This window comes from Rhodococcus mengyinensis, assembly GCF_048381435.1.
In the GTDB taxonomy this organism is placed as follows: Bacteria; Actinomycetota; Actinomycetes; order Mycobacteriales; family Mycobacteriaceae; genus Rhodococcus_F; species Rhodococcus_F opacus_D.
The window spans coordinates 1-48,047 of the sequence record NZ_JBLWIT010000163.1; the positions used below are offsets into that span (position 1 = coordinate 1).

48 protein-coding genes and 2 pseudogenes are annotated in these 48,047 nt (G+C 66.1%); 23 read left to right on the forward strand and 27 right to left on the reverse strand.

The features are described 5' to 3' along the window. Positions 1-118 precede the first annotated feature (118 nt). The gene (locus ACNJ7E_RS43720; protein WP_418340312.1) at positions 119-1,837 is read right to left on the reverse strand and encodes an IS1634 family transposase; all 1,719 of its coding nucleotides are present in this window, start codon (positions 1,835-1,837) and stop codon (positions 119-121) included. A 260-nt stretch (positions 1,838-2,097) separates the two neighbouring features. Here ACNJ7E_RS43720 and ACNJ7E_RS43725 point away from each other — a divergent pair, with 260 nt between their 5' ends. Together ACNJ7E_RS43725 and ACNJ7E_RS43730 are read left to right on the forward strand one after the other, a co-directional pair. Next, on the forward strand, positions 2,098-3,435 hold the full coding sequence (locus ACNJ7E_RS43725) for an alpha/beta hydrolase (RefSeq protein ID WP_418342715.1): 1,338 nt from the start codon (positions 2,098-2,100) through the stop codon (positions 3,433-3,435). Then, on the forward strand, positions 3,435-4,988 hold the full coding sequence (locus ACNJ7E_RS43730) for a serine hydrolase domain-containing protein (RefSeq protein WP_418342716.1): 1,554 nt from the start codon (positions 3,435-3,437) through the stop codon (positions 4,986-4,988). Before ACNJ7E_RS43725 ends, ACNJ7E_RS43730 begins: the two co-directional genes overlap by 1 nt. A 243-nt stretch (positions 4,989-5,231) precedes the next feature. On the opposite strand, the gene ACNJ7E_RS43735 is transcribed toward ACNJ7E_RS43730, so the two are convergent. After that, entirely contained in the window at positions 5,232-6,212 is a 981-nt protein-coding gene (locus ACNJ7E_RS43735; RefSeq protein ID WP_418342717.1) for an ATP-dependent DNA ligase, read from the reverse strand. Positions 6,213-6,389: 177 nt separating this feature from the next. On the opposite strand from ACNJ7E_RS43735, the gene ACNJ7E_RS43740 reads away from it, so the two are divergent. Next, on the forward strand, positions 6,390-6,659 hold the full coding sequence (locus ACNJ7E_RS43740) for a hypothetical protein (protein WP_418342718.1): 270 nt from the start codon (positions 6,390-6,392) through the stop codon (positions 6,657-6,659). Beyond that, positions 6,656-7,108, forward strand: a complete 453-nt coding sequence (locus tag ACNJ7E_RS43745) for a hypothetical protein (RefSeq protein ID WP_418342719.1) — start codon at positions 6,656-6,658, stop codon at positions 7,106-7,108. Before ACNJ7E_RS43740 ends, ACNJ7E_RS43745 begins: the two co-directional genes overlap by 4 nt. A gap of 181 nt (positions 7,109-7,289) precedes the next feature. On the opposite strand, the gene mihF is transcribed toward ACNJ7E_RS43745, so the two are convergent. Then, positions 7,290-7,601: an integration host factor, actinobacterial type gene (gene mihF / locus ACNJ7E_RS43750; RefSeq protein ID WP_418342720.1), complete on the reverse strand. Its 312-nt coding sequence runs from the start codon at positions 7,599-7,601 to the stop codon at positions 7,290-7,292. Between the two features lie 157 nt (positions 7,602-7,758). Between mihF and ACNJ7E_RS43755 the strand changes: the two genes are divergently transcribed. Further along, positions 7,759-8,079: a hypothetical protein gene (locus tag ACNJ7E_RS43755; RefSeq protein ID WP_317761358.1), complete on the forward strand. Its 321-nt coding sequence runs from the start codon at positions 7,759-7,761 to the stop codon at positions 8,077-8,079. 708 nt (positions 8,080-8,787) lie between these two features. Continuing rightward, positions 8,788-8,984: pseudogene (locus ACNJ7E_RS43760) on the forward strand (saccharopine dehydrogenase); the annotation flags it as partial. Positions 8,985-9,164: 180 nt separating this feature from the next. On the opposite strand, the gene ACNJ7E_RS43765 reads toward ACNJ7E_RS43760, so the two are convergent. Beyond that, entirely contained in the window at positions 9,165-9,914 is a 750-nt protein-coding gene (locus ACNJ7E_RS43765) for an MBL fold metallo-hydrolase (RefSeq protein ID WP_418342721.1), read from the reverse strand. Further along, positions 9,911-10,039 carry a hypothetical protein gene (locus tag ACNJ7E_RS43770; protein WP_418342722.1) on the reverse strand — a complete coding sequence of 43 codons (129 nt, stop codon included), beginning with the start codon at positions 10,037-10,039 and terminating at the stop codon, positions 9,911-9,913. Before ACNJ7E_RS43770 ends, ACNJ7E_RS43765 begins: the two co-directional genes overlap by 4 nt. Positions 10,040-10,940: 901 nt before the next feature. Here ACNJ7E_RS43770 and ACNJ7E_RS43775 point away from each other — a divergent pair. After that, a complete protein-coding gene (locus ACNJ7E_RS43775; protein WP_418342723.1) occupies positions 10,941-11,186 on the forward strand; it encodes a helix-turn-helix transcriptional regulator in 246 nt (81 codons plus the stop codon). Positions 11,187-12,393: 1,207 nt separating this feature from the next. Here ACNJ7E_RS43775 and ACNJ7E_RS43780 read toward each other — a convergent pair. The 6 genes from ACNJ7E_RS43780 to ACNJ7E_RS43805 form a co-directional block, all read right to left on the reverse strand. Next, positions 12,394-12,897, reverse strand: a complete 504-nt coding sequence (locus tag ACNJ7E_RS43780; protein WP_418342724.1) for a hypothetical protein — start codon at positions 12,895-12,897, stop codon at positions 12,394-12,396. Between the two features lie 252 nt (positions 12,898-13,149). Then, entirely contained in the window at positions 13,150-13,389 is a 240-nt protein-coding gene (locus ACNJ7E_RS43785) for a hypothetical protein (protein WP_418342725.1), read from the reverse strand. A 59-nt stretch (positions 13,390-13,448) separates the two neighbouring features. Continuing rightward, positions 13,449-13,682, reverse strand: a complete 234-nt coding sequence (locus ACNJ7E_RS43790) for a hypothetical protein (RefSeq protein WP_418342726.1) — start codon at positions 13,680-13,682, stop codon at positions 13,449-13,451. A 621-nt stretch (positions 13,683-14,303) separates the two neighbouring features. Next, positions 14,304-14,651 (reverse strand): RES domain-containing protein, encoded by a 348-nt coding sequence (locus ACNJ7E_RS43795; RefSeq protein ID WP_418342727.1) that lies wholly within the window; start codon positions 14,649-14,651, stop codon positions 14,304-14,306. Further along, positions 14,648-14,944, reverse strand: coding sequence for a hypothetical protein (locus ACNJ7E_RS43800; protein WP_418342728.1), 297 nt, complete (start codon positions 14,942-14,944; stop codon positions 14,648-14,650). The genes ACNJ7E_RS43795 and ACNJ7E_RS43800 overlap by 4 nt, the downstream gene beginning before the upstream one ends. Then, the gene (locus ACNJ7E_RS43805; RefSeq protein WP_005255841.1) at positions 14,941-15,447 is read right to left on the reverse strand and encodes a hypothetical protein; all 507 of its coding nucleotides are present in this window, start codon (positions 15,445-15,447) and stop codon (positions 14,941-14,943) included. Before ACNJ7E_RS43805 ends, ACNJ7E_RS43800 begins: the two co-directional genes overlap by 4 nt. A 294-nt stretch (positions 15,448-15,741) precedes the next feature. Here ACNJ7E_RS43805 and ACNJ7E_RS43810 point away from each other — a divergent pair, with 294 nt between their 5' ends. Further along, the gene (locus tag ACNJ7E_RS43810) at positions 15,742-16,455 is read left to right on the forward strand and encodes an HNH endonuclease family protein (RefSeq protein ID WP_418342729.1); all 714 of its coding nucleotides are present in this window, start codon (positions 15,742-15,744) and stop codon (positions 16,453-16,455) included. Positions 16,456-16,571: 116 nt separating this feature from the next. Here ACNJ7E_RS43810 and ACNJ7E_RS43815 read toward each other — a convergent pair whose 3' ends face one another. From ACNJ7E_RS43815 to ACNJ7E_RS43825, 3 genes are all read right to left on the reverse strand, one after another. After that, a complete protein-coding gene (locus ACNJ7E_RS43815) occupies positions 16,572-17,114 on the reverse strand; it encodes a helicase associated domain-containing protein (protein ID WP_418342730.1) in 543 nt (180 codons plus the stop codon). Between the two features lie 436 nt (positions 17,115-17,550). After that, positions 17,551-17,805, reverse strand: coding sequence for a hypothetical protein (locus ACNJ7E_RS43820; RefSeq protein WP_095869667.1), 255 nt, complete (start codon positions 17,803-17,805; stop codon positions 17,551-17,553). Between the two features lie 386 nt (positions 17,806-18,191). Continuing rightward, the gene (locus tag ACNJ7E_RS43825; protein WP_418342731.1) at positions 18,192-19,460 is read right to left on the reverse strand and encodes a DUF7373 family lipoprotein; all 1,269 of its coding nucleotides are present in this window, start codon (positions 19,458-19,460) and stop codon (positions 18,192-18,194) included. A 250-nt stretch (positions 19,461-19,710) separates the two neighbouring features. Here ACNJ7E_RS43825 and ACNJ7E_RS43830 point away from each other — a divergent pair, with 250 nt between their 5' ends. The 12 genes from ACNJ7E_RS43830 to ACNJ7E_RS43885 all read left to right on the forward strand — a co-directional run bounded on the left by ACNJ7E_RS43830 (position 19,711) and on the right by ACNJ7E_RS43885 (position 32,636). Then, positions 19,711-21,603 (forward strand): dynamin family protein, encoded by a 1,893-nt coding sequence (locus tag ACNJ7E_RS43830; RefSeq protein WP_418342732.1) that lies wholly within the window; start codon positions 19,711-19,713, stop codon positions 21,601-21,603. After that, positions 21,600-23,027 (forward strand): GTPase, encoded by a 1,428-nt coding sequence (locus ACNJ7E_RS43835; RefSeq protein ID WP_418342733.1) that lies wholly within the window; start codon positions 21,600-21,602, stop codon positions 23,025-23,027. Before ACNJ7E_RS43830 ends, ACNJ7E_RS43835 begins: the two co-directional genes overlap by 4 nt. 240 nt (positions 23,028-23,267) lie before the next feature. Then, on the forward strand, positions 23,268-25,163 hold the full coding sequence (locus ACNJ7E_RS43840) for an Hsp70 family protein (protein WP_418342734.1): 1,896 nt from the start codon (positions 23,268-23,270) through the stop codon (positions 25,161-25,163). Between the two features lie 202 nt (positions 25,164-25,365). Continuing rightward, positions 25,366-26,235 (forward strand): hypothetical protein, encoded by an 870-nt coding sequence (locus ACNJ7E_RS43845; protein WP_418342735.1) that lies wholly within the window; start codon positions 25,366-25,368, stop codon positions 26,233-26,235. Between the two features lie 120 nt (positions 26,236-26,355). Then, positions 26,356-27,276, forward strand: coding sequence for a C39 family peptidase (locus ACNJ7E_RS43850; protein ID WP_418342736.1), 921 nt, complete (start codon positions 26,356-26,358; stop codon positions 27,274-27,276). 175 nt (positions 27,277-27,451) lie between these two features. Continuing rightward, positions 27,452-27,871, forward strand: coding sequence for a hypothetical protein (locus ACNJ7E_RS43855; RefSeq protein WP_418342737.1), 420 nt, complete (start codon positions 27,452-27,454; stop codon positions 27,869-27,871). Between the two features lie 138 nt (positions 27,872-28,009). Continuing rightward, positions 28,010-28,552, forward strand: a complete 543-nt coding sequence (locus ACNJ7E_RS43860; protein WP_418342738.1) for an RNA polymerase sigma factor — start codon at positions 28,010-28,012, stop codon at positions 28,550-28,552. Positions 28,553-28,642: 90 nt separating this feature from the next. Next, the gene (locus tag ACNJ7E_RS43865) at positions 28,643-29,713 is read left to right on the forward strand and encodes a PDDEXK nuclease domain-containing protein (RefSeq protein ID WP_418342739.1); all 1,071 of its coding nucleotides are present in this window, start codon (positions 28,643-28,645) and stop codon (positions 29,711-29,713) included. 98 nt (positions 29,714-29,811) lie between these two features. Beyond that, positions 29,812-30,030 (forward strand): hypothetical protein, encoded by a 219-nt coding sequence (locus tag ACNJ7E_RS43870; protein ID WP_418342740.1) that lies wholly within the window; start codon positions 29,812-29,814, stop codon positions 30,028-30,030. Positions 30,031-30,193: 163 nt separating this feature from the next. Next, entirely contained in the window at positions 30,194-31,273 is a 1,080-nt protein-coding gene (locus tag ACNJ7E_RS43875; protein ID WP_418342741.1) for a ribbon-helix-helix domain-containing protein, read from the forward strand. Positions 31,274-31,356: 83 nt separating this feature from the next. Beyond that, positions 31,357-31,869: a ribbon-helix-helix protein, CopG family gene (locus ACNJ7E_RS43880; protein WP_418342742.1), complete on the forward strand. Its 513-nt coding sequence runs from the start codon at positions 31,357-31,359 to the stop codon at positions 31,867-31,869. Between the two features lie 458 nt (positions 31,870-32,327). Beyond that, positions 32,328-32,636, forward strand: a complete 309-nt coding sequence (locus ACNJ7E_RS43885) for a hypothetical protein (RefSeq protein WP_005255867.1) — start codon at positions 32,328-32,330, stop codon at positions 32,634-32,636. 452 nt (positions 32,637-33,088) lie between these two features. On the opposite strand, the pseudogene ACNJ7E_RS43890 reads toward ACNJ7E_RS43885, so the two are convergent. From ACNJ7E_RS43890 to ACNJ7E_RS43945, 12 genes and pseudogenes are all read right to left on the reverse strand, one after another. Continuing rightward, a pseudogene (locus ACNJ7E_RS43890) lies at positions 33,089-33,965 on the reverse strand (IS5 family transposase). Positions 33,966-34,029: 64 nt separating this feature from the next. Then, positions 34,030-34,191 carry a hypothetical protein gene (locus ACNJ7E_RS43895; protein ID WP_005569480.1) on the reverse strand — a complete coding sequence of 54 codons (162 nt, stop codon included), beginning with the start codon at positions 34,189-34,191 and terminating at the stop codon, positions 34,030-34,032. Then, positions 34,188-35,321, reverse strand: a complete 1,134-nt coding sequence (locus ACNJ7E_RS43900) for an IS701-like element ISRhosp4 family transposase (RefSeq protein WP_418342743.1) — start codon at positions 35,319-35,321, stop codon at positions 34,188-34,190. The genes ACNJ7E_RS43895 and ACNJ7E_RS43900 overlap by 4 nt, the downstream gene beginning before the upstream one ends. A gap of 14 nt (positions 35,322-35,335) precedes the next feature. Continuing rightward, positions 35,336-36,160 (reverse strand): crotonase/enoyl-CoA hydratase family protein, encoded by an 825-nt coding sequence (locus ACNJ7E_RS43905; RefSeq protein WP_418342744.1) that lies wholly within the window; start codon positions 36,158-36,160, stop codon positions 35,336-35,338. 186 nt (positions 36,161-36,346) lie between these two features. After that, positions 36,347-37,585, reverse strand: a complete 1,239-nt coding sequence (locus tag ACNJ7E_RS43910; protein ID WP_418342745.1) for a CaiB/BaiF CoA transferase family protein — start codon at positions 37,583-37,585, stop codon at positions 36,347-36,349. Continuing rightward, positions 37,582-38,436 (reverse strand): alpha/beta fold hydrolase, encoded by an 855-nt coding sequence (locus tag ACNJ7E_RS43915; protein ID WP_418342746.1) that lies wholly within the window; start codon positions 38,434-38,436, stop codon positions 37,582-37,584. The genes ACNJ7E_RS43910 and ACNJ7E_RS43915 overlap by 4 nt, the downstream gene beginning before the upstream one ends. Further along, complete coding sequence (locus ACNJ7E_RS43920; RefSeq protein ID WP_418342747.1) at positions 38,433-38,834, reverse strand: hypothetical protein; 402 nt, start codon at positions 38,832-38,834, stop codon at positions 38,433-38,435. Before ACNJ7E_RS43920 ends, ACNJ7E_RS43915 begins: the two co-directional genes overlap by 4 nt. Positions 38,835-38,862: 28 nt before the next feature. Further along, the gene (locus ACNJ7E_RS43925; RefSeq protein WP_418342748.1) at positions 38,863-40,014 is read right to left on the reverse strand and encodes an acyl-CoA dehydrogenase family protein; all 1,152 of its coding nucleotides are present in this window, start codon (positions 40,012-40,014) and stop codon (positions 38,863-38,865) included. Continuing rightward, positions 40,011-41,429: an aldehyde dehydrogenase family protein gene (locus ACNJ7E_RS43930; RefSeq protein ID WP_418342749.1), complete on the reverse strand. Its 1,419-nt coding sequence runs from the start codon at positions 41,427-41,429 to the stop codon at positions 40,011-40,013. Before ACNJ7E_RS43930 ends, ACNJ7E_RS43925 begins: the two co-directional genes overlap by 4 nt. A 52-nt stretch (positions 41,430-41,481) precedes the next feature. Beyond that, on the reverse strand, positions 41,482-42,630 hold the full coding sequence (locus ACNJ7E_RS43935; protein ID WP_418342750.1) for an acyl-CoA dehydrogenase family protein: 1,149 nt from the start codon (positions 42,628-42,630) through the stop codon (positions 41,482-41,484). Between the two features lie 7 nt (positions 42,631-42,637). Next, complete coding sequence (locus ACNJ7E_RS43940) at positions 42,638-43,594, reverse strand: HpcH/HpaI aldolase/citrate lyase family protein (protein WP_418342751.1); 957 nt, start codon at positions 43,592-43,594, stop codon at positions 42,638-42,640. A 6-nt stretch (positions 43,595-43,600) separates the two neighbouring features. After that, complete coding sequence (locus ACNJ7E_RS43945) at positions 43,601-44,596, reverse strand: MaoC family dehydratase (RefSeq protein ID WP_418342752.1); 996 nt, start codon at positions 44,594-44,596, stop codon at positions 43,601-43,603. Between the two features lie 215 nt (positions 44,597-44,811). On the opposite strand from ACNJ7E_RS43945, the gene ACNJ7E_RS43950 reads away from it, so the two are divergent. Further along, the gene (locus tag ACNJ7E_RS43950; RefSeq protein ID WP_418342753.1) at positions 44,812-45,627 is read left to right on the forward strand and encodes an IclR family transcriptional regulator; all 816 of its coding nucleotides are present in this window, start codon (positions 44,812-44,814) and stop codon (positions 45,625-45,627) included. 12 nt (positions 45,628-45,639) lie between these two features. Here the strand turns inward: ACNJ7E_RS43950 and ACNJ7E_RS43955 are convergent, their stop codons facing one another. Then, on the reverse strand, positions 45,640-45,894 hold the full coding sequence (locus tag ACNJ7E_RS43955; protein ID WP_418342754.1) for an SDR family oxidoreductase: 255 nt from the start codon (positions 45,892-45,894) through the stop codon (positions 45,640-45,642). Between ACNJ7E_RS43955 and ACNJ7E_RS43960 the strand changes: the two genes are divergently transcribed. Next, entirely contained in the window at positions 45,884-46,828 is a 945-nt protein-coding gene (locus ACNJ7E_RS43960; protein ID WP_418342755.1) for an MFS transporter, read from the forward strand. The two genes, ACNJ7E_RS43955 and ACNJ7E_RS43960, sit on opposite strands and share 11 nt — an antisense overlap. Positions 46,829-46,861: 33 nt before the next feature. Next, a protein-coding gene (locus ACNJ7E_RS43965) for an IS3 family transposase (protein WP_317762045.1) occupies positions 46,862-48,006 on the forward strand; the annotation gives its coding sequence in 2 pieces (ribosomal slippage) (positions 46,862-47,141 and positions 47,141-48,006; 1,146 coding nt in all). Positions 48,007-48,047: the final 41 nt, after the last annotated feature.

Consider the following 48,047-nt stretch of genomic DNA (forward strand, 5'->3'; position numbering starts at 1 on the left):
CCGGACTTCCGCAGCTGATGGGCACACGATTCCGCGAAAAGGCGTGTTGACGTGCGGGGACGCCGCGCGGCCGCGTTGGGGTCGTGTTACTACAGGCCTTGCTTTGGCGGGATCTCGCTTACGCGTCGGTGGGGGCGAAGTCGAAGAACCGGGGCGGTTCGGGCAGCTCGAGCGCGGTAAGGATCTTTCGCTGCCCGGCGGTGACGGCGGAGCGTTGCGCCACCTGGCCGTGGTCGGTGGCGAGGGTGACCAGGTGCATCCGGTCGAGCTCGTGACGGATGCTGCGCCAGGTGTCACCGGTGGCGGTCTCGGCGACCCGGATCAGCAGCAGCGCCAGCCAGCACAACTGGACGTGGGCGCGGATGCGGTCCTCGCGGTGGTGGAAGACCGGCCGCAGCCCGAGCGAGCCCTTCATGTCGCGCCACCCGGCTTCGACGGCGAGCAGCTGCTTGTAGGCGGCGGCCAGGTCCTCCGGGGTGAGGGTGGTGTCGGACGTGCGTAGCAGCCACTTGCCGTCCAGGCCGGCCTCGGTCTTGATCGCCGTGTGGTCGATGCGCAGCAGCCCGGTGTTGGTGCGCCGCAGATACCGTCGCAGTCCCGGCTTGGATTTGAGCGAGCCGACCAGCTCGTCGCGGCGGCGCGATGTCCAGGTGTCGGAACCGTCGATCAGCTCTTCGAGGTGCGCGACGAGGTTCTCCCGTACGGCCGCGTCGCGGTCCGCCTGGTCCGGGTTGTGGCAGACGACGAATCGCCTGGTCCGGGCGCCGCCGTCGCCGTCCCCGTCACCGCCGGGCGCGACGTGCACCTCCTTGACCCGCAGGTTGCCGGCCACGGTGTGGTAGCGGCCCGGCCTGGCGAGCGCGGCGGCGGCCTCGGTGTTGGTGTGGCGCAGCTTCTCGGCGTGGATGTAATGCCCGCCGCCGCGGGTCAAATACGCTCGGTTCGCGGCGGAGGCGAAACCACGGTCGGCGACCCAGACCAACCGGCGCAGGTTCCACCCGTCCAGGTCGTCTTTGACGGTGCGGATGATCGCGGTGTCGGCGGTGTTGCCGGGGAAGGTCCAGCAGCGCACCGGGATCCCGTCGCGGGTGACGGCCATCGCGATCACCACCTGCGGCAGGTCGGTGCGGAAGTCCTTGGAGTGGCCGAACTCCCGCGCCCCGGACTCGGCCGGGTTACCGGCCCCGTCGTCGCTGGGCGGATCGGCCCGCTCCGGGCCCTCGGTCTCGAAGTAGGTGCTCGTCGTATCGACGAAAACGATGTCCAAATCCAGGTTTAACAGGTGCGCAACGGAATTGAACACATCGGCGGCGATCTCCTCGAGGGCGTCGAGGAGGAAGTCCATGCCCCGGTAGGCCTGATCGTCGGACAACGCGGTCATGTGCTCGATGGCGACGCGTTCGGTCACCCAGCCGGTCGCCGCGAGCTTCGAGCCGGGTTCGAGCGCGCGCTGGGCGACGAGGGTGAAGATCACCCGCTCCACCGCGTCGGCGGCGAGCCGCCGCCCCTCGGCGGCGCGGCGGATCGCCGCCGAGATCCCCAGCCGGTCCCAGAGCCGGTCCAGCGTCCACGCCCCGCCGAGGCGCCGGCAGTCGAGGATCTCCACCTCCCCGCCCGCGGTCGACGCCGCGGCGGACTGGTCGGGGGCGAGGAACCGCGAGATCGACGACACCAGCCGGGCCAACCCGTCCCGGTCCACGGTCTCGGCGCGGCCGAAGTTGTGGATCACCTTCGCGGTCGGCGAGCCGGTGTCCGGGTGCCGCTCGTTGTGCGCGAGCTGCAGATACGACACCACCGAGCCGTCCTTGTTCTTCCGCCGCGTCTCCCGCAGGTACATACCTACACAACACCACATCGCATGCGGCTTCACCAGCCGACACGCCGCAAGTCGTGTGCCTACAGATTTTCGCGTTCCAGACACCCTGCACCGCTCTGACCTGCGCCTTCATTCCGCGGCAGGCACGAAAATGCCTACGAACTGCGGAAGTCCGGACTGTGGCGCATCCGCCGGCGGAGTTTGTCGAGGGTCCGTGCGCGAAGACGCCGAATCCGGTCCCACTGCTGGAGAATGCTCGCTGCGGGGAATTATTGGTACCGGTGAACCGCACCAAAGAAGACAGCGGAACCTTGCGCTTGGCAGTAGCGATCGTTCCGTCGGAAACGCAGCCGCCGGTCAAGGCTCCGATCGTCTTTCTCATGGGCGGGCCCGGTCAGGATGCGGTCACCGATCCCCCGGTCAATCCGGACGTGCCGCTGAACCGTGATCGCGATCTGATCCTGATGGGACAGCGCGGCAACATAACGTCCAGCTCGCCGTTGCCCTGCCCGGAGATTTTCGAGTTCTTCGCCCACAGGATCGGAATGGCGTGGAACGCCGAGTCCACACGGGATGCGTACGTAGAAGCGGTGAAGGAGTGCCACGACCGCCTGGCCCCCACCGTTGACCTCTCGGCGTTCAATTCGACCGAGAGCACCTATGACCTGATTGATTTACGCAAGGCACTCGGCCTCGAGAAGTGGAATGTGTTCTCTCACTCGTACGGTACCGACCTTGCGCTGATCTACATGCGTCAAGACGCCGACGCTATCGAGTCGATCGTGTTCGACGGAGTGACGCCTCCATCGGTTGGTGCCCTGGGGTGGACCTGGGCCAGCGCTCGCCAAGCATTCGACAACATGGTCAAGGCGTGCGAGGACCAGCCAGCATGCAAAGAGCGCTATCCCGACCTGGGGGCAACGTTCATCCGGCTGGTCAATGAGCTCGAGGCGAAGCCCATCACCACGACGGTCAACGTTGAGGGTGTAGGAGAGACGAAGGTTGTCGTCGACGGCGGAATGCTGCTGAACTGGTTTGTCCCCGTGGCTACCCATCTACCGACAGAATTCCCATCAACGGTCGATGAGCTCGCACACGGGAATGCGCAGCCCATTGCGTCGCGTTGGGCCGAAGTGTGGGGGCATCCGGAGAGGGGCGTCCTCCATTGGGGCCTCACCCTGAGCATTTGGTGCCGTGAATGGATCCCGTTCGAGACCGTCGAGCAGTCCATGCAACAGGCGGAAAAGGAATTCCCTGAACTGCCGGAGTCCGTTCGGGCCCAAGCGCCGCAGCTGCCGTTCCTGCGCGACGCCTGCGAAGTGTGGGACGTGCCGAAGGCCCCTGACTCGATCCGAGACATCACCGTGAGTGACATCCCTTCGCTTGTGCTGTCGGGAACCTACGACGGGCAGACCGGAGCGGTGTGGGGCGACTACATCGCGAAGGATCTCTCGCAATCCATAGTCGCGGTAGTGCCCGGAGCTGCACACGGTGTGTATGCAGAGCCGCCGTGCGGAGCCGAGATAATCGCGTCATTTTTCGACAATCCGGAGAAGCCGGACACATCCTGCACGGACACGACGAAACTGCCGGCATACGACATTCTCCCGCCACGCTGATGACGACCGAGGTGTTCGCCGTCGGTGGCCCTGAGTTGTCGCGCCGGGCGGTGCTTGGCGGGGCGGTCGCCGGGTTGGCGGTGTTCGTATTGCCGGCATGTTCGTCGAAGGAGTCGACCACCACAGCTACGAGCGTCCCGGCGCACGCGAAGGAAGCGTTCACCGAGCTCGACGCCAAGATCGACAAGGCGATGAAGGACTACGCGATCCCCGGGGTTGCGGTTGGCGTCATTGCCGACGGTGAGGAGTACATCAAGGGGTATGGGGTCACCAATGTCGACCACCCGACACCGGTGGACGGCGACACCCTGTTCCGGATCGGCTCCACGACGAAGACGTTCACCGGAACGACCGTGATGCGCCTCGTCGACGAGGGCAAGGTCGATCTGGAGGCACCGATACGCCAGTATCTGCCCGATTTCGCGGTCGCCGATCCAGAAGCCAGCGCCACGGCGACGGTGCGACAACTGCTCAACCACACGTCGGGTTGGCTCGGTGACGATCTCCAGGACTTCGGTCGAGGCGACGACGCGATAACCAAGTTTGTGGCGTCGATGACCCGGCTCCCACAAAAGACCCCGCCGGGCACGGTCTTCGCCTACAACAATGCGGGGCTGGTTGTGGCGGGGCGGATTGTCGAGGTCGTGACCGGATCGGTCTACGAGGACGCCGTCCAGAAGATGCTGCTGGACCCGCTCGAGTTAAGTCACACCCACTTCTTCTCGGACCAGATAATCGGCCGGAATATCGCCGCCTCCCACAACGTCGACGACGGAAAAGCCGTTGTGGACCCGGGTTTCTGGTTCTTCTCGCGCAGTTGCAACCCGACCGGATCGTTGATTTCCAGCGTGCGGGATCAGGTGCGCTACGCGCGCTTCCACCTCGGCGACGGCACTACACCCAAGGGAGATCGGTTGATGAGCAAAGACTCGCTCATCGCCATGCGTTCCAATCCAGGCGTCGGCGGCACGCTTCAGGTCGAACTCACCGGCATGGGAGTGTCATGGATGCTGCGGCCGTCCGCGGAGAACGAGACGATCGTCCAACATGGCGGGACCTGGGCGGGTCAACGATCCGGGTTCTTCATGGTGCCCAGCCGTAACTTCGCCATGACCGTGCTCACCAATTCCGAGGGAGGAGGGAAACTGCTCAACGAACTGTTCGCCGAGGACTGGTCGCTTCGCCGCTTCGCCGGAATCAGTAACCTCCCCGCGACGCCCCAGAAGTTGAGCACGGCCGAGTTGGCGCCCTACGAGGGGGCGTATGCCACTGACGACATCGATCAATCGGGCACCCTGGGGACCGTCGTGATCAACTTCCGCGGCAAAGGCGGCCAGCTCGTCGGCATCATGAGCGACGCCCCGGATGGCACCTACCTGCCGGATGAGCAGACAGTCCCGAATCTCGGCCTTGCGCTTTACAAGACCGACTATGGGCTCGACCTTGGCCCCGACCTCAAACCCACCGGCACCCGATCCAACTTCGTTCGGGGGTCCGATGGGAATGTCGCCTGGTTCAGCAACCACGGACGGCTCTACCGGCACCTGCAGTAAATAGCCGATCTACCCCGGGGAAGCCGGTGGCGCAATGCGAAATTTGAATCAGTTCACGGTCCTGGCTTTTGCTGTGGTTCCCGCCAGCGGGGCACGCTCGAGTTCGCCGTCCAGCTCGCCCGCCGATCACCGTGAACCATCCGCCGGCGCAGTTTGTCGAGGGGCCCTGCGCGAAGACACCGGAACCGGTGCCGCTGCTGGGGGAAGGCGACAGCGGCTTCCTCTTTACTTGGATGCGTTCTGTCACAGCAAATCCCGGGTGATCGACCCCGGATCGAGGTCTCCTCGCTGCCCCTTGAAACTGGGATGCCGAAGCCCGCCCGGCTGGTATTCGCGATACGCAATGTCCACCACAATCACAGGTTCGACCCAGCGCACGATCCCGTGCTCCTCCGCGGCCGCGGCATCGGTGCCGAGCGGGCTGGTGCGGCGTTCGAGGGTGGCCAGCTTCTCCTTCAGCTGGCGGCGCACGGCCATGGTGAACCCGGTCCCGACATTGCCCACGTAGCGAAGAATGCCCTGGTCATCGTAGGCGCCGAGGGCGAGTGAGCCGACCATGTTGCGCTGTGCACCCCCGCCCGCGATCCAACCAACAATCAAGCAGGAGCTTCTCGTGCGAAGGAGAACCTTCCGCCACGACCGGGTGCGCTGACCTGGTAGATAGGGCGAGCCCACCCGTTTCAAAACCGCGCCCTCCATCCCGGAATTCCTCGCAGCCTCCAAAATGACGGCACCGTCCACTCCAACCCAATGCGGCATGATCTGCAGGAGCACACCGACCCCGTGCAGCTCGTGACCGAGGTCGGTGAGAGCGGCACGGCGCTCCAGATACGGCGCCGCCGTCAGATCACCACCGTCGGCAGAGAGGACGTCGAACGGAAGATAGGTGACCGGCACCTGCCGCCGCACGGCCGTGGTCGGGCGCAGGGTGTTCATCCGCTTCTGCAAGCGCGCGAACGACGGCCGACCCTGGGCAAGTGCCACGACCTCGCCGTCGAACACGATGCGGCCGCGACCGCCGAATGCGTCGGTCAACGTCTCAGCCACCTCCGGGTACGAGGAGGTGACGACGTTGAGGTTGCGGGTCCACAACACCGGTGGCTCGCCGCCGCCGACCGCGCCTAATAGGCGGCAGCCGTCGTACTTCATTTCCGCGGCCCAGCCGCCGTCCATTGCCTCGGGAAGCTCACCCGGGGTGGCCAACATCGGCGCGATCAGCCGCATGGGCCGATTGTGCGCCCATGTCCGCAGCTGAGACGACCCTTCCGGTTCCCGTCGCCGAGAGTGCGGCGCGATCACACGACCGCCCACGACCCGCCGGCCTGCTCGGCCACCGCCGGCATGACACCCTATCCGTCAAGACTTCACACCCGCCGAACGTCGGAAGGACCCACGCCACCCATGACCACCTGGACCCTCTGGCTCGGCGCCCTGCTTGTCATCGGCGGCTCAACCGCCCAGATCAAACACCAAGCGGGAGTTGCCCGCGCCCTGTGGGTGCTCGCCGTGCTCGCCTTCGTGTCCACGGCCGTCGGGGCAATGACCGCGTCCGAGATCTCGCTGCCCCTGCTGCTGACACTCGTAGGCGCGATCGCGGCGACCTGTGCCCTGGTCGCGGTGACAAAGGAACCGACAAAGGCCACGGCCGCGCGACGGGGCGGCGCCGAATGATCACTGCGGTCTGCGCCGTCGCCCTCTGCGTCCTGCTCGCCGGCTCGGACCTGGCGGACCGGTGGCGCGGAAGCCGGTCGGAAAGGGCGCGGATCACCGAGATCACGGCCAGCCTCGACCGCTTCCAGCGGGTGGTGCTCGAAGACCTCGCCGAAGCACGCCACAATGTCCTGCACCGAGACCGCGCATCAGGAAACGACGAGATTCAGGCGTTCATCGCGGCCCGCGATCGCGCCACCCGGGTCGGGATCCCGGACGGGGTGGCGGTGTACCGCCTGCCTGACCGGCTCATCCGGGAATGGGCCAGCAACTGCGGAGGTAGACCCACACGCAGCGGATCGGCCCCGGAAGTGTCCGAAGGGTCCGCCATTACCGATGAGGTTGTCAGGCGCGGCCGAGTAGGTGCCGGAGACACCAGGTCGATCTTCGGCTCGGACCATTGCTGCTGAAAGCAAAGAGCAACAGGCCGCCACACACCAATCTGCGGAACCCCGCAGATCAGGACCGGGAACGAGTCACCGGTCTGGGCAGTGAGTGGCGACCTGTTGCTCGTCGCGATCGTCACAGTAGATCGTCCTACCGACAAAGCGCCGAAACACTGGCGTCGGGCGGCCGACCACTGCGATCAAGTCAGGCGATTATGCCCAGAAGCGCGTGACGCTGATTCGTCCCGAGACCGCCGATCCGCCGGGTCTCAGCGATCGACAGCTCCTCGAGGATCTGCGCTGCCTTCACCGGACCGACACCGGGAAGCGCCTTGACCAAAGCCGAGACCTTGGTCTTCTTCGCAACGTCTTCGGTTTCCGCCTTCGTGAGCACATCGGAGACCGTGAGATCACCGGCCTTGACCGCGGCGAGAAGCTCCCCGCGTGCCTTCCGGGCCACAGCGGCCTTCTCCAATGCTTCTGCTCGCTGCTCGGGCGTCAAAACGGGCAATGCCATCAATGGGCTCCTTACTGCTCTGACCGGCCTTGATCAGCCGGCCTCGGATGGGGATCGCGCCATTCGCGTAGGCGTCAACGTAGGGCGACGCCAGCGGTCGGCGCTTCCCTCGCCGACCGCTGGCGGCACAATCAAGGGTAACACTAGAGTCGAATATATGTTCGAACGATGGAAAGCTGTGTACGACCCGAAACCGTGGCGGGAAGTGCGCCCACCGCGGCCGGTGACCATCGACGTCTCTGCCGCAATGGCACACCACGGTGGCCGCGCCGCGAACGACCTTCCCCTGCGCGTCCGCGCAGAGGGTCTTGACCTCGACGTCCAAGTCCCCGGGTTGCTCCATGCCTGGGCACGCACCTCCCGCGGCGAATGGCTCGCATCGTGCACCTTCACCATCCCCACCGGCAACAAGCTGGGAAGTCTCGAGGTCACGCACTGGTGCCCCGCAGCGGCCGTCAGCGCCGCCGACCAGGACTGACCCCTCCGCCGCGTTCCTGCCGCCCGGCGATAGTCATTTCCTGATGTACCTGTGGCCCGATGTGCTGCACTCGGATCCAGTGAGAAGCCCGCGACCGGTGCCTCATTGCCGACAGCCGCGGACTGCGGGAAGCGATGCCCCCCGCCACCACTCACCAGTCATCGAGTGCGCAACCCAGGTATGCCGCGCTGGTCGAAGCAACCGGTGGCCGGTGGCCGGCCACGTGAATCCGAATCGACCGCCTCCTGGCTCGACTCGACATCGACGGCAGCGCAGTGAATGTGGCAGGAATGGTCCACTCGATGATCGCGACTGGCGTTCGTACATGCTCGGCATCGAGTCCCTGGCAACGCGAAGATGGCGTCAGGTGTTACTTGGGATGCGAAATGCCTCCCATCTCGCCGTCCGAAAGATCAGGCGACCTCGGGACGCAGCCGTCCCGGATCTCCTGACCCCGTGACGTTATCGCCCCGTACGGGCATTAGACTGATGGTGTTCTGGTGAACATCCCCCAATTTTGTTTCCAGAACACCCCCTGTGGCCCGGCATCACCCCCCCGATGCCGGGCCCCACCCCTGCGCTAGCGACAACGAGAAGATCGGCCCCACGGGTGGGGTCCGGCCGCGAGTTGACGCCTCGCCAGTGTGCTGGAGAACTCCGGTTTGATCGACAAACCCATCAACCGCAAGAACTTCCGCAGCGAAGAACCTCCCCTCACCCGGCGAGGGCCCCAGCGGAAAGACGCAACGCAATGGCTACTTCGCGATGGACATCTACACCACCACCACGACCGGCGCCGGCTCACCGACGAGGCAGGTGTCCTCACCCCGGCCACCGCGGCCGGCGACGTGCTCGTCGAACGACTGCGCGGTGCAGGTGTGGAGATCTCCGCCCGAAAGCTCTGATGCGCCTCCGCTGACGAGGGACCACACGCTCAGAACCGCCCAACCAACACCTCCCGATTGCACGCATTGTCTGCATTGCTGGCAATAAGAGCAGTCCTGCCCGACGGTGACGTTCTTCGGGTGGGTAGCGTGCGCGAAAACCTGTGGGAATGGAGGTCTCGCGTCAGTGCGATCTGATCCTCACCGCGCGGCGTCGACGCGTTCTCGTGCTATTGCGGCCGCTTCGGCGACGGAGCCGCGATGGATCGGCCCGTGTCCGGGCAGAAGGATGTCGGCGTCCAACTCTCCGATGATGCGCAGTGACTCCGCGGCCATACCGCGGTCGTGGTCGAACCACTGCGGCAGCAGCTGGGGTCCGGAGATCGGTGAGGTCAGGTGCCCGGTGATCAGGGCGTCGCCGGAGATCACGACACCGCGAGCGGGAAGATGGTAGACGGTGTGACCGGAGGTGTGGCCGGGCACGAGAACCGGGACGGGGGCACCCGGGCAGGTCAGGGCGCCGGGTACGGGCATCGGCGTGGGGGAGTCGACGCCGTACTTGGCCGTGCCACCCAGCCGGACCAGCTTGAGCGCCCAGGGCAGGACCCCGGGTCGCCAGATATTGCTGAGCACATCCCACGGTGTCGCGACCTCATGGCATTCACGCCGGGCGTGAGCCGCCTCGGCAGGGTGTACCAGTACCGGCGCCCCGTAGGTCTCGGCGAGATACTGTGCGCTGCCGACGTGGTCGACATGCGCGTGGGTGATGAGCACGGCCTCGATGCCGTGAGGATCCCGTCCGATAGCCCGGATCGATTCCTCGACATCGCCACGCTGCCCCGGGTACCCGGTGTCGATCACGGTCACCGCGTCACCTTCTGTGAGCAGTACCCAGTTGACCATCTCGGAGTGCGCAAAGAACACGCCGTCGGCGATTTCGACGGGCTTCATCGGGTGACCACCGTCGACATGCCGAAGTGTCCCGCGTCCGCCTCGAAGGCCTGGACGCCCAACACCCGGCGGTAGTTCATCCCGTCGTGTTTAACGAGCGTTTCGTGCACCGATCCGACCCCCATACAGTTTCTCCTCCTGCGCGCTTGCTCCAAACGGGCAGGGTACGTGGTCAACCGTGTCGAGGTGAATTGACGCGGCGTAGCAGGGTGGATCCGACGCCGAGTCGACGGCCCGGTCACCGTGTCAGCGCAACCTGCGTGGGCTACTCGACGGTTTCAAGTGTGGAATGCTATTTGCCCGCGATTTCAATGCGCCTGGTAGGACGTGCCTGAGGAGGTCGTGGCGTTCGTGTTCGCGTGATGGGACTGTGGGCACTTGTTCTGGTCAGCGTCGGCGGCACGGGCTTCTTTCAGATGCCTGGCATGCGGGAGTGACATCCTGCGGAGCCATGCGGAGCTCATGATCGCGCGGGCGGTCTACGGCCATGTCGGGACGCGCGACGACGGTCGCCATGCCACGTGCCGTCACTGCCTCGCCGAGTCGGCACTGAATCCCATCGGCTCCCGACGACGCAGGTCGTTCTCGCTGCGGCCGCTGCGTCGAAGACGTCCTACCGATTGGCCGCGGGGACGTCGACGCGAGGTTTTCGCGCGCACGATCGGCAATGAATGTGCGCGAGAGCCGCCGCTAGGTAGCGACATGTGGGCATTGCCGTCGCAAGCCAACGGTTCCTTGCGGTTCGAGGTGGGACGCACGATGTTCGGGGACGTGTCGTGTCCCCAGCTAGAGGGATCCTCTCCAAGGATTCCCGAACCTTGCAATCTATCGCTGTAGTGTTGGAACGTGTGGACCGCTACCGGGCCCCCGAACGTGTATGCGGGCATTGCAGCACGCCGTTGTATGGTCCATCCGAGGGAAGTCTCGCGCCGCCGTGCGTCGTGTCGCGGCCGGTCGACCGCCGTACTACACACCGAACTGCCACCCGCATCGTCGACGGGCATGAACAGGAAGGATTCTCAACCGATGGCGAACCCACATCGATTGACCACCGATCAGGTCATCGACCTGATCAAGGAGGAAACCGGTACCGATCTGTCGGTCTCTACGTTCCGCGGGTACGTCTCCCGTGGGCAAGCGCCGGCGCCGGTGGAAAGGATCGGCCGCACTCCGCTGTGGAAGCGCTCGGAGATCGTCGAGTGGGCGAACAACAGGCCGGGCCAGGGTGCGCGCACCGACATCCGTAAACCGCGTCGGCGCCGCGCCGAGTGAGCACCTTCCTTCTTGCGACGCCGAAGGCCTGACTCCCGTCCGCGGGAGTTCGCCCCCCTGAAGGCCGGGCCGCACCACGCCATCGGAACTACTGCGCGGGGGAGTGGCGGTGGGCGCAGCGGAGGTAGGCGCATCCCTACGTGCATCCGGCCCGACAGGATTCCGTTGGTGCCGCAGGTGTAGGTCGAGAGTGCCTCTGCAGCTTCATGGGTCGGTCGTCGATCGTGTGTGACCGAAGGGGGCGGTACGGCGACCGTCGCTCGAATTGCATCACGGTGACGAAAGTGGCGAGGGGTCGACATCTTGGGGTCGACACGTTGGTATCTGATGAAAAGCCGGTTAGCGCAGTTGAGGAGGCGCCTCGAAGGATCGCCGGCGGTCGCTCGCAGGGTGCGGTGCGCGGACTGACCGTCAGGATCTGATACTTGCAATCCTAGCTAGCGTAGCTAGCAGTAATGCAATTGTCTGGTATCGGGACCGTACGACCACCTCGAAAGTCGTTTACGTCATGAGTAGGGCTGTGGGCAACTGGTCGGTGCCATCTACGGACTCGTGTTCGTCGATCCGGGCGAGAGGATCAGTTGCACGTCCGAGGGGGCGAGTGCGATCGGTTTCAATGATGAGTACGCCAGCGAGTTCCGCGAAACCCCTCGACACATCTTGGTGGTGGGGAGGGGTCGGTGAGCGCCGCTCATCTCGTGACCATTCCGCGCCGGGACCGTGCAAACCCCGCGCTCGCTGCTCCTGCAGTAACGTCTGGGGATCGGTGAGGGACCGCGCGGCGCCGACTGAGGTCTGTCGTGGTCGATGGCGCGCCGCTGTTCGGGGTGCATGATGTTGTCAGGACCGGACTCCGGGGCTCTGCTTCGTCGGTTGGCTGTGCGATGCTGGTGCCACGGTTCGGATTCGGTGACGTCCCGAGGGTGACTGTGCAGGTAATCCAATCCAGTGGACACAATGGGTGGGCGGTGCGGTGCGATCTGTGTGAGCACCGATTCGAGGCCGCGGTCGCCGGACAAACGGCGGGGGTGGCCTTCGCCCGGATCAACGGGTGGGTCGTCGGCGAGACCACCCGTTGCCCGATGTGCGCGACTGCCCGTATCGGCTGAGCGTCAGACGCCTGTGTGCGGTACCGGTCAGTTCCGATAACCAGGAACCGTCAACAGCGGCCCGGGCATTCACACTCGTCGAGCACAGTCGGACACCGTCACCGACGGGCATCGGACCCGAAGGTGGTGGGGAAGGGGCTGGGTCCGAGCGTGAGGGTGACCGAGGTGGGGTGGAGTCCGACCTGAGGCCAGCTGGTGGTGACGGTCAGTGATCCGGTGGTCGGGTAGGCGCCGATCCAGTACTGCGGCGTGGTTCGGTACGGCCCGGATCCCTCCGGGCCGGAGGCGGAGTCGGAGTCGGGGACCGGGTGGAACGGGTCGGCGGGGCCGCCCAGGTCGTCGGCGTGGATGCGCACGGCCAGATAGGACCACTGCGCCGACCAGTCGTGGGGGTCGGTAAGCGGGCGGGTTTCGTAGCGCGCGAAGTCGGCGCGGACACCGGTGACGGATAGCGTGAACCGCAGCAGAAGCCCGGACGCGAACGCGGTCGCGGCGGACAATTCGAGGGTGAGGTCCTTCTCGGCCGCGATCGGCATGCCCGCGTGCACGGTGATCCCTCCGGTGGTGGGCGGCGCGAGGGCCGGCCAACGATGGCGGCGCATGCTTCATCGTCGCATCACTTCGCCCCACAGTGGCTGTGAATCTCCTGAGAGTCCCACCCTACGAAAACGATTCGAGTACGAGACCTACCTCGAGGTAACTGACAACAGGTTGCCGACCCACTCGGATGCGTGGTGTTACTGGGGAGCGCAGGGTCTGTTCCGGGTCCATCGAGGCGCGACGAACGCAGGACGGGGTGACACTGCGCCCATCACCGGAACACACACGCCGGCGGTCGGGGCATGCGGGCAGTGTCAGAGGGCGGCGGTGATCAAGCCGGCAATGCCGGCGACCGCGACGAGCGCGAGAAGGGCGAGCGGGAAGGACCCGAGGACGGTGCACACGAGGGTGGTCAGCAGCGCCAGGCCGATGGTCACGGCGATTCCCGCTTCCCAGGACTCGAGGAGCGCCTCGCCGGTCGACGCGGGGTCGTCGCGACTGGTGTCGAGGGTGGTCTGTGTGATGGGCAAGTGGGAGTCGGGGACGGCGGTCACGGGTTGGTGCGGATCCTTCCACAAGTTGAGGACGGGGCGTGTAGGGGCTGGTGCGCGGGTCACAGGTACTCCAGCACCGGAAAGAGCGCGATCGCGGACACCGTGATCCCCGCGACTCCGGCGACGACGCCGAGCAACGCCCGCAGCGATGCGGACTCATCGTCGATTACGCCGGACCGGGCTGTGGCGAGAGCACCGCACCCTACGGCGCTCACGCCCAGGACGAACCCGAGTCCGACCACCCAGAACGACGCGATGGACAACGCCCCCAAGGCGATCGATACGGAGGGCAACCGCGATCCACCGCGCGGCGTTCGCCGGCGTGCGCGCCCGGAGGAACGCCCGTCACTGGTGACGCCTGATGGTTGCGAGGTAGCGGCGGTCATGATCCTCCTCCAGTGCGTCGGGTGGTCCGGTCGTCGGTGGTGCGACGCCGGATGTGCCGATCAAGGGCAACCTTTCATCACTGCCCCGACCCGGTAGCGCTTTGCCGTGCACCGGGACCAGCGACTGTGACTGGGCCCAGCGGCTTCTCACGGGGCCGTGCCATCGATTAAAGAGAATTTAGCACTCTCAATGGTCGAGTGCTAATGATTTGTCCGGTCGGCTCGGCGACCATCGGGTCGGAATCAGTCAGCGGGTGGGGCATCGAGTTCTCGTGGATCAGGTGGCGAGGCCACTCCTCGTCGTTCGGCGTTTCGTTGTCGGTAGAGCTCGAGTTCCCATCGGACGAAGTCGTCGAGATTCGGGTCATCGGGGCGCATCGTCATACTCGGTTGGACGCGCGCAGCAGCAAGCCGGTTCCATCCATGTAGAAATTGTCCAGCAGACTGCTGGACAAATTTCGCACGTCCCCTCCCCACCCTCCTTCTCGAGCAGCTTGGGGTCAGCCTCGGATAGTCAGGGTGGTTGCGTCACAGTGAATGTGGGACGGGAAGAACGGTGATCCCGGTGTCCTGTTGAAGATCCTGCATCAGGTCGCCGCGCTCGATGAGGGTGCTGGTCGTGACGACCGAGTATGCCGCGACTTCTTCCCCTTCGGTGGAGCGGGCGCCGGCGGTATCGAACAACGCGAGGCACGCGTGAGTGTGGGCGAGGTCGTGCCGCGCCCAGTACCGGATGCCGTCGAACCCCGCTGCGTGGGGAGCGGATGCCCACATCTGGGTCAGCTGGTAATTCCCGGTCGTGAAGATCTCGGCGGTGACCCCGAACTGGGCGGCCGTGTTCGAGGTCAGGCCCGCCAGCCTCCGGTCGGTGGTCACTGCATGCGGGAGACCGCGCGGGCGCCGAGTTCGGTACTCGGGATCACTCGCATACCACCCCAGGTTCCGACCAGGGTGATCTGCTCGGATTCGGCGGTGTAGCAGGTGCCCTGGGTGTCGGCGAGGTCGAACCTGCCATACCCGGCGTTGGCGAACCACAGCGGTCCGTGTTCGGCGCCGTGACACCGGAACACCTCCGTCCCAGCCGGGCAGCGCCAAGACGGGAACCGGTCGTGCAGGTGTTCCGGTGGTGGGGGTGCGAGCAGGTGCAGAGCAGTGCGGGATGAACTCACGCGGCGAGCCGCCCGGTGGCCGCACGAGCAAGATCGACTACCGAGGGCCCGTCCCCGTCGAGCAGCGCCTGCCGCGGCGTCCTGCCGCCGAGCTCGGGTTGTTCGGTCATCATCCAGGACGCGGCCATCCACCCGGTACCGTCGGCGTCCGCCCACACCCGCAGGACATCCTTGACCCCGAGGATGGGGCGGGCCGGAGCGGCACCGTCGAACCCCGCGACGGAATATCCGGCGGAACCGTCCTCGGCCTCGAGGCGCAGGACTCGATGATCACGCACCGCCTGGCTCAGGGCCTGCTTCGTCCAGCCGGTCACCTCGAGGACCTGCTTGTGGGTGAGGATCGCCCCGATGTGGTTCTCCCAGGCGCGGCGGGCCTTCAGTCCGGAAAGCACACCGCGGATCCCGTTCTCGACGTACGCGGCGTCGCCCGGGTTCAGCTCGGTCTGGTCGAGACCGCTGGCAGCGAGCTCGGCGGCCACGATATCCCGCAGTGGTGTGCTCATGCCTTCATCATCCACGGTCAACCAGGTCAAGTCAACCAGGTCAAGCTGGAGTGGCGTGCGGAGTAGGCGTTAGAACTTTTGCAGAGGGAACCGAGCATCAGGCGGCCCCGAGGTGCCCGGTCGCAGAGTGTTCGGTCTCGCCGGGCACGCTTCGAAACATCCGACATCATCGTCTGGCTCGGTAACGCTGCGTCACCCGCGGTCCGCCTCAGTCGGTAGCGCTCACACAGTTGTCGGAGGCACCCGCAATACTTGCGATCACACCAGCCCCACCGGTAACAGGAGAACAGACACATGCGCCATCGCCCCCGGACCGCCTTCCTCGCCCTCGGTGCGGCCACCGTCATCGGTCTGACCGGGTGCTCGGCCATCGCCGATGCCGATCCGGGCACCGGGTCACTCGGGGGCGCCCCGGCCGCCCCCGCGCCGGTATTCGATGCGGCACCGGCGTTGGCGAAGCTCGACACCCTCGCGGTCAAGGGCCGCGCCCCCAAGACCGGCTACACACGAGAACAGTTCGGCCCATCGTGGTCCGACGACAACAGCGTCGAGGGCGGCCACAACGGCTGCGACACCCGCAACGACATCCTCCGCCGCGACCTGGTCGACCTGACCTACAAAACCAGCACGCGGGACTGTGTCGTGGCGACCGGAACCCTGCACGACACCTACACCGGCACGACGATCGCGTTCGTTCGCGGCCAGGACACCTCCACTGCGGTGCAGATCGATCACGTGATCGCGCTGTCGGATGCGTGGCAGAAGGGCGCCCAGCAACTGAGCCCGGAGCAGCGCCGCGACCTGGCCAACGACCCACGGAACCTGCAGGCGGTCGACGGGCCCACGAATTCGAAGAAGTCCGATTCCGACGCCGCATCCTGGTTGCCGCCGAACAAGAGCTACCGGTGCACCTACGTCTCGCGGCAGATCGACGTCAAAGCCCTCTACCGGCTGTGGGTGACCCAGGCGGAGAAGGACGCGATGAGTCAGGTCCTGCACTCCTGCTAACGACACCCACCCCTGGGTTCGGGCCGCGGGGGCAATGGTGGCCACCATCGCTCCCCCCGACGTAAGAGAGAACTCATCCGACTGCGGGAATGGATGTGCAGCCAGCGGATTCGTGCTCAGCTCCGTGCTTGAGCCGAAAGCCGCCGGTCGCGGCGATGGACTGCCGATCCGGTGTGCTGTGCCGACGTTCGCGGCCCCCGCGGCCGTGGACCAGGGGAGACCCCGAGAGCGGCGAGCGGACGACGCTCCTCGTCGGGCAATGCGCCGGCACGCCACTTCTTCACCGCCCGATACAGCCACTGGCCTACCTGTTCGCCGTCGGCGGTGACGTAGTTCGCGGGCATCAGCGCGTTGCCGTGCTCTTCGCGGTACGCAGCGATTTCGGTGAGCATTCGCCGCCGCTTGCTGTCGGCACGTGACACAGCCGGAACGGGGACATCGTCGTCGTCGCTCCACAGGAACCCGATCGCATCGAGTTGCGCGATGCGTTGGGGCGGCAGGGTGCCGAGCATGCGGGCAACTCGCTGGCGCTCTTGCCAACGCCCCAGTCGGAAGCCGTCTTCGGTGACGTAGTCGGCCGGGATCGCAGTGCGAGGATGTTGACGCCGAAAAATGCGGTAGAGCTGAAGGGGAGAGGCCGCGGACTGGGTGGCGCGCATTGATATCGCATCCTTCCGAAAACCGTCGCACGTCTTCGAATTTGTCATTATTCCAAGTATGTCAATCGGTTTGACGATTCTGCAAGAAAGCAGGACTATCCCACAGAACGTAAGGGGATGCGCTGCTGGAACAGATCCCTACGGCCGATGGCCGGTGATGTCTTATTCCTCGGAAAAACTGCAGGGTGATCAGTGCGATCGCTGGGGTGATCACCAGGTTGCATCCCGTGTTGTCCACGATTGCGAGGCCAGACCCGTGGCCACGGCCGACAATTCCTACTGCCAATAAGGTCAGCCATGGCGGGGCAGTGCATCGGCAAGAACTCGGCTCGCACCGACGTGCAGTCGTGCGACGACCTCAACCTAGGCATTCCCACGATTTCGCTCAGACGACGGACATGCCCACCATCGGGAATCCTGGTGGCGGGCTTTCACATCAGCGGGATGCCTGCAGCCACCACTCGGTGGCGCTGGATTCGATTTCGAGAGCGTGGGCGGGCCAGTCGGGATCGGCGATCAACGTGTGGATTTTTCGTGCCATTTCCGGTGCGTTGCCGTCGATGTCGAGTCTGGTGAGGAGTCGGGCGATCCGAGTCTGTGTGGCTGGCCACCTGCCGCCCGTTGTTTCAACCAGCGCCGCCACCAGGGTTGCGCACTCATGGTCGCTCAGCGGTGGCGGTGTGCGTGTCATGCCTCGTAATCCGCGGCTGCCGTCGGTGAGCCACCGATCGCTGGCTTCTTGCTGGATCCGGTTCCAGTACAACGGGCCACGACTGCTGAGATATGAGCGCACTGTCCGACGGTAGCAAGGGATGTCGGCAGATCGGTCCTGGCAGGCGAGCGGTGACGGACACGTGCCGGGGCATCGGGGTGAGGCGCCGCTCCTGGAGCGTCCGGGCCTGCACGGGGTCAGATCGTGGTCAGTGGGTGTCCTCGCCGGCGATCAGTGTCCGGAGGTCTCCACCGCGGATCTTGACGCCCGTTTCGCGACGCCCGTCGGATGAGTGTGGCTGTGGCCTCGCCGTTGTCGGCGAGGCCACAGCCACAGGGCGCGGTGTCAGCTGTATCCAGCGTTGGTTATTCGGCGTTCTGGTCAGCGTGCTCGAGGATCAGGTACTGAGCGGAGATCTGCTGATCGACGTCCTTCTTGTTGTCGGTGCCGCTCGCTTCGCCGACGTAACGCCCGTTGGCGACCATGCAGTAATCCTGGGTGCCGTTGACGGTGTCCTTGGTGGCGCATTTCGCGTCGGGCAGGCCCTGCGGGGTGGGGGCTGCGGTGAAGCCTTCGGCGAGAAGGTCGTTGTAGAACTCGGTGAGGATCGTCTCGGCGCCGGCATCGTCTTTGGCCCGGTAGACGGTGGTCTTGTAGACGGCGTTGTGGGCGGATCCGGCGTCGGTGAGGATCTTGTAGGTCAGCGGCGGGTTGGTGGAGCGGTGCGCCATCCCGCGGGGGCCGTAGGCGGCCATGTCGTCGCCGAGTTGGGCTTGGGCGTCTTCTTCGGGGAGGGCGTAGATCAGGACCTTGTCCTGGTCGATCATGGGCAGCTGCGCGGACTGTCCACCGTTCTGGGCGCGGGTCGGGGTGGCCGGGAACTGGTCGATCAGCGGTTCTTGCAGTTGGAGGGACTTCGCGACGGCCTTCGCGGTCCAGTCCTTGTCGGCGGCGGGGGCTTTCGCCCAGGTGTAGAGCAGGTAGTCCCCGTGGGGGGTGAACGCGTTGACCGAGACCTCGGGTCCGGCATCGAAGTTCGTCTGTCCGGTCGAGACCAGGGTGTTGGGCAGGATGTCGATGTTTTCGGCGGTCTCGAGGCCGGTGCCGTCGTCGACGGTGAGCAGGTTCTGGTGGATTTCGCGGGCGGTTGCGGCGGCGTCCTCGGGGTTGTTGAACCGCATCACGGCTTGGACGACGGACCGGGACGGATCGGTCGTCTTCGTGGTGGGGGTGGCGGCGGTCGAGACGTAGCCGTAGAGCATCTGGTGGTTGTGGGCGATGTCCCCGGCGGCGTCGCTGAGGACGACACCGAGGTTCTTGCCGCTGCGCATCACCATCGTGGGCATCTTCACCGAGGTCAGTTCCGGGTCGATCTCGAAGGGAACGACGGTGAACTCGGCGAGCCGCTGCCCGTCGACGTCGAGGATGGTTTCCTGGGTGGCCCGCCCGAACTCGGGGGCCGGACTGGTCGGGTAGCTGCCGGTGTCGAGGGCGGCTGGATCGACACTCGCGGTCGCAGTTTGGTCTCCGCCGGATTTACCGGTGGGTTCGGCGGTGGTGTCGGCGTTGCTGCAGCCGGCCAACAGCACTGCGGTGGCGAGCACGGCCGCCGGCATCCACGTGGTTGTCCTCATCGTCTTGTTTATCCCTTCCCTGTCTCACCCCCGCGAGTGTCGGCGTCGCCGGGCGGGAGCGTGTGGTCTTGGTAGTTGGAGGCCGCGACCGCCTGGAAGGTTCCCACACCCTTCCGGTGGCCTTCGTCACACCCACCCGCCGTGGGGGGAGGTGGCCGGTTGGCGATGCAGGCCCAGGCCCGGTCACGCTAGGGTTCGACGGCGCCCACACCCGGGCGCACACAGATCAACGACGGGAAGGGGAGAGGGCGTGGAATCCGCAGCCCCAGCCGGGCAACCGGCCACCGTTGCCTCCCCAGCCGCCGAGACGCCGCCGCGGGAGCGCGCCGAGGTGCTGCTCTCGTCGATCACCGACAAGATCCTGCGCCCGTTCGGGTACGACGCAATCAGCGACCTCGCCGAACAGCGCGCCCAAAGCAGGGAACAGACCCGCTCGGTGGTCGTGGTCGGCGAGGTCAAGCGGGGAAAGAGCTCCTTGGTCAATGCCCTGGTCGGCTGGCGCGGCGCCTCCCCAGTGGGGGTGGACGTGACGACATCGACGACGATCAGCTTCGGGGAGGCCACCGCCGAGCAACCCGGCGGCACGGCGCGGATCCTGTTCCCGGACCGAACCGAGCAAATCCCGCACGCCGAGCTGGCGGACTGGGTCTCGTGCGAGGGCACCCACGTCACCGACAGCCGGATCGAAGAATTGCCCACCCGCGCGATCGTCCCAGTGGCCGGCAGCCGGCTCGGTGACGTCACCGTGATCGACACCCCCGGGGTGGGCGGACTGGACCCGTCCTACGCGGTCCTGGCCGAAGCGTCCGCGTCGCAGGCATGCGTGTTGGTGATCGTGTGCGATGCCACCACCCCGCTGACGGCGCCAGAGATGGCGTTCATCGACAAGACCGGGTCCGCGGTGGAATCACTGATCGTGGTGGTCACCAAGACCGACAAGAACATCCGCCGCTGGCGTCCGATCGTCGACGAAGACCGAGAACTCCTGGTCCGGCACCTGGGCCGGCAGATTCCGGTGGTCGGAGTATCGAGTCTGCGTGCGGTGATCGCCGCCGAGATGGCACCCGGCCCGCAGCGCGACCACGCCGAGGCACGGTCCGGGATCGTCGAGCTGCGCAACCTGATCGACTCGAAACTCGCCATCGCCGAACATCTCCCGGCGATCACCGGGCTACGGACCGCGGTCGAGGGGCTGCGCACGTTGGCGACGGATCTGCGCACCCAAATCGCGGCGATCACCCGCAGCGGCGAGGTCATCCCGGACCTGACCGCACAGCTAGCCGAATTGCAGGGCCTCAAGGACCACTCGACCCAGTGGGAGCAATACCTGCAACGGGACCTGACGTTGATCCGCCAGCACGCCACCGACGACCTCGACCGCCGCCTCGACGACATCCGGCAGAAGTGGACCACCCGAATCAACAAGAACGGTATGGCGGTGCTGCGCCGGAACCCGCAACATTTCACCGCGGAAATGGAGCGCGATTTCCAGGCCGCGATGGCGGGGTCGGTCAACCTGTTCCTCGAGCAGCTCTACACCCAGATCGTTCAACCGAGATTCGCCTCGGAGGTCATCTGGCACGAAATCTCCGAGCAGGTCCTCGCGACGTTGTCGAACCGCACCCTCGAAACCCACCAGGTCGCCGGCAAACGGCAGGGACTCCTCGATCCGTCGATGATCACCATGGGAGTGATGGGCTCGTCGATGCTCGGCGGTCTGATCGGGGTCTCGGCGATGATGGGCGTCGGAGCGGTCGTCGGAGTCGCCTGGGTGGGCTTCAATCTCGGTTTCAAGGCGATGCGGACCGGGAAGACGAACCTGCTGGGCTGGCTGCGGGAGACGATCGCGACCACGAAGACCACCACCTCCCGGATGCTCGAATCCACCCTGGCGCTTGCCCGCCCGGAAATCGTCATCCGCTACCGCGAACACGTGAAAGCCTCGATCGCAACCCTGCAGGCGCAGATCAAAGACGCCGAGGACACCGCCCGGGCCGACAAGGCAACCCGGGAGAAAAAGCTGACCCGCCTACAGAACAACCTGCGGGTGGTCGAAAACAACATCACCCGCGCCGAATCCCTGATCGCCGAACTGTCCACGCACACCACACCCTCCGCCGACGCGGGCGGTGATCCCCGATGACGGCCACCCCCACCGCACCGGCCTGGGATCCGGTGCGCGCCGGCCTGGACCGGGCGCTGCACGCACTCGCCGGCCTGGCCCCCGATCTGGCCGCGCACGCCAACCGGATCGGCCAGATCCTCTGGTCCCCGCCACGGATCGTGATCGTCGGCCGACTCAAGGCCGGCAAGTCGACACTGGTCAACGCCCTGATCGGGGCGCCGGTCGCCGAAACCGCCGCCCTCGAGGCCACCAGCATCGTCGCCGTCTACCAGGACGGCGCCCCCTCCCGCGCCCAGGTGGTCCTACTCGACGGCTCCCGCCGCCCGCTGCACCTGTCCCGCGGCCACACCGCCGACCTGGGGGTCGACCCGGAACAGGTTGCCTACCTGCACCGGTGGCTACCCTCGGCGGCGATCCGCGACTTCACCCTGGCCGACACCCCCGGTCTGGCCACGCTGACCGCCGAGAACGAGGCCCGCACCCGCCGGGTACTCATCGACGGGTTCGAGCAGACCCGCACCGCCTCCGTCGACGCCGACGCCGCGGTGTTCCTCTTCGACTCCGCGCCCCGCGCCGACGAGATCTCCTTCCTCAAACAACTCGGATTCACCCCGCTGAACACCCTCGGCGTCCTCTCCCGCGCCGACGGATTCGGGGAAGGCGCACTAGGGCAGCGCAACCCGCTCGAGCACGCAATTGCCCACGCCCGAGTCCTGGCGGACCGGCTCGCCGACACCGTCATGACGGTGATGCCGATCGCCGGGCTGCTCGCCGAAACCTCCCACACCGGGGCCCTCACCGAGGCCGATGCCCGCGCGCTGGCGTCACTGACCGGGTACGGGCCGCTCGAGGTGCTCGACCTCCTCGACACCGATACACCCACCGTGGTGCCCGAGGCGGTGCGCGATCGGCTCCTCGATCTGGTCGGCGAATACGGAATCATCCATGGCCGCGACGTCGCCGCCCAAGGGGCCGCCACCCTGAACGAGTGGTTGACAACGCACTCGGGGATCCCACAGCTGCGGGGAGTGCTCTCGCAGCATCTGGGCCGGTTCGCCGCCGTGCACCGGGCCAGCCGGATCATCCGCGAACTCGACCAACTCGCCTTCACCCACCCCGCCCGGGACCAGATCCGCGGCGTCGTGGACCACCTGCGCCGCGACCCCGCCCTGCACATCGTGGTGCTGTTCGAACACCTCAAGTCCATGCTCGAAGCCGATCCCCGTTCCCCGGTCACCACCGAACTGCGAAGGCTCCTCGAACATCACACCCCGGCCGGACAGCTCGGGCTCCCGGACAGCGCAGGCCCGGACCAGGTGCGGGCAACGGCGCAGCAGAAGCTGAGCTGGGCGCACACGCAGGCGCTGTCGACGATGACCGCGGCCGAGGACGCCGCCCTGATCGTGCTGGCGCACACCTACAGCACCCTCGCGGCCACCTGACCCGAACCCCCATGACGGCAGCCCCATGCGAATCAGTGGGGGCGGGGCGGGAACCTTTCGCCTGCGACGCGCATCGAACTATCAACCGCCGACGCACACCCCTGTGGAAGGACCAACCCGTGATGTTCTACCGAACGCCGCAGCCACCGCCCCCGCGCCGCCGTGACATGATGCCCGGGCGCGGCCGCGCTGCACAGGCCGCCGGTCGTAATCCGTGGGGCTCGATCACGAGGGGTATCAATGTCTAGGCCGGACTGGCTGCTGGGGATCGACTTCGGCACCTCCAACACCGCCGCCGCACACACCGGCGCGGTCAGCGGCGCCGTGGAAGCACTGCAACTCAGCCACAACCGCACCACCATGTCCTCGGCGGTGTTCGTCGAATCGCCACACCAGATCGCGGTCGGAGACGTGGCCACCAACCGCGCCGAAACCAACCCCGCCGCCTACATGCCCTCACCGAAGCGGGTGATCGGCCAGGGCGTGGTAAACGTCAACGGCTACGCGATCCCATCGTCGGTGCCGGTCGCCGCGGTACTCGATTCGGTCATGGCCCGGGCCCGGGCCGCACACGCCGGGCAGGCGCCCGCCCAGCTGGTGCTCACCCACCCGGAGGCCTGGTCCCCACGCGAGATACAGGTACTCCTGGACGCGGCCGCCCAACTCGGGCTGGACCCCTCCCAGGTGACCACGGTGTCCGAACCACGGGCAGCGGCGCACTACTATTCGCGGTCGAACACCCTGCCCCCAGGCGCGAAGATCGCAGTGTTCGACTTCGGCGGCGGCACCCTCGACATCGCCGTATTGGCCGCCAACGACCACGGCACATTCGACGTGGTCGCAGCACGCGGCGACAACGGCCTCGGCGGCAAGAACTTCGACGCCTACATCCGCCGATGGGTCGACGAACAACTCGACGCCCGCAACCCCGAACTGGGCGACTACCTACGATCGGCGCCGATCGACATCCGGCACGCCCTCGACGATTCGATCCGCCGCGCCAAGGAACTGCTCTCGGAAGCGCCGTCCGCGACCATCACCGTCGCCGGCGGCGGGCACACCGAGAAGTTCCAGATCACCCGCGAGGAGTTCGAGGAGCTCATCACCCCGGCATTGGAAAAGGCGGTCACCCTCACCCGGGCAACCCTCGCCGACGCCCACGTCACCGACCCCACCGGGCTGCACGCGCTGTATCTGACCGGAGGCTCCTCCCGAATCCCGATCGTGCAGGAACACCTCAAAGCACTCGGACCGATCGCCACCCTCGACGACCCGAAGACCGTCGTCGCGCAGGGGGCGATCGCGGCCGCAGCCCCGATCGTCCGCGGCCTCGGCAACACCGGCGCCGCAGGCGGAGTCGGGTCGCGATACACCCATCCCACCCCACCGTCGCAACCGTCCCGACCCGACGGCCCGGCAGCAACGGCACCCATCCCGCCGTCCGGTCCGGACCGAACGACAGCGACATGGCAACCCACACCAGCGCCGGCGCCGGCGGGCACCGGTACGGGTAGGAAGAAGTGGACGGTGATCGGCGCCGCGGCCGCCGCCGTGGTGGTCGTCGCCGGCGTCATCGGAGCGATTGCCCTCACCGGAGACAAAGGCGCTGATCAGGTGCCGCCCGCCGACACCGCAGCCGCCGCCGGTGACACCGCCGACGCCGAGCAGGCCGGCGCCTCCGGAACCGGAAACACGCAGGTTCCGACCACGAAAGAGGCTGTACTGGCAGCCCTTCCAGCAGCATTGCGAACAGATCTGGAGAACTGCAAAACCAACGGGGAAACCGAGAACGGTGGCCTCCAGATGCAATGCACCCTGAAAGAGGGCACCGCGTTGACCGCCGGGATCTCCGACCAGGACTACCAATCGATCATCGTCAGCGTCGACCCCGCCGAAGCAAAGAAACGGGTCCTCGGCATCCGGCAGGGCTTCCAGAACGACACCACCTCGACCGACAACGAGATCGTGGAGAACATCCCGCGGACCGCAGCCGCACACATCGACGGTCCGGGCTACGCGAACACCTACTCGATCTGGTACGCCAACAGCTCGACCGGGGTGATGGCCAGCTTCAGCGACGCCCAGGGCCTCGACGGGGCGAAGACGTTCCTCTCCCGCGCCGGCCTGATCAACTAACTCCCACCGCCGCCGCAGAGACTGCGCCCGTCCTTCTTTCGGGCGGGCGCAGTTGTTGTGCAGGCCTTTCGCCCCAGGTCGCGGCCGGGGGCAAAGTTTTTCAGGAAGTCCGGGAACCTTTCGGACCATTCACCGCATCTAACTCTCGACAGCACAGGGAACACGCTTCCCGGCCAATACCTTCGACGGACAAGGATTCGAGATGAGCAACCCCCGCGGCGCACAGGACAACCCGACCACCACCGGCACCACCTCGCCCAGCCCCAACCTAACCGGGGACCCGCAGGACGCCACCTACACCCCCGCCCCCGCCGCTAGCGAGCAGCCGCCGGTCGCAGCCGACCCAGTCGGAGCCGGTACCGCTCCGGGCCCCATCGCCACCGACACCGACCCGGGAACCGGCACCGCCGGCGAGACCGATCTGGGCGCCGGCACCGGCGGGGAGTACTACTCGCCGCGCGACGTCGACGGCGACGGGAACGTCGACCTGATCCACACCCGCATCGAGGGGGTCGAAACCATCACCCACATCGACGAGGACGGCTCCATCACCCTCGTCGAGCAGGACACCGACGGCAACGGCACCTACGAAACCGGTATCGCCCCCACCGCCACCGGGATCCGCCTCGCCGAGGACCTCGACGACGACGGAACCGTCGACCTCGCGACCCACCTCGACCCCGCCACCGGCGCACCGGTCCGCCAGGACGTCATCGAGGACGGGCGGATCACCGACACCCGGCTCGACACCACCGCCGACGGCAACCCGGACGTGCACCTGATCGACAGCAACGGCGACGGACGCTTCGACACCGCCCTCCTCGACACCGACCTCGACGGCATCACCAACGACACCCTGGTCGACACCAACGGGGACGGCACCTTCGACCTGCGCACCGCCGACACCGACAACGACGGCACCCAGGAGTCCTTCGACACCGCCACCGACGGGCACCTCGGGTCGATCGAGCAGTTCGAAGCCCTCATCCCCGCCGAGGACCACTACCACGAGCAGGCCGACACGTACCCGACCGAGACACCGGCCGACCAGACCGCCACCGACCTGGCCTGACCCCACCCCTGGGCCGCCGTGCGGGCGGCGCCCACCAGCCTTTCTCTGGCCCATGGGTGCAGTCCAACCCGCACCCCCCGACTTGTATTGCGGCCGAACCTCACACCGGGAGAGCACCGAATGGATGACATCGCCGCGGACCTGGACGCAGCAGCCTGGTCCGCCAGCCCACTCGACGACGACACCTACCTCGGCGAACCGGTCCCGATCGACGAGAGCCTCGACGCGATCCCCGAACCGGTCTTTGAGGACGACCCGTTCGTCGAGGTCGCCGACGGGACGGGACCGGTGGACCTGTCTGTCATCGACCTGAGCACCCTCGGCCCGGATCTCGCCGAGCCCCCGCCACTCGCACGGCCGCAGGACGCGACCGAACCGGCGGTCGACCCGGGCACCGCTCCGGATTCCCCGGTCGACGGTGCGGGCGGGGACGGGGTGTACGGGGACCCGGTGGAATGGTCGGTGAACTGGTTCTTCCAACAGGTCGACGGCTACTGCGGGCCATCGAGCGCCGCCCAAATGATCGCCCAGTACACCGGCGTCGTCATCGACGACCCCGAACAACTCGTCGACCGGGCCCTCGAACTCGGACTCATGCAGGACGGCGACCCCGCGCAGGGCATGACCTTGCCGAACCTCGAGATCCTCCTCGAGGACCAAGGGGTGCCCTGCACCGTGCAGGACAGTTCGATCGACGACCTGAAAACCAAGCTCGAGGACGGCTACGGGGTGATCGCGATGGTCGACTCCGGGGAGATCTGGAACCCCGACCAAGAAGCCGGGGAAGACGAGACGGCCGACCACTTCCTCATCGTCGCCGGCATCGACGAAACCCGCGGAGTGGTGATCCTCTCCGACCCCGGCGCCCCGAACGGCAACCAGCTCGAGGTGCCCATCGACCAGTTCGAGGACGCATGGGCGGACTCGGGCCGCAAAATGCTGGTCGCCGACACCCCCGATCCCGACCTGACCGACCACCCAGACCCGGAGGCAAAGTCGGTGGCCGCACCCGATCGCCGGTGGGCGATGATCGACCTGTAGCGGTAGTCGCTACCCACCGACAACAGGTTGGACGTGCACACTGGAGAGGCCATCACCGACATCGGGTGGCGGTGCTCCGAAAGATGCGGGCGGCTCGGCGGGAACCTTTCGCCGGTCCGGTGCATCCAACAAGTGTGAGCGTCCGTGTCGGCGCCGACATACTGAGGGAAACGAGGTGAGAGCAGCAGTGGACGACGACTCCGTCCTTGCAGCACTGGGGGTATCGGGCGCGCTGCCGCCCGTGCCCGACGAGGTGTGGGCGCGCGCCCTCGAGGTCGCCCTCGACCCCACCACCGCACCCGTCGACACCGACCTCGTCCCCGACATGGACGACGTATCGGTCGTACCCGAGGACGACGACATCATCCTGCTCGACGACGACACCGACCTCGACACCGATGGTGACGACGGCAACGTCCCAGGCCCGGACCTCGATACCGACGCCGACGCCGACGCCGACACGGATCTCGACCTACCCGCCGGACAGGACTTCGATCTCGGCGACGACAGCGCCGACCCCTCCACCCTCGGCGCCGACGACCCCACCGACCTCGGCATCGACCTCGGCGGGCACCACGACATCGACCCGCTGTAACCACCAGCACGTCCCCACCACCCGGGCGCGGTCGGACACCAAAATCCTGGCTCGGGCGGCTGTATGTGACGGCGGGTACGATTCCCTCGGCGCCCGGGGGCGGCAGCGACAGTGATCACGGCACGGGGGGACAAGGACATGGACGACGCGGACCTGATCGCGGCGTGCAGAGCCGGCGATCACCACGCCTTCGCCGAACTCGCCGGCCGCTACCGCACCAACGCCTGGCACGTGTGCCTGCAGATCACCGGCAACACCCACGACGCCGAAGACGCCCTGCAGGACACGCTCACCGCCGCCTGGCAGAACCTGCCGAAATTCCGCGGCGACGCCCGCTTCCACACCTGGCTGCACCGCATCGCCGTCAACGCCGCCCTCGCCGTCGTCCGACGCCGCAAGAACACCGACAGCCTCGACGACACCGACGGCGAATACGGCATCCTGCTCGAAGACCCCGCACCCCGATTCGACGAGCAAATCACCACCATCGACGCGGTCCGCCGCGCCCTCGCCCAACTCCCCGAAGACTTCCGCGTCGCCATCGTGCTCGCCGAATTCGCCTCCCTGCCCTACGTCGACATCGCCGAACACCAAGGCGTCACCGTCGCGACCGTGAAAACCCGAATCCACCGCGCCCGCAAACAACTGGCCACACTCCTCGCACCCGCAATCGACCCGTGAGCCGACCACGCATGATTCGCCCGCAACGCACGGTACGTATCGGCTCGTACCGAAACCTCGAGCTTCCGGTCAGTACGGGAGGATGGGCCGGTGAGTGACTCCGGACTGCTGCCCGACAACTACCGCGACTTCCTCGAGCACCTCAAAACCCAGGTCCGACAGGCCCGGGTCCGTGCCACACGAGTGGTCAACACCGAGTTGCTCCTGCTGTACTGGGACATCGGCCGCGCGATCCTGGACCGCCAGGCAGCCGAGGGGTGGGGGAGCAAGGTCATCGACCGACTCGCCGTCGACCTGCGGTCCGAGTTCCCCGAGATGCGCGGATTCTCCCGCAGCAACCTGCACTACATGCGGAAAATCGCCTCGGCATGGCCCCGGAGCGCATTCGTCCAACAAGCTGTTGGACAAATCCCGTGGGGACACGTGACCGTGCTCGTCGACCGTCTCGACGACCAGGAATCCCGCGACTGGTACGCGGCTGCGGCGTTCGAGCGGGGCTGGTCCCGCAACGTCCTCTCCCACCAAATCCGCAACCGACTCGACCAGCGGATCGGCGCAGCCCCCTCGAACTTCACCGACCACCTGCCCACCGGTGACTCCGACCTGGCGCAGCAACTGGTCCGCGACCCGTACGTCTTCGACTTCCTCGATCTGACCGACCGGGTCGCGGAGCGAGAGCTCGAGGCCGCGCTGATGGCGCGGTTGGAACGATTTCTGCTCGAGCTCGGGCACGGCTTCGCGTTTGTCGGCCGGCAGTACCACTTCGACGTCGACGGCGACGACTTCTACATCGACCTGCTGTTCTTCAACTGGATCCAGGCCCGATTCGTCGTGGTCGAGCTGAAGGTTGGCCGGTTCGAACCCGAGTACGTCGGCAAACTCGGCTTCTACGTGTCCTGGATCGACGACAACTTGCGTGACCACAACCAGCACGCGCCGACCATCGGGATCCTGCTGTGCGCCGGACGAAATGACAACGTCGTCCGCTACTCCCTGGCTGGAACCACCGCACCGTTGGCGGTCGCCGACTACACCTACGACACCCTGCCCGCACCGGTGAGGGAACTCGTCCCCACCGATGACGAACTCGCCTCCGCAGTGGGGGAGACCCTCACCCACCTGGCGGCAACTCCGTCATCACGCGCCGACACCGATCAGTGAACCCGCTGATGCCGGCCGACCGGGGACGAGCCAGCGATATGAATGAGCTATCCGAACCGGATGGCAACATAACAATGCAACATTGTAAGGTTGGTGACATGACGGGACACGCGCAGAACAACGACGAGAACCAGACCCAGCCCGCAGACAATGCGCCGCAGCACACCGAGAACGGCTTCGGCACCTACGAGTGGGATCCCGAGTGCGGAATCGTGTTCCGCATGGACCTCGACCAGTTCGGCACCATCGGCGGAGTCCCCGTCAGCCACTACACCCCGCCACCCCCGGCCCCATACACACCGCTCAACCTCTCCTGATTCAGTCACACGCCCGCGACCGCCAGCACCCGCCCCCAGATGCTGGGGCACAAACTATCTCGCAGCCACCGGGCTCGCCGGGACGCACTGCCCGAGTATGGCGGCGACCGGTGCCGTGGGGTGCGAATCGAGGTCCCCGGACGGACCGGAACAATGGCCGGTGATGATCAAGACAAACATGGGCCGCGTACCGGTGGGGGATCCGATCCCGCTCCGGTTCGACCCGAAAACTAAACAACGCCTCGAGGAGTTGGCCGCCGACATCGGACCGCGCCGCTTCGGGGCACTGGTGCGGGTGGCGGCACGACGACTTCTCGCCGACCCCGGCCGGGTGCCCGACGCCCTGAACCAGGCCAGGCGCGCCTCCGCCGACGCCCGCCGCATCACCTGGGCGGAAAGACCTCTCGACCTCGACCCCGCCACCAGCTCTCGCCTCAACGAACTCGCCCAAGAGTTCCACACCGACCGCAGCGCGATCGTCCGCGTCGCTGTGCACCGCTTCCTTACCGGTGCAGGCCGATTCCGGCACCCGGTGCTCCGCGAAGACGCCCGCACCGATCTGACCTGCCGCACCCGCGTGTACGTCAACCGCTCCACCCTGGTCCGCCTCGAGAAGCTGATCGCCCGCAACGGCGACGCCCCCACCGCCGCGGCCATTCGGGTCGCGGTCCGCCGACTCCTCGACGACCCGGGAGACCTCACCGCCGACCTGGCCACGATCGGCGCCGCCCGCGACCTGACCCCGGAAACCCTCGGCCCGCGCACAAATGTGCATTTCGACGACGACCTGCGCGGCCAGCTCGACGCCCTCGCCGGTCGGCTCGACTCTGACCGCGCCGAACTGATGCGGTTGGCCGCCCGCCAGCTCCTGGCGAACCCGCGTGACCTCGATCAGGCGGTGACCGAGGAGATCTACCGCGGGGATGCCAACCGGGACCTGCTGATCGCCCGGAACATCCGCCGTCGGCAGGCCGCGGCCGCCGACCAATCTGCCCACGCGCCTACACGAGCACCGAGTCCGCAGGGGAACCCGTTCGGGCGCCGGCACGTCTTCCGGTTCGATGAGGACACCAAACGCCGCCTGGAGGACTGGCGGACGACTACGGTCCCCGGCGGGTCTCCGCGCTGCTCCGCGTTGGGATTCGCACGCTCATCGCCTACCCGGCGGCCGGTGAGGCTCTGGCGCAGGCACGCCGGGCCGACGCCCAGGCCCGCGCGCTCTCGCACGACCCGGTCACCCTGAAGCTCGACTCTCCGACGGCCGCCTGCTTCCGCACACTCGCCGCCCGCTACGAGGCGTCGCCGCGAGACCTGGTCGCGGTCGCGGTGCACCGACTTCTTGCCGCCCCCGGCCACCACCGGCCGACCCTGATCGCCGAGGGCGCCACCTCCGGGCTCGACGAGAAGTTCAAGGTGTCCCTCCGCCCATCCGCCCGCCGCGACATCGAGCAACTTGCCGACCGACACGGCACACGATTGAGCTCGGCGTTGGTGCGCGTCGCGGTGCGTCGACTCCTGGACAACCCCGCCGACCTCGCCGGCGACCTGGAAAACTTTGCGCCCGTGCACGACCTGCGCCCGGCGGAGCGCACGGCCCGAGTCGACGTCGCCCTCGACGACGAACTCCTCGCACACCTCGACGCCCTCGCCGACCGGCTCGGCTCGAACCGCCAAGAGTTGGTGTATCTGGCAGCCCAACGCATTCTCCGCTTCCACAACAACATCGAAGACCGGATGCTCGACGAGATGTTCCGCGCTCAAAACAACCGGAAACACCTGCTGGCCAAACATGCCCGCCGCGAGAGAACCCGTCGGAAAGATCGGGACGACACTGTGTGACCTGCGAGCATGGATTGCGGTCGGCCCCGCACCACCGGAGGGCTCATGTATCGGTTTCTGTGTCTCGCCCTCGTCGCATTGCCAGCGGCCGCCGCACTGTTCCTGACCGCGGCGCCCCGCACACGGCACACCGACCGCTCCTACACGGTGCACATGGCAGAGCTTCGTCCTCGGCGGTCTGTCGATGTCTGCACCCGGGTTCGGTGACTACCCGTCAGGCGGAGATGGTGTGCCGCCTGCTCGGCGGATTCGCTGTGTGGACTTTGCCGTACGGGGACCGGAGGCGCCCACCCCCCTGCCGTCGGGCGGACTCGAAACACCCGCAGAGCTGAATCCGGATTCTTTGATTCGCGGCGGAGATCGGCAGGTTGGAGTGAACGGCGCGCTGTGACGGCAGTGGGGTCGCATGGTGCCGTGGTCAGCAGTACCGGTGCAGCGATTGCCAATACACTTGGCGGATGGACGCCAACGTGAGCATCGAACGTGACGAGATCGCGAAACTGATCGGCGGGTACACCCGATCGAGGGACCATGCTCGAATCGCCGCGGAAGAAATCTTGGACGCCGGATACCGCAGGCCCCGTATCATCACGACCAGCATCGAACTGGAGTCGCTACCTGCTGGCACGGTCGTCCGCTCGGAAGCCGGAACGATCGCCGCCCGATTCGACCTCGAGCACGGTGTGGTGTTCGGAGACGACCGACCATTCCCCTGGAACGCATTGGCGCTACCCGCCATAGTCCTGTATACCCCTGAGGGTTCGTGAATCCTCGGAAGGGTGGTGCGATCCCGGGCGCCGAGCGCCAGGGCGTCCTCATAGCGTTGAAAAACCGTAACGCTGCCGAGGAGTAGCGGGCTGTGTCGTGGCAGGCCTTCTTACTGGAGTTTCTGTGGGGCAGATGTGGGAGGTGACCGGCATGTCCACGAAACACCATCCAATAGTGGGGAACTGAGGGCGCGTGGCGGTCGACGGCGCAGGAGGTGCTTGCGCCGCACGGTAGGAGGTGGCCGACGCTCTCCGGTTTCGTGTCGTACCGTGAACGCGGTATGCGAGTGCACCGGATTGGCCGACGAAGCGTAAGGCACGCCGACACGCCTGTTGCTCAATGCGCGGAGAATGTTGGCCTTGTGTCACAGTCGAATTCGTAGCGATCACTGATACGATTGACCGATGGGTTCTGACGTGAGCGTTGACCGTGACGCACTAGAGCGTGTCTGCTATTTACGGACGCGATGATGAATGACGAGCGCAGCGACGAGTACGCCACCGAGGAAGGTGGTGGCGTACTTGTCGTAGCGAGTGGCGATGCCACGCCACTGCTTGAGACGCCCGAAACCACGCTCGACGGCGTTGCGTTCGCGGTAGCGGTCCTTGTCGAAGGCCGGCGGCCGACCCCCGGCCGATCCTTTCGCCTTGCGACGTCGGATCTGGTCGCGGCGTTCGGGGATGGTGTGCGAGATTCTGCGTTCCCGCAGGTCTTTTCGGGTGCTCGGGTGCGGGTACGCCTTGTCGGCTAGCAGGCGAAACGCTGCGGTGTCGTGGGCGCGGTGCGCGTCGAGCAGCGGCGCCAGGTAGGGGTTGTCGCCTGCCTGTCCCGGCGAGAGCAGCAGCGTCAGCGGGCAACAGAACGTATCGGTGAGGGTGTGGATCTTGGTGCTCAGCCCGCCGCGGGAGCGGCCGAGTGCGTGGTCGGCGGGTTCGTTGGCCAGATTCTTGTCATTCGACCGAGCCCCCTGTGTGCGCACCGGTCAGGGCGCCGGCCGAATGCTGGTGGGTGCGGACAATCGTCGAGTCGATCGACAGCAGACGTTCGAGCTGTTCCTCTCGTTCGGGGGCTGCCGCCCGCACCGCGGCGAACATCCGGATGTAGGTGCCGTCGTCCGACCAGCGGCGATGCCGTTCCCAGATCGACTGCCACGGGCCGAAGTATTCGGGCAGATCGCGCCACGGTGATCCCGTTCGGAACCGCCAAGCGATTCCTTCCAGGGTCAACCGGTGGTCGTTCCACGGACGCCCCCTTCGGCCCGCCAGTGCGGGTAGGACGGGCTCGATCACAGCCCACAGGTCATCGGAAATCTCATCGGCGCGCAACACATACCCAGCATCACGCTTCAAGCATCAAACATTAAGCAGACACGCTCTAATACTGCAACGGCACTTATGGGAGGTGTCCGCGACGTCGGTAGTGGGAGGTGCGGGCCTGGTGTTGTCGGCGCCGTCGCCAGTTCGACCAGGACCAGATGTGCTCGTCCGGGTGGGCGTGTCGCAGGATCAGTTGCACGAGCAGGCGGCGGATCTCGGGTAGCGTGTACGCGATCATGCCCTGATCTTCGATCCCGATTCCCCCTTTACCGCTTCGGTTTTCGTTCCGGCGAGCCAGGCGAGGGCGAGCATCGACAAGGTGATGTGGGCGTACCAGGCCCGGTAGGTGCGTACCTGGTACTGGTCGAGGCCGGCCTCGTTCTTGGCCTGTTGGAAGCATTCCTCGACCCGCCACCGGGAGCCGGCGATGGTGGCGAGTTCGGTGAGCGTGGTGCGGCGGGGTCCGGCGCAGATGTAGTACGCGATCTCGGTCGGATCGGTGAGGGATCGGCGGGCGAGCAGCCAGTGCCCTCGCCCGGGTGCCCAGGCGATCCGGATCGGGATCCGCACCCAGGAGTATTCGCGCCGGCCGTGTGCGCCGTCGCCAACGGAGATCCGGCGCCACTGCTTCGCCGGGACCGCGGCGATCATCTCGTCGGCGCGGCCGGAGCGGCCGTGCGGGGTGAACACATCGTCGTTGCAACGGGTAGCCAACACATACGAAACATCGCGTTCCTCGAGCCAGACCCGCAGGTACTTCACCTGCCCGTAGGCCTCGTCGGCGGTGACCCAGGAGGACGGGACCCGGGCGCCCCGGGCGCGTTCGATCATGTGTTGCGCCAGTCTCGGTTTGGTCGCGAACTCCACCTCGTCACCGATCCCGGCGGCGCGGCACCGGTCCCGGGCGGAGGTCCACGACTCGGGCAGGTACAGCTCCCGGTCGATCAACGCGTGCCCGGCCGTGCTCGCGTAGGCGAGGAACACCCCGATCTGACAATTTTCCACCCGTCCGGCGGTGCCCGAGTACTGGCGTTGCACCCCGGCCGAGCGGGTGCCCTTCTTCAAGAATCCGGTGTCATCGACGATCAACACACCGGCCGGATCGCCGAGGCGTTCGACCACGTAGTCACGGACATCGTCGCGGACCCCGTCGACGTCCCAGTCCGCCCGCCGCAGCAGCCGTTGCATCCCGTCCGGGCTGATTTCGCCGGCCCGCTCGGCGAGGGTCCACCCGTTCTTGCGTTCCAGACCCGCAACCAAACCCGTCACATACTCACGGACCCGGGACCGCGGCTCCGACCGGGCGAACCGACCGGAAATCCGCTCATGCAACGCTTCCAACTCGGAAGCAACCAGATCGAGGACCACACAACCAGTATCGTCTACCTGTCAAGCAAGTGCCGTTGCAGTACTAATCGGTGTCGTATGGTGGCCACCTGTTCGTCGGATCCGATGAGTTGTGCGATCGCATCTTGTTCGGCGTCGAAGGCGTCGGCCAGGGGTACCCGACCGGCGATGTCAAGCAGTCGTTTTGCTTGACACAGCGCGGTACGGCTGTGGGGCGCGATTTCGTGCGCCAGTTCGAGTGCGGCTTCTAGCGGGTCGTCTGCGAGTCGGGTGGCAAGTTTCATCTCCGCCGCCGCAGTGCCGTCGAACTTTCGACCGGTGAAGGTCAGTTCCTTCGCCATGCCGTCCCCGATTGCCTTGGGAAGCAGTTGAGTACCAGCCATATCGGGGACCAGGCCCCACTGGATCTCCATGACGGACAGCTGAGTGTCTGGTGCCACTATGCGGATGTCCGCACCCAGCGCGATTTGAAGTCCGCCGCCGAAGGCCACACCGTGCACTGCTGCGACGACCGGAACTGGCACCATCGACCAGACGTGGACGGCCTTCTGCCCCAGTGCTCGGGCTGCGCCGAACCGGTCGCCGATCACGACGGCATCGGCTCCGTGTCCGCATTGCATCTGGGCGAACTGGGATAGATCCAACCCGGCGCTGAAGCCACGGCCAGCGCCGGATAGGACTACGACGCGTACGTCTGTTCTGTCGATGAGATGTAAGCCGGCTTGCACCAACGCCTCGAGCATGGCGCCGTCGAGTGCGTTGAGTTTGCGCGGGCGGTCGAGGACCACATGGGCAATTCCCTGTTGCACTGAACATCTCACGCGGTCGGCGAACGAGGCTTGCGTGTTCGCGGTCGTCATCGCACTCCTAGTCTGGACGGGTATGCCTTGGTGCGGCGGGCCGTATGTCGACGTCGTCGACGTCGCCGGGCCGGGGGGACTAAAAGGGACGTCACGTCTCCATCCGCAGAAATTGCGGGACGACGACCGACGGTCACCGGTCGTTGCGGCCAGCCACGGCGGGTCGACTTTCGGACTGGCACCAGGTCAGCCGGATGGTGTGTTGTGTATCAGGACTGATGCGGTTGACGGTGTGAACCCTTGACCGGCCCTATCCTTGCCGTGCTCGTGTGCCGCCCGAATCTGTGGGCCGTGTTCGTCGAGTAGGGGGGCGCGGGTAGTGGGAACGGCGGGGGTGCGGGAGAATTTCAGCGGTTGACCGGCCACGACGAATGACTGTGTACTGCCCGGGTGGTCGAGTGTGAGGGCCATCTCGCGTGCTGCCACGTGGGGGTCTGCCATGATCTCGGCCGCGTCACGCACTGCGCCGACAGGTACTTGACCGCCGAGGTGGGCGAGGATCTCCTCCTTGGATCGACTCCGAGCCCACCCGGCCAGCGCGTCGTAGACAGCTCCGCGACTGGCGACTCTCAGGTCGTTGGTAGCGAATGCGGGGTCGGCGGCGAGATCAGGGCGATCGATGAGTTCGCACAGCCGGCGCCAGCGGTTGTCGTTGGGTGCTGCGATCGCGATCCAGCCGTCGGTGGCGGGCAGGATGTCGAATGGGCTGAGCAGTGGGTGCTTGTTTCCCTCTGGTTTGGGCACGGCACCGGTGTAGGAGTGCTGGTAGACGATCCGCTCGCACAATGACATGACTGCGTCGTACATCGCGATGTCGACGAACTGTCCCGTGCCGCTCCCTCGCGCTTCGTAGAGCGCCGAGGTGATGCCGACTGCCAGCATCGTGCCGGGGAAAATGTCGGCGACTCCCGGTCCGACCTTGATGGGGGTGCCGTCTTCGGTGCCGGTGATGCCCAAAATCCCTGCCATCGCCTGAATGACGACGTCGAAGGCTGGCCACGACTGGTATGGGCTTTCCCCGGAACGTGGATCACCGAAGCCGCGGAGGGCGGCGTAGACCAGTCGCGGGTTGTCCGCGGCCAGGGACTCGTAGGACAGTCCAAGTCGTTCCATGACGCCGGGGGTGAAATTCTCGACGAGAACATCGGCATCGGCGACGAGGGTGCGCAGTGTCGCGGCGCCCTCCGCAGTCTTGAGGTCCAACACCACGCTGCGCTTGCCACGGTTCACGCTTTGGAAGTACCCGCCGAACGACCGTGTGCTGTCGTCGGCGGGGTACGGTCCCGCCTTGCGCGAGAGGTCTCCCGAGGGGGACTCGACCTTCAGGACATCGGCTCCCAGATCGGCGAGCAGCATGGTGCAGTACGGTCCTGCCAGAGCGTGGGTCAGATCGACAACACGCACCCCGTCGAGCGGCCCGGTCATTGTTCGGCCACCTGCTTCAGGAGCGGCAGGAAGTACTGCTTGAATGCCTCCGGATTCTCCGACATCGGGAAGTGGCCTACCCCGGTCATCGTCGCGTAGGTGGCGCCGTCGATCTCGTCTGCGAGTGCCTCGCCCGCCGCCGGGTAAGCGGACCAGTCGTATTCGCCGTTCAGGATGTGAACCGCGGTCTTGGTGGTGTCGATCGTCTTCGCGGTTTCGGTCAGGTCATGCTCGACGAGGTAGTAGTGGAGGTCGCCCTTGAATACCGGCGGTGCACCTTGGCTGTAGACCCACACCGTCTCGCGTTTGAACGCCTCGGGGCTTTGCGGTGCGCACAGGGTGTACATCAGTGCGGGTTTGGTGTCGTTCGAAATGCGGGGGTGGTAGAGCCAGGGCAGGATGCGTTCGACGCCGTGGCTTTCCATCGCCGCTTCGATTCCGATCACGGCCCGGTAGACCCCGGGGTGGTGCAGTGCGAGATCTGGAGCCAGATGCCCGCCCATCGAACATCCCGCGAAGATCGGTCGGTCGAGTGCGAGGGCATCGAGCAGTGCGAGGTGGAACGCGATGAAGAAACTCTGGGTCAGTGAGTACTCTTCGGTCCACCACTGCTGTGATTCCGGCGGCAGCGACCGGCCGTGGAAGGGCACGTCGGCGGCGATCAGTCGATAGGTCGAGGTGAAGTCGGGATCTTCGAGCAGGTGGCGCCACTGACGACTGTCGCAGCCGGCGGTGTGTTGCAGGATGACGGGCACCCCGGTGCCTGCTTCTTCGTAGTAGACCCGGTATTCCACGCCCTCGATGTCGAGGTAGACGTAGCGTCCGGTGATGTCGGCGGTACGGGCGCTCATGCTGTCACCTCGTCGTTCGCAACGGTGCGGAACAGATCGCCGAGGCGCCTGATGGCTGGGTAGTAGGCCATGATCATCTCCATGTTTCCCTCGATGCGGAACCCGTGGTGCAGCATCGCGGGGTAGAAGTCCTGGTAGAAGGCGGTTGGTGTCGCGGCGAGCAGCGCGCTCCACTGCTCGTGCGAGCCGGCCAGCTGGATGTCGTACGAGTCGAAAGGTGTGACGACGGGGTCGATCTCGGCCACCTTTCCGCCGCTCAGAACCAGCCGGAAGGACTGGGTCTCACCAATGACGACGCGGATGGTGGTGTCGAGGTGGCGCGCCTGCAGGGTGAACTCGGGGTCTGTGTCGAGGGCGGCGCGCAATCGTGTGAGATCGAGCGGCAGTGTCGGGTCCATGGGATGTCCTTTCATCGAGATGGCGAGGTCAGGGTTGACGCAGCAGATGCTGGGCGATGATGGTTCGCTGAATCTCCGAGGTACCTTCGAAGATCTGGGTCAGCCGGGCATCGCGCCAGTGCCGTTCGACGGCGTATTCGGTGGTGTAACCGTTGCCGCCCAAGACCTGTAGGGCGGAGCTGGCGACTTTCTCGGCGATCTCGCTGGCAAACAGTTTTGCCATCGAACATTCCTGCTGGCAGTCCTGACCGGCATCGAATCGGGCCGCGGCGTCGAGATAGAACGCGCGGGCCGCGGCGACCTGGGTGGCCATGTCGGCGAGCCGGAACTTGATTCCTTGGAACGAGGAGATCGGTTTGCCGAACTGAACGCGATCTTGCGAGTAGGCGAGGGCGTCTTCGAGGGCGCCGCGGGCGGCGCCGACTGCCCGGGCGGCGGTGTGGAGCCGACCCCAATTGATCAGGTTCGCGAACAACGCGAAACCGGTGCCGGTTTCCCCGTTGGGTCCGAGCTGCATATGGGTGGCCGGAACCTCGAGGTCACGGATCTCGAGGGCCCACGAGGTGATGCCGTGATAGCCGATTTTCGGGATCGGGGTGCCGGTGATCCCGGGCAGGAACTCACCTCGCGGTTTCTCCACCAGGAAGACGTCGAGTCCTTCACGGCGGCCCGGGGCGGTCCGAGCAAGGATCAGGATGGCGTCGGCCGCCTCGGCCCAGCCGCACCACCGCTTTTGCCCGTTGAGTATGTAGGTGTCACCGCGACGTTCGGCCCGGCAGGACACCGCGGCGACGTCAGAGCCGGCCTCGGGTTCGCTGAACGCGCCCGCGGAAATGAATTTGCCGGCCGCTTGTCGACGCAGGATGTCCGCTCGCCAGGCGGGGTCGGCGACGGCGGAACCCGTCCCGTTGGCGCGGGCGATGATGCTGGCCGCGCTCATCCAGCCGCGCGACAATTCTTCGGTGACCAGGCAGTACTCGGTCATACCCAAACCCAGGCCACCGTACTCGCGATCGATCATGATGCCGAAGTAGCCGAGCTCAGCCATGCGGTCGACGATCGACCACGGAATGTCCGCATGTTGCGGGTCCAACTTATTTGCGACCGGCAGCAATTCGGTCGCGGTGAAGTCTCTCGACTCGTCGCGCAGCTTCTCCTGCGCGGACGTCAGGATTGTCATAGTTCCACCGTCACGGTCTTGACTTGGGTGTAATGGTGCAGCGCCTCGGCGCCCTTTTCGCGGCCGTAACCGCTCTGTTTGTAGCCACCGAACGGAGTCTCGATGGCGGCGGCGAGCCAGGTGTTCACGTACACCTGTCCGGCCTCGAGCCGGTCCGCCATCCACAGCGCACGGGAAATGTCCGAGGTCCAGACGCCGCTGGCGAGCCCGAAGTCGCTGTCATTGGCGATCTGGACGGCCTCGTCCTCGGTGTCGAAGGGGATCACCGCCAGCACGGGACCGAAGATCTCCTCACGGGCGATCCGCATGGAGTTGTCGACGCCGGTGTAGATCGTCGGCGGCACGAAGAACCCGGCGCCCCGTCGGGTATCGGAGAACGGCTCGCCGCCGAGCGCGGCCGTGGCACCGTCGTCGCGGGCGATCTTGAAATACTCCAGCACCTTGTCGTACTGGGCGCCGGTGGTGAGCGGTCCGAGCCGGCCACTCGAGGTCAGGGTCTGGCATGCGTCGACGAGACGGTCGACGAACTGGTCGTGGACGGCGCGTTCGACCAGCAGCCGCGTGCCGGCCGAACAGACCTGGCCGGTGTTGAGCGAGAAGGCGTTCAGGGCCCCGGTCACCGCCCGCTCCATGTCCGCGTCACCGAAGACGATGTTCGCGGACTTGCCACCGAGTTCGAGCGTGAGCGGGATGATCCGATCGGCAGCGACGTGACCGATGTCGCGGCCGGCGCGCACCGACCCGGTGAATACGAGCTTTCGCACGCCTGAGTTCTCCACCAGCGCGCGGCCCGCGGTCCCGTCGCCGGTGACGACGTTGAGGACTCCGTCCGGCATGCCTGCTTCGGTGGCCAGTTCGGCCAGTCTCAGGGAGGTGGTGGAGGTGAACTCGGAGGGTTTGAGTACCACGACGTTGCCCGCTGCCAGCGCCGGTGCGACGGCACGAGCCGCCTGGTTGAGCGGAGCGTTCCACGGCGTGATCACGCCCACGATGCCGAACGGCTCGCGGCGGGTGAAGCAGTGATGCCCCGGGCCGAGATCGATCGTCTCGCCGTGCAATGCATTCACCAGTCCGCCGTAGAACTCGAAATAGCCGGCCGCACCGGCAATCTCCATCGGAGCTTGCCAGGCGGGCTTGCCGGTCTCGGCGCTCTCGAGGGCGGCGAGTTCCTCGGCGTGGGATTGGATCATCGCCGCGAGCCGCATCAACACCCGGCCGCGTTCGATCGGCTTCTGCCGGCGCCACGCGTCGGCCGCAGCGGACGCCGCGTGGACGGCGTCCGCGACGTCCTCGGCATTACCCAGTGCGATGTCCGCTGCCGGGCTGGCGTCGGCCGGGCTGCGGGTGGTCAGTCGCTCGCCGCCGTGGCTGGGCGTGCTCTGGCCGTTGATCCAGTGGTCAAACCTGATGATCATGTCTGTGGTCTCTTCTCGAACGGTTCGGGGGCTCCCGGTTCGCGGTCTGGTGTCAGCGGACGAGGTCACGGCCGATGATTTCCTTCATGATCTCGTTCGTGCCGCCGTAGATGGGTTGGATGCGAGCGTCCGCGTAGGCCCGAGCGACGGGGTACTCGAGCATGTACCCGTAGCCGCCGTGCAATTGCAGGCATCGGTCGACGACGCGCTGCTGGAGGTCGGAGAGCCACCACTTGGCCTTGGCCGCATCGACGGCGGAGAGCTCACCGTCATTGAGAAGCGCGATCGATCGATCCAAATAGGTCCACGCCACATCCAGCTCGGTTCCGATCTCCGCGAGGACGAAGCGGGTGTTCTGGAAACCGTCGATACGCGTGCCGAACGCCTTGCGATCGCGCACGTAATTCTTGGTCCAATCGAACGCCGACTGGGCGCTGGCGAGGGAAGTGGCAGCAATGGACAGCCGCTCCCGGGGCAGCCTCTCCATGAGGTGGCCGAATCCTGCCCCGACGGTGCCGAGGACGTCCGCGTCGGTCAGCACGACGCCGTCGAAGAACAATTCGGCGGTGTCGTTGCCGCGTAAGCCCAGCTTCTCGAGCTTGCGACCCCGACGGAACCCCGGGGTCGTGGTGTCGACGAGAAACAAGGAGAACCCGCGTGCCCCCGCATCGGCGTCGGTGCGGGCGAACACCACGACCACGTCGGCGAGGATCCCGTTGGTGATGAAGGTCTTCTGCCCCTCCAGAATCCAGCCGTCGGCGGTGCGTCGGGCGGTGGTACGCACTCTCTGAAGGTCACTGCCCGCACCGGGCTCGGTCATGGCGAGCGCCCCGATCGCAGTACCGGCGCACATCGCCGGTATCCATCGCGACTGTTGGTCGGTGGTCCCGAGATCGATCAGATACGGCAGGACGAGATCGTCCTGCACGGAGAGCCCCGCGTTGAAGGAGGCCGAGTCGGCCGCGCAGAGCTCCTCGATGACCACCATCCGGTACCGGTAGTCGGCGACCCCACCGCCGCCGTGTTCGGAGGGGGCGCCGATCCCGAGCAGTCCCAGCGATCCGACCATCGACCACACCGACCGGTCCACCAGCCCCGCCTGCTCCCAGCGTTCCCGGTGGGGGGCGACCTCACGGGTTACGAACTCCCGCACGGTCTCTCGGAAGAGATCGTGATCAGCGTCGTACAGGCTGCGCTTCATGACGAGCTCAGGCTCCCGGTTCGAAGCGGGTGGTCCGGGCCATGCCGAAGACCCGGCCTCGTTCGGCGGTGGGCACCGCCAGCTTGCGGCTCGCCTCGTCGATCATCTCGTCGCCGAGCATCACGGCGCCGCGGCCGCCGCCGGCCTCGGAGGTGTAGTGCGCGTAGGCCTCGAGGATCAGTTCGGCCTTGTCGTAGTCTTCCTGAGTGGGCGCGAAGACCTCGTTGGCCGTGTCGAGCTGGCCCGGGTGCAGCACCCACTTGCCGTCGAAACCGTAGGCGGCGGCGCGTTCCGAGGCGGCCCGGTAGCCGTCGGTGTCACGGATCAGCGCGTACGGGCCGTCGATGGCCTGCAGGCCGTGCTTGCGGGCGGTCATGGCGATCGTCATCAGGACGGTGTCGAACGGGTCGAATCCAGAGGAACCGGGGGCGCCGATGGTCAGTGCGGGCATCTTCATGGCCGCCATGAAGTCGCCGGGGCCGAAGATGAGGGTTTCCGTGCGGGCCGTGGCGGTCGCGATTTCCTCGATTTCGCTCAGCCCGGCGGGGCCTTCGATCTGCGCTTCGATGCCGATCCCCCCTTCGGGCAGGCCCTGTTCGCGCTCGACCTGGGTGAGCAGAATGTCGAGCCAATGGATGTGTGCGACCTTCTCCACCTTGGGGAGCATGATGCAGTCCAGGTTGGCCCCGGCGCCGCGGACAATCTCGAGGACGTCTTCGTGTGCCCAGACGGTGTCGGCGTCGTTGACGCGCACCACGCGGGTCTTTCCGGTCCAGTCGCCATGGTTGAGGGCCTCGACGATCGTGGCGCGGGCCGCGGGCTTGGCGATGGGGGCCACCGAGTCCTCGAGATCGAGGAAGATCTGGTCGGCCGGCAGGCCCTGGGCCTTCTTGATCATCTTGTCGCTGCTGCCCGGGACGGCCATGCACGAGCGACGCGGACGGAAGGGGCGGTTGTTCAGCATTGTCAGTCAGCTTTCTGTCGAGATGAGGGAGGAAGAGGATGCGGTGGGTGCCGCGGGTTGTTCTGCGGCTCGGCGGCGGACCTGGACCCGGCGGGTGGTCTGGCAGACGATCTCGCCTCGCTGGTTGACACCGAGGTGCCGGAACGTCACGACGGCGTCACCACCGTCGAGGGGGTCGATGGCAAGCACCTCGGTCGCGGCCCCCACGGTGTCACCGTTACGCACCGGTACCGGGAATCGGATGTCGTCCAGACCGAGTTCACGCACGGCCTGCCCGGTGGTGTCCTGGGTGGCGAGACCGACTGTCAAGGAGAGGGTGAGACCACCGAAGTTGATCCGCTCACCGAAGGCGGTGTCGGCCATCGCTTGCTCGCTGAAATGGCCGGGCGCACTGTTCATCACCAGCAGGGTCAGCCCGTTGAGATCGAGGTCGGTGATCGTGCGTGAGCGGGCGTGCCGGAACCGTGCTCCGACCGTGAAGTCCTCGGCATAGCCGTCCGGCACCGCCAGAAGCTCGGTGGAACTCGTGCGCCGGCGCACGAGGTTGGTGCGGTGAAACTCGATCACTGCCTGTCCCGCGGTGTCACGGCCCACGGTGTGCCAGGTGACGATGCCGGTGTCGGGGCGCGTCTCGGATGCGCGTGCCTCTACGACCGTGCTCGACGCGTAAACGGTCTCGCCCGGGTAGACGTCGCGGAGGTACGTGACATCCGTTGCGCCGAGGAACGGTCCGCCGAGCTCGCTGAGGTCCTCCACGCTGAGACCGAAGACCACCGAGAACACCAGCAAAGGGTTGATCACCTCGTCGGGGTGCCCCGCCGCCTTTGCGGCTGCCCGATTGAAGTGCACAGGGTTGAACGCGAGTGTCTGGGTGCTGAAGGTCAGATTGTCACTGGCGTGGATCGTCCGACCCCAGTGGTGATCGAAGACTCGCCCGACGACGTGGTCCTCGAAAAAGGTGCCGCGAGGGATCAGTGGCCAATTCACCGGATCCGTTGTCATGCGAAAAATCTCCTAAGCGTTTCATCTAGTGACATGTCGTGACACTGAGTGGCACGCATTGAGTGTGTATCGCCGATCACCTCGTTGTCAAGAGGCGCGTGAACCAGGCATTTCCCGATTCAGGGAGTGTTCGATGCCGACGGGCATGCCATCTGTGCCATAGAATGAACCGCTGTGCGAAGCTTCCTCACATCCCATGATTGGACGTAGCCCTGATGACCAGCACGCGATCCGAGGTGGACCCGGTAGTCGACCAGCCGCAGGCGGCAACAGGACCGGCGGGCACGCAGACCCTTATTCGCGGCCTGCGCGTCGTGGAGGCCGTAGCCGCTCAAGGCCAGCCGATCGGAGTCGGCGACCTCTCCCGCCAACTCGACCTGCCGAAGTCGACGGTGCAACGGCTACTGCGCACTTTGCAGCAGGAGGGATGGGCGGAGACCTCGGACGAGCCGATCACCCGGTGGCAACTGAGTCCGCGGCTGCTCGCCCTAGCCCGCCGGAATGCGCCGGCGCAGAGCCTCCGTGACGTGGCGCTTCCCTATCTGACCGAGCTGGGAGAGCGCACCGGCGAAACCATCCATTTCTCCCTGCCAGATGGTGACAGCCAGTTGGTCCTCATCGAGCGAGTCGACTCGATTCATCCAGTCCGAACCTTCAACCAGATCGGGGCAGGAGTCGCATTCCACACCAGTGCGAGCGGGAAAGCGTGGTTGGCGATGCTGCCCGACGACAAGCTCGAGGCGATGCTCGCGCGACCGCTGGCCAAGCCCACTGCCAACAGCATCGTCGACCCCAAGCAGCTCCTCCACCAGATCCTCGAAGCGCGAGAACGCGGGTACGCAGTCAACATCTCCGAGAACCGTGCCCACGTGTGCGCGATCGGTGCCGCAGTTCCCGGCCCTTCCGGCCGGCCCGTCGCGGCAGTGGCGATCAGCATGCCCGACATTCGGTTCATGCCCGCCCGAGTGCCGGAATGGGGAAGCTGGGTACGCCAGACTGCGCAGTCAATCGGCGATGCGCTCGCCGATTGACCGCGCGAGTGGTCACTGAATGGAACGACCACCGTCGACGTCGAGGCACACACCGGTGAGGAATCCGGCCTGATCCGACGCGAGAAAAGCGATGGCTGAGGCGACATCGTCCGGCGTCGCGATGCGGTCCATCGGAATGTTCGCGGTCAACCCGGTGCGAGCCTGGTCGTCGAGTTCGTCGACCCCGAGCGCGTTTTTGATGAAGCCGGTCTGCGCGACGACCGGATTGACTGCGTTCAAAGCTCCGGAGGAATGAATGGAAGTCATTGATGCAACGGACGGCGGGGCGCAGTTCAGCGCCCGGCTCAACCGCATCCCTGTGATGACGAGGTCTCACAAACGCTGGCTTGCCGTCCTGGCGGCGTTGTTACTGGTCGACATGGCCGACCTGAACACCTTCGCGTTCGCCGCACCGGCCATCCGGGCGGACTGGGGTCTCTCGGTGAGCGACGTCGGCACGATCACGGCAGCGTCATTTCTCGGTATGTTCGCCGGCTCCATCGTGGGTGGGCGTCTTGCCGACCGCTTCGGCCGCAAGCGCATCATCATCGGCGCCACCGTTTTCTTCTCGACCTTTTCGCTCCTGTCCGCATTCGCGGTCGGCGTCGCAGATCTGGCCGTGTATCGAGTTCTGACCGGCGTCGGACTTCAAGCCATGACGGTGGTCGTCCTGACCTACGTCTCGGAGATGTTCCCGAAACTGCATCGTGGACGTGCGCAGACGTGGATCGTTGCATTCAGCCTGCTCGGTGTCCCCGCCATGGCATGGCTCGCACGCTGGATCGTGCCAATCGGACCCTCGGCGTGGCGCTGGATCTTCGTTCTCGGCACGTCCGGACTGCTCCTCATCGCGGTCACCGCACGCTGGCTTCCGGAATCGGTTCGCTGGTTGCAGGAAAATGGTCATTCTGAGCGCGCTGAGGAAATCGTCGCGCGGATCGAGAGTGAGGCACGGGAAATCACACGTGCCGAACTGCCGCAGATCCTGCCGCAGCCAGTCGTTGCGGCAGGCCGACCCGACGATCTGTTCCGGGGCGGGTACTCCAAGAGGACCATCGTGCTGTGTTTGACCATGGCACTCGCACTGTCCGGGTTCTACGGCTACAACTCCTGGGTCCCGACGCTCCTCACCGAGCATGGGTTCACCACCACCCAGAGCCTGACGGGACTGCCCCGGCTCTGGTTGACACCTGACCTGTGAGGGATCTGCCCTCACGGTGGAAGGATGATCGACATGCCAAAGCCGTACCCGGAAGAGTTCCGCCGCGACGTCGTCGCCGTGGCCCGCAAACGCGAAGCCCCGCTGGAGCAGATCGCGAAAGATTTCGGGATCTCCGAGACTTGCCTGAAGAACTGGCTGCGCAAGGCCGACATCGAGGACGGCACCCGACCGGGCCTCACACGAGACGAATCCGACGAGCTCCGCGAGGCCCGCAAACGTATCCGGCTGCTCGAACAGGAAGCGGAGGTGATGCGCCGGGCGGTGGCCTACCTATCGAGGGACGTCAACCCAAAATGATGTTCCCGCTGGTCCGTGAACTTGCCGCCGACGGTATCGCCGTCGCGGTGACCTGCCGGGTGCTGGGATTCTCCCGGCAAGCGTTCTACAAGTGGAACACCGATCCCGTGTCCCGACGGGACTGGGACGATGCCCATCTGATCAACGCCGCACTCGATATCCACGCCGGCGATCCGGAGTTCGGATACCGGTTCATCGCCGACGAACTACCCACCCACGGCATCGTCGCCGGCGAGAACCGCGTCCACCGGCTGTGTTCGCAGCAGCGGATCTTCTCGGTGTTCGCCAAGAAGCGAGGACTTCATCGTCGCTCCGGGCCACCGGTCCATGACGACCTCGTCAGGCGGCAGTTCAGCGCCCAGCAGCCCGACCGGTTGTGGTTGACCGACATCACCGAGCACTGGACCGATGAGGGCAAGCTCTACCTCTGCGCGATCAAGGACTGCTTCTCCACCCGGATCGTCGGCTATTCGATCGCCGACCGGATGACCGCGGACCTGGCATGTTCGGCGCTGCGAAATGCCATTGCGCTCCGCAACCCGGACGGCACCGTCGTACATTCCGATCGCGGCAGCCAGTTCCGTTCCGGGATCTTCGTAGAATTGCTGACCTGCAATGGTTTACAAGGATCAATGGGGAAGGTGGGGGCATGTGGTGACAATGCCGCGATGGAATCGTTCTTCGCGTTGCTGCAACGCAATGTCCTCGACCGTCGCCGCTGGAGCAGCCGTGAGGAACTACGGTTGGCGATCGTCGAGTGGATCGAGAAGACCTACCACCGGCGTCGCCGGCAACGCGGTCTCGGTCGACTGACACCCGTCGAATATGAGACGCTCCATCAGACCGCACACGCGGCCTGAAACTGCACACCCCGTGTGTCAACCAGGGTGGGGGCAGTCCC

What these genes read in the sequence shown, in the direction of transcription:
- ACNJ7E_RS43870 (WP_418342740.1), top strand. Translation starts at nt 29,812, where the DNA reads ATGACGGGACACGCGCAGAACAACGACGAGAACCAGACCCAGCCCGCA.
- mihF (WP_418342720.1), bottom strand. Translation starts at nt 7,601, where the DNA reads ATGGCATTGCCCGTTTTGACGCCCGAGCAGCGAGCAGAAGCATTGGAG.
- ACNJ7E_RS43840 (WP_418342734.1), top strand. Translation starts at nt 23,268, where the DNA reads ATGTCTAGGCCGGACTGGCTGCTGGGGATCGACTTCGGCACCTCCAAC.
- ACNJ7E_RS43745 (WP_418342719.1), top strand. Translation starts at nt 6,656, where the DNA reads ATGATCACTGCGGTCTGCGCCGTCGCCCTCTGCGTCCTGCTCGCCGGC.
- ACNJ7E_RS43820 (WP_095869667.1), bottom strand. Translation starts at nt 17,805, where the DNA reads ATGACACGCACACCGCCACCGCTGAGCGACCATGAGTGCGCAACCCTG.
- ACNJ7E_RS43720 (WP_418340312.1), bottom strand. Translation starts at nt 1,837, where the DNA reads ATGTACCTGCGGGAGACGCGGCGGAAGAACAAGGACGGCTCGGTGGTG.
- ACNJ7E_RS43805 (WP_005255841.1), bottom strand. Translation starts at nt 15,447, where the DNA reads ATGAGCACACCACTGCGGGATATCGTGGCCGCCGAGCTCGCTGCCAGC.
- ACNJ7E_RS43845 (WP_418342735.1), top strand. Translation starts at nt 25,366, where the DNA reads ATGAGCAACCCCCGCGGCGCACAGGACAACCCGACCACCACCGGCACC.
- ACNJ7E_RS43825 (WP_418342731.1), bottom strand. Translation starts at nt 19,460, where the DNA reads ATGAGGACAACCACGTGGATGCCGGCGGCCGTGCTCGCCACCGCAGTG.
- ACNJ7E_RS43860 (WP_418342738.1), top strand. Translation starts at nt 28,010, where the DNA reads ATGGACGACGCGGACCTGATCGCGGCGTGCAGAGCCGGCGATCACCAC.
- ACNJ7E_RS43940 (WP_418342751.1), bottom strand. Translation starts at nt 43,594, where the DNA reads ATGCTGAACAACCGCCCCTTCCGTCCGCGTCGCTCGTGCATGGCCGTC.
- ACNJ7E_RS43875 (WP_418342741.1), top strand. Translation starts at nt 30,194, where the DNA reads ATGATCAAGACAAACATGGGCCGCGTACCGGTGGGGGATCCGATCCCG.
- ACNJ7E_RS43735 (WP_418342717.1), bottom strand. Translation starts at nt 6,212, where the DNA reads ATGCGGCTGATCGCGCCGATGTTGGCCACCCCGGGTGAGCTTCCCGAG.
- ACNJ7E_RS43780 (WP_418342724.1), bottom strand. Translation starts at nt 12,897, where the DNA reads ATGCGCCGCCATCGTTGGCCGGCCCTCGCGCCGCCCACCACCGGAGGG.
- ACNJ7E_RS43835 (WP_418342733.1), top strand. Translation starts at nt 21,600, where the DNA reads ATGACGGCCACCCCCACCGCACCGGCCTGGGATCCGGTGCGCGCCGGC.
- ACNJ7E_RS43945 (WP_418342752.1), bottom strand. Translation starts at nt 44,596, where the DNA reads ATGACAACGGATCCGGTGAATTGGCCACTGATCCCTCGCGGCACCTTT.
- ACNJ7E_RS43925 (WP_418342748.1), bottom strand. Translation starts at nt 40,014, where the DNA reads ATGACAATCCTGACGTCCGCGCAGGAGAAGCTGCGCGACGAGTCGAGA.
- ACNJ7E_RS43765 (WP_418342721.1), bottom strand. Translation starts at nt 9,914, where the DNA reads ATGAAGCCCGTCGAAATCGCCGACGGCGTGTTCTTTGCGCACTCCGAG.
- ACNJ7E_RS43755 (WP_317761358.1), top strand. Translation starts at nt 7,759, where the DNA reads ATGTTCGAACGATGGAAAGCTGTGTACGACCCGAAACCGTGGCGGGAA.
- ACNJ7E_RS43950 (WP_418342753.1), top strand. Translation starts at nt 44,812, where the DNA reads ATGACCAGCACGCGATCCGAGGTGGACCCGGTAGTCGACCAGCCGCAG.
- ACNJ7E_RS43810 (WP_418342729.1), top strand. Translation starts at nt 15,742, where the DNA reads ATGCGCCATCGCCCCCGGACCGCCTTCCTCGCCCTCGGTGCGGCCACC.
- ACNJ7E_RS43930 (WP_418342749.1), bottom strand. Translation starts at nt 41,429, where the DNA reads ATGATCATCAGGTTTGACCACTGGATCAACGGCCAGAGCACGCCCAGC.
- ACNJ7E_RS43730 (WP_418342716.1), top strand. Translation starts at nt 3,435, where the DNA reads ATGACGACCGAGGTGTTCGCCGTCGGTGGCCCTGAGTTGTCGCGCCGG.
- ACNJ7E_RS43775 (WP_418342723.1), top strand. Translation starts at nt 10,941, where the DNA reads ATGGCGAACCCACATCGATTGACCACCGATCAGGTCATCGACCTGATC.
- ACNJ7E_RS43960 (WP_418342755.1), top strand. Translation starts at nt 45,884, where the DNA reads ATGGAAGTCATTGATGCAACGGACGGCGGGGCGCAGTTCAGCGCCCGG.
- ACNJ7E_RS43885 (WP_005255867.1), top strand. Translation starts at nt 32,328, where the DNA reads ATGGACGCCAACGTGAGCATCGAACGTGACGAGATCGCGAAACTGATC.
- ACNJ7E_RS43910 (WP_418342745.1), bottom strand. Translation starts at nt 37,585, where the DNA reads ATGACCGGGCCGCTCGACGGGGTGCGTGTTGTCGATCTGACCCACGCT.
- ACNJ7E_RS43955 (WP_418342754.1), bottom strand. Translation starts at nt 45,894, where the DNA reads ATGACTTCCATTCATTCCTCCGGAGCTTTGAACGCAGTCAATCCGGTC.
- ACNJ7E_RS43895 (WP_005569480.1), bottom strand. Translation starts at nt 34,191, where the DNA reads ATGATCGCGTACACGCTACCCGAGATCCGCCGCCTGCTCGTGCAACTG.
- ACNJ7E_RS43920 (WP_418342747.1), bottom strand. Translation starts at nt 38,834, where the DNA reads ATGGACCCGACACTGCCGCTCGATCTCACACGATTGCGCGCCGCCCTC.
- ACNJ7E_RS43770 (WP_418342722.1), bottom strand. Translation starts at nt 10,039, where the DNA reads ATGGGGGTCGGATCGGTGCACGAAACGCTCGTTAAACACGACGGGATG.
- ACNJ7E_RS43915 (WP_418342746.1), bottom strand. Translation starts at nt 38,436, where the DNA reads ATGAGCGCCCGTACCGCCGACATCACCGGACGCTACGTCTACCTCGAC.
- ACNJ7E_RS43850 (WP_418342736.1), top strand. Translation starts at nt 26,356, where the DNA reads ATGGATGACATCGCCGCGGACCTGGACGCAGCAGCCTGGTCCGCCAGC.
- ACNJ7E_RS43740 (WP_418342718.1), top strand. Translation starts at nt 6,390, where the DNA reads ATGACCACCTGGACCCTCTGGCTCGGCGCCCTGCTTGTCATCGGCGGC.
- ACNJ7E_RS43905 (WP_418342744.1), bottom strand. Translation starts at nt 36,160, where the DNA reads ATGACGACCGCGAACACGCAAGCCTCGTTCGCCGACCGCGTGAGATGT.
- ACNJ7E_RS43935 (WP_418342750.1), bottom strand. Translation starts at nt 42,630, where the DNA reads ATGAAGCGCAGCCTGTACGACGCTGATCACGATCTCTTCCGAGAGACC.
- ACNJ7E_RS43815 (WP_418342730.1), bottom strand. Translation starts at nt 17,114, where the DNA reads ATGCGCGCCACCCAGTCCGCGGCCTCTCCCCTTCAGCTCTACCGCATT.